Below are 56,408 nucleotides of genomic sequence, written 5' to 3'. Positions count from 1 at the left end.
CCGTGGGCGCCCTGGCCATCGTGGCGGCCTGGTTCTACACCGGCGGTAAGAAGCCGTACGGCTACCTGGGCCTGGGCGAACTGTTCGTGTTCGTCTTCTTCGGCCTGGTGGCCACGGTCGGCACCACCTACGTGCAGGTGGGCACCGTCAACCTGGAGAGCTGGCTGAGCGCCGTCGCCATCGGCCTGATCGCCTGCGCGGTGCTGATGGTGAACAACCTGCGCGACATCAAGCCGGACAAGGCCGCCGGCAAGCGCACCCTCGCCGTGTGGATCGGCGCCCGGGCATCCCGCGTGGTGTTCTGCGTGTTCCTGCTGGTGCCCTTCGCCATCGCGGGCTTCTTCGCGCTGTTCTACCCGCTGGCCTGGCTCACCTTCTTCGTGCTGCTCCTGGTGCTGCCGGCCTGCCTGATCGTGGCGACCGCGAAGACCGCGAAGGAACTGATCCTGGTGCTCAAGCTCACCAGCTTGGCGGCGCTGCTCTACGGCATCACGCTTGGGCTGGCCTTCGCCCTGTAACGGCACAACTGTTGCCCGCAGCGGCAACAGATAGCGTCGAGCCGCCCGCTCAGCGGATGACTATGAGCGGATGACTACGGCGCGGGCGGGGTGCGGCCGACGTTGGTCTGGGAAGCCGCGGCCCGGTCGACGGCGGCGTCCTCCGACTCGGCATCCGGGTGCACGGGCTCCTTGTCGCGGTGCCGCACCTCGTAGAGACCGCGGGCCACCGTTTCGCGCCGGGCGCGAAGGAAAATGTAGGACAGGCACAGGCCGATCACCGCGGCGAGCAGCGCCGCCAACCAGCCCTCGATGCCCAGCAGCGACAGCACCACGAAGGGAACGACGAACATCAGGACGCGGAGCACGGTGAAGACCAACCAGGCCGGAACAGCTTTCATACCTGCAGCTTAAACCGTGCCGCTGAGAGTACTCACCGATCTCTCGGCTGACCGGCCTACAATTAGCAGCATGTTCCGCCTGTTGTTCGGCCTCGGAGTCGTCGTCGTCATTCTCACCGTGTATGCGGTGGTGGATTGCGCGCTGTTCGACCGCAATCGTATACGTGGCGTGCCCCGGTGGGCCTGGATCCTGATGATCATCCTGCTGCCGGTGATCGGCGCCGTGCTGTGGCTGGTGATCGGTCGCGGCCGCCGCAGCACCGCCGCGAACACCGGCGGCCGGGTCACCCGGTCGATGGCCCCCGACGACGACCCCGACTTCCTGCGCGGCCTGGACCGCGTGAAGGACCAGGACCAGCGCATCCGCGATCTCGAGCAGGAACTGGCCGACTTCGACAAGATGGACCCGCCGGCCGACGACACGTCCCACCCCGGCACCGCCGGAGTCGACCCCAAGAAGACCGAACCCGGTGAGGGTGACCAGCCGGGCCGACGGGATGCCTGAGACCACCGACGTTTCCGGCTCGACCACCCTGCCTGACACCGCACTCGTGCGTCCGGTCGCGCCGAGCGGCAGCCCCGCCACCGACTTCAGCGCGGCATTGCTGGCCGAGTTCGTGAGCCTCGGTGTGCGCGACATCGTGCTCAGCCCGGGGTCACGGTCCCAGGCGCTGGCGCTGGCAGCCACCGAATTCGAACGGCTCGGCCTGCTGCGCCTGCACGTGCGCATCGACGAGCGCGGGGCGGGCTTTCTCGCGCTCGGGCTCGCCATCGAGAGCGGTCGCCCCGCGCTGGTGGTCTGCACCTCCGGCACCGCCGTGGCCAACCTGCATCCCGCGGTGCTCGAGGCACACCATTCCGTGGTGCCCATGATCCTGCTCACCGCCGACAGGCCGGCCGAGCTGCGGGGCATCCGTTCGAACCAGACCACCGTGCAGCCGGGGATCTTTGCGGAGGCCGTGCGTCTCTGCGAGGACGTGGCGGCCCCCGACGGAACCGTGGGGGAGTCGGACATCGCGATCGCCCTGGCCCGGCTGGCCTACACGACGGCGCTGGGCGCCCAGACGAACAACCCCGGCCCCGTGCAGCTGAACTTGGCGTTCCGTGAGCCGCTGTCGGCCGCCGTCGAGCTCGAGGCCGTCGCCGCTGCTGCGTCCCTGCCGGGCCGGCCGGATGCGGCGGCGCCCGCCGATCCGCCGCATCCGTTGCCGCCGGGTCCCCGCACCGTCGTCGTCGCCGGCGCCGGCGCCGGGCCGGCCGCGGAGGAGCTGGCCCGCCTCGCCGGCTGGCCGCTGATCGCCGAAGTCTCCAGCGGCGCCAGGTTCGGCCCGAACCTCGTCGTGGCCTACCGCGAACTGCTCGGGGACGCCGACTTCGGCGGCCAGGTGCAACGCGTGATCGTGTTCGGCCACCCCACCCTCAGCCGGGAGATCCCGGCGCTCGTACTGCGTGAAGACGTGGAGACCATCGTCGTGGCCCCGGCCGGCCTCGAGTGGTACAACCCCGGGCACCGGGTAGCGAGGTTCGCGCGGGCCGTTGCCGCCACCGACGAGGCGATCGCCGTAGCGGGAACCCGCGAGGCCAGGGCCTGGGTGGGCCGGTGGGTCATGGCGAGCCGGAGCATCCTGGCCGAGGACACCGAGCTCGACGCCCCGGCCTTCAACACCCACGGCCTGTCCAAGGCCGAGTTCGCGGCGATGAAGGCCCCGGTCACCCGGGCAATGCTCGCCGACGCCGTGTGGCGCGCCTCCTGGCCGCACGACCGCCTGGTGCTGGGCGCGTCCAGGCTGATCCGCGAGCTGGACAGCCGGGTGGCTGGCAAGAAGATCCCCGTGCACGCCAACCGTGGTCTGGCCGGCATCGACGGCACCATTGCCACGGCGCTGGGCATCGCGTTGGCCAGCCAGGCGGGCCCGCATCCGCTGTCGACGGGCACGACCCGGCTGCTCGTCGGCGACGTGACCCTGCTGCACGACGCCGGCTCACTGCTGATTGCGCCCGGTGAGGTGCGACCGCGGCTGCAGGTGATCGTGGGCAACGACGGCGGCGGCACCATCTTCGACGGCCTCGAGGTGGCGACCACCGCCGCCCCGTCTGCCATCGACAGAGTGCTCTTCACCCCGCAGCAAGTGAATCTCGAGGCTCTCGCCACCGCGTACGGCTGGGACTACGCGCGGGCGGCGACCCGCAGCACCCTGGAGAGCGCCCTGACGGCGCCGGTGGCCCGCCCGACCCTGCTCGAGGTCCCCCTGGCCCGCTAACTGGAAGCCGGCCTTTTGTGTTGCCGGTGCGGACACGTGCGCCCGGCTGCGCTCTGCGCGACAGGCGGTGCGGGGCGTTGGCGGGTTTGGTACCGTTGCACTCGTTCCGTGCCAGACGTGCGGGAACGGCCAAGGAGTGCCCCATGCCCGGTAGGACCGTACCACCCGCACCCGCCGCCTCTCCGCCGGCCAGGGTCAAGGCAGACACGCTCGCCCTGTCCGCCATGATCGTCGGCGTCGTCGCATTCCTCTGCGGCTGGATGCCCGTGCTCGGCCTGATCATCGGCAGCGTCGGCGTGATCCTCGGCCTCCTGGCCAGGCGGCGCTCGAACCGTCCGGAGCTCGGCCTGACCGCTCTGATCCTCTCGATCCTGGCGGTATTGACCAACATCGTCGTCGACGTGATCGTGGTCGTCCTCATTGTGACCCAGGCCAACAACCTGCCCGCCTAGGCCCGCGGTACAGTGCACCATGAGCGCGAACTCACCATGGAAGGCCCCGGCCGCATCGAGCGTCGGCGTACCTGTGCGCCATCATCCCGCGCAGACGGCGGCGCCGAAGTCCGCTGGCAAAGCCGGAGCAGATGCGCTCGGTGTGTGGGCGCTCGTTGTCGGCATGGTGGCGTTCCTCTTCGGATGGTTTCCGGTGTTCGGTCTGGTGCTCGGAGTGACCGGAGCAATTCTGAGCGTGCTCGCCAAGAGGCGATCGAATCGGCGCAACTTCGGCCGGATCGGCCTGATCTTTTCGTTGTGGGCGGTGGTGTTCAACATCGGCATGATCATCTTCATGGTGATGACACTTGTGCAGACCGCCAGCAACCTGCCCGGATAGGCCTGTCCGTGCCGGCTCGGCCGCGCGCAACATCCGCCAAATGGGCCCGCTACGGGCAATTGCGTCCGGTGTGCCGGGACCATTTGTCCAGAGCGGGGACAGTTGCGGTCGGCGACTGGCCGGCGGATGACCGGATGCCCGAGCGCCCGAGCGGCTGTCAGCCGAAGGCCTCGACAACGGGGCGGAATTTCATCTTGGTTTCGGCCAGCTCACGGTCGGGGTCCGAGTCCAGGACGATGCCGCAGCCGGCGTACGCCGTGATGTCGCCGGTGGGGGACACCTGTGCGCAGCGAAGCGCGATGGCCCACTCGCCGTCGCCGTCCGCGCCGACCCAGCCCACCGGGCCGGCGTAGCGACCGCGGTCGAACGGCTCCAACTCGCGGATGAGCGCGAGAGCGTCCAGCGTGGGGGTGCCGGCGACCGCCGCGGTCGGGTGCATCGCCGCGATCAGGTCGAGGGAGGTGGACCCGTCGCTCAGGGTGCCCTCGACGTCGGTGGCCAGGTGCCACAGGTTGGGCAGCTTCACCGTGAACGGGATCTCACTCGTGGTGAGCACCGAGGTGTGCGGACGCAGCGCGGCGAGCACACTCTGCACGGCGAACTCGTGTTCGTCGCCGTCCTTGCTCGAAGTGGCCAGCGCGAGGGCGGCCTCGAGGTCGGCCGCGGCATCCGCCCCGCGGGAAATGGTGCCGGCCAGCACGCGGGCGTTGACCTCGTTGTGGTCGGCCCGGATCAGGGTCTCCGGGCTGGAACCGACGAGTCCGTCGACGGCGTATGTCCAGCAGTCCGGGTAGCCCAGGGCCAGTTCGGTCAGCAGCAGACGCAGGTCGGACTCGGCGGGCAGCCGGCCGACGAGGTCGCGGGCGAGCACCACTTTGCTCAGCTCCTGGGCGCCGATGTGGTCCACCGCGGCGGCGACGGCCGCCCGGTAGTCGGCCGGCTTGAGGGCGCCGGGCAGCAGGGAGATGCGGTACTCGTCACCGAGCGGGTGCAGCGCCAGCGGAATCTCGGGGGCGGCCTGGCCGGTGGGCCAGATCCGGGTGACCCAGCACTGACCGTCCTCGCGGCCCACGATCAGCTCGGGGACGATGAGCACGCTGGTCTGGCTGGAGGAGTCGTCGAAGGCGAAGGTGCCGAAGGCCAGCAGGCCGGTGCCCGTGCGCGCCAGCGGGTCGGTCACCGTGGCGGCCGCGACGACATCGCGCCAGGCGGCGGCGGCATCCGTCATGCGGGTGGGCCCGGAGAACTCGAGGCGCAGGGCAGTGCCGATGCCGGCGAGGCCCTGGTTGCGGCGCATCCAGAGCAGCGGCTGCCGCTCGTCGAGCAGCAGGATCAGCTGGCGAATGTCGGCAATCGGGGAGGTCTCAACCGTTAGAGCTGGCGCATTCACTTGTCTACCCTAAGCCCGCGCCCGCGGATACCCGGGCCGCGCGTCGCAATCTAGACTGGACCGGTGAGTAGAGCAGATCTAAATAAGCAGCCCGCGCAGGTCGCCGCCATGTTCGATTTGGTCTCGACCCACTACGACCGCACCAACGCGTTGCTCTCGGTGGGCAACGCCTCGTTGTGGCGCGTCGCCACGACCAGGGCCGTCAACCCGCGCCGCGGCGAGCGGATCCTCGACATTGCGGCCGGCACCGGCACCTCCAGCGTGGCCCTCGCGCACACCGGCGCGCACGTGGTGGCTGCCGACTTCTCCGCGGGCATGATCAAGGTGGGCCGCGAACGGCACGCGGACAACCCCAACGTTGAGTTCGTGCAGGCGGATGCCACCCAGCTGCCGTTCAAGGACGGCGAGTTCGACGCCGTCACCATCTCGTTCGGCCTGCGCAACGTGGTGGAGCCCAAGAAGGCCCTCGCGGAGTTCTACAGGGTCACCAAGCCCGGCGGCCGCGTGGTCATCTGCGAGTTCTCCACGCCGCCCGTCGCGCCCATCCGGGTGGGCTACTTCGCCTACCTCAATCATGTGATGCCGCGCATCGTGAAGCTGGCGTCCTCCAACGCCGAGGCCTACGACTACCTGGGCGAGTCCATCGCGGCCTGGCCGAACCAGCCCACCCTCAGCGCCTGGCTGCGCGACGCCGGATACGATGCCGTGGCGTACCGCAACCTCAGTCTCGGTATCGTGGCTCTGCACCGCGGAATCAAGACCGAGCACGCCCCCGCTTCAACCTCCTGAAACTCCCAGATCCGATCGTTAGGCTGACAGAGTGAAATTGACCGCCCCCGTGGCCCGCCGGAGCCCGTCGGTAACGTCGCAGCTGGGCCTGAGCGATCGAATCTTCTCCACCCCCGCCGACCGCGGCCTGGCTGCCAGCATCGACAAAGGCCTCGAAGAGGTGAAGACGACTCTGCTGGGTGAACTCGTCTTCGCCGACGAGATCGCCGCCGTGACCAGCCGGTACCTGCTCAACGCCGGCGGCAAGCGCGTGCGCCCGATGCTCGCGCTGCTCACCTCCCACCTCGGCGACGGCACCATCCCCGACGTGGTCCGCGCGGCCGCCGCCATCGAGATCACCCACCTCGCCTCGCTGTACCACGACGACGTCATGGACGATGCCGAGAAGCGCCGCGGCGTGCCCAGCGCCCAGGTGGTCTGGGGCAACTCCATCGCCATCCTCGCCGGCGACCTGCTCTTCTCCCGCGCCAACCAGCTGATGGGCAGGCTCGGCGAACGCGCCGTGCGCCTGCAGGGCGACACCTTCGAACGCCTGGTGCTCGGCCAGCTGCACGAGACCGTCGGACCCAAGGACGGCGAGGACCCGATCGAGCACTACATCCAGGTGCTCGCCGACAAGACCGGCTCCCTGATCGCCGCCGCCGCCCAGGCCGGGATCATCTTCTCCAATGCTCCCGAGAAATTCGAGGAGCCGGTCGTGCTCTTCGGCGAGCGGATCGGTGTGGCCTTCCAGCTCATCGACGACGTGCTCGACCTGTCGCCGCAGCCCGAGGCGACCGGCAAGGTGCCCGGCACCGATCTGCGCGCCGGGGTCGCCACCCTGCCGCTGCTGCGCCTACGTGAGCGTGCGGCAACGGATGTGCGCGCCGCCGACCTGGCCGCCCGCCTCGAGGCCGATGTGATGAGCAGCGCCGGCGTGGCCACCGAGGCCGCCGACTCCGCCATCACGGCTCTGCGCGAACACGACGTGACCACCCAGACCCTCGCGGAGGCCCACGGTTGGGCCCGTGATGCCGTTGCCGCCCTTGCCCCCCTGCCGAACGGCTCGGTCAAGAAGGCGCTCACCCGCTTCGCCGAGACCATCGTCGAGCGATCCAGCTAGAAAGGCTTCCATGACCAAGTTGCGATTGGCCATCGTCGGTGCGGGCCCCGCCGGCATCTACGCCGCAGACATCCTCCTGAAGGCCGAGCGAAACTTCGACGTTTCCATCGACCTGTTCGACCACCTGCCGGCCCCCTACGGGCTGGTGCGTTACGGCGTGGCGCCGGACCACCCCCGCATCAAGGGCATCATCAACGCGCTCCGCGACGTACTGGACCGCGGCGACATCCGCCTGTTCGGGAACGTGCGCTACGGCACGGACATCACCCTCGATGACCTCAAGAAGCACTACAACGCGGTCATCTTCGCCACCGGCGCCGTGCACGACGCCAACCTGCCCATCCCCGGCATCGAACTCGAGGGCTCCTATGGTGCCGCGAGGTTCGTGAGCTGGTTCGACGGCCACCCCGACGTGCCGCGCACCTGGCCGCTCGAGGCCAAGTCCGTCGCCGTGATCGGCAACGGCAACGTCGCCCTCGACGTCTCCCGCATGCTCGCCAAGCACGCCGACGACCTGCTGCCCACCGAGATCCCGGCCAACGTCTACGACGGACTCAAGGCCTCCCCGGTGACGGATGTGCACGTGTTCGGGCGCCGAGGCCCCACCTCGGTGAAGTTCACCCCGCTGGAGCTGCGCGAACTCGGCGAGCTGCCCGACGTGGACATCATCGTCTACGACGAGGACTTCGACTACGACGACGCCGCCCGCGCGGCGGTGGCCAGCAACAAGCAGGTCTTCGTGATCGACAAGGTGCTCAACCAGTGGCGGAAGCGGGAGACCGGCCAGGCATCGCGTCGGCTGCACCTGCACTTCTTCGCCCGACCGGTGGAGGTCACCGACGACGGCAACGGCCACGTCGGCGGCTTCCGGTACGAGCGCACCGCACCGGATGGCCATGGCGGTGTGCACGGCACCGGCGAGATCCGCGAGCTGCCGATCCAGGCCATCTACCGGGCGGTCGGCTACTACGGCTCGTCGTTGCCCGGCATCCCGTTCGACAAGAAGCGCGGCGTGATCCCCAACCGCGAGGGCCAAGTGCTCTGGAAGGGTGAGCCCGGCTTCGAGTCCAGCACCGGCAGCCAGCAGATGTACGGCGTCTACGCCACCGGCTGGATCAAGCGCGGACCGGTGGGCCTGATCGGGCACACCAAGTCCGACGCGATGGAGACCGTGCGGCACCTGATCAACGACGTCGGCAACTGGTGGCGGCCAGAAGCGCCCGAGGAGCAGAGCATCGTGGAGCTGCTGGAGTCCCGCGGCGTGGCGTACACCAACCTCGACGGCTGGCACCACCTCGACCAGCACGAGCTGGCGCTCGGCGCCGAGCAGGGCCGTGTGCGCGTCAAGGTCGTCCCGCGCCACGAAATGGTCGAGGTCTCCCGAGCCCAAGTCCCCGCCGAACTGTAGGCAAGCGGCGAGCCGTGAGCAAAGCACCGAAAATCGAACGATTCGGGGGCTTAGCTCACGGCTCGCGTGCTGTGGCCTGGCAGGACGACATCCTGGGCAGTGACTACCAGGCAGCTACCCTGCCGCTGGGCAGCGACGGCGAAGGGGAAGTCGTCGCCACGCTGGTGCGGCACCGCCCGCCCCTGACCGAACTGGTGTCGCCGGCGGCCCCGGCGCACGGCACCGATGTGCTCTACCTGCACGGATGGTCGGACTACTTCTTCCAGACCGGCCTCGCCGAGCACTGGCACGGTCTCGGCGCCCGGTTCTACGCCCTCGATCTGCGGAAGTACGGGCGCAGCCTGCGGGAGCATCAGACACCCGGCTTCGTGGCCGACCTGGCCACCTACGACGCCGACATCGAAGCCGCCCTTGCCGCGATGGGCCACGGCGAAAACGCCGAACGGCCGTCGCGGCGGCGGCTGGTGCTGATGGGGCACTCCACCGGCGGCCTCACCCTGAGCCTGTGGGTCTCCAGGCACCCGGGGCGGGCCCATGCGCTCGTGCTGAACAGTCCGTGGCTGGAGTTTCAGGCCGGCGGTGTGGGCCGGGCCTTCATCACGCCGCTCGTGCAGCTGGGCGCCCGCGTGCAGCCGCTGGGCACCCTGCCCCAGGTGGACCTGGGCTTCTACAGCCGCTCGGTCTCGTCCGAGTTCGACGGCGAGTGGTCCTACGAACCACGCTGGCGCCCGCCGCGCGGTTTCCCACCGCCCCGGGCCTGGCTGAACGCGGTGCTCGAGGGACACGCCGCCGTGGCGGCCGGACTGGGCATCGAGGTGCCTATCCTCACGCTGCTGTCGGCGCGGTCCACGATCCTGCCGCGCTGGAGCGAGCAGATGCGGCACAGCGACAGCGTCCTGGTGGTGAACGACATCGCCAGGGCCGCCGTGCGGCTGGGTACGACGGTGACGGTGGCGCGCATCGAGGGAGCCCTGCACGACGTCGTCCTCTCCGCCGAGGCGCCGCGCGAAGCGGCCTACGCCGCCCTCACCCGGTGGCTCCGCGCCTACGCGCCCTGACCATCCGCGAACCGTGAGAAAAGCCCCAGATCTCGGAAGATTCTGGGGCCTAGGTCATAGTTCGCGGAAGGGAACTAGCGGAAGTTGACGAACTGGAGGGCCACGTCGAGGTCCTTGCCCTTGAGCAGGGCCATCGTGGACTGCAGGTCGTCGCGGCTCTTCGAGCTCACGCGCAGTTCGTCGCCCTGAATCTGGCTCTTGACGCCCTTGGGGCCCTCGTCGCGGATGATCTTGTTGATCTTCTTCGCGTTCTCCTGGTCGATTCCGGCCTTCATGCTGGCCTCGATGCGGTACTCCTTGCCCGACGGGTACGGCTCACCGGCGTCGAGGCTGCGCAGCGAGATGCCGCGCTTGATCAGCTTCGACTCGAACACCTCGAGGATCGCCTTGACGCGCTCCTCGGTGTTCGCCTTCATGAGCACCTTCTCGCCGCTCATTTCGATGGATGCCCCGACGTTCTTGAAGTCGTAGCGCTGCGCCACCTCTTTGTGAGCCTGGTTGAGCGCGTTGTCGATCTCCATGGGGTCGACCTTGCTGACGATGTCGAACGTAGAATCTGCCATGAGGACCATGTTACCGAGAAGGGCCGGATGCCGCCCGACGGCGCTCTGATCAGTCGCCGGGGCGTGCCGTACTCGAGCGCACGATCAACTCGAACGGCATCGGAGTGTTCAGGGCCGCCTGGTCGTGCTGGCCCGGATGCAGCTGGTCCATCAGGATCTCCACGGCCTTGGCGCCCTGGCCCTGCGGGAACTGCGCGATGGTGCTCAGGCCGAAGAAGTCCGCCAGTTCGTGGTCGTCGATGCCGATCACCGAGACGTCCCGCGGCACGACCAGGCCCAGGTCCCGAGCGGCCAGGATGCTGCCGATCGCCATCTCGTCCGACGCGGCGAAGATCGCCGTCGGACGGTCGTGCGGGCTGCCCAGCAGCTGCTTCGCCGCCTGGTAGCCGCCACGGATGGTGAAGTCGGCCGGTTGGAACAGCTCGGGGGCCACGCCGATACCGGCGGCTTCCAGGGCAGCCTCGTAGCCGAAGCGCCGGTTGGTGGGCAGGTGGAAGTCGAGGTCGTAGTCCTTGGTGCCGCCGATGTGGGCGATCCGGGTGTGGCCGAGCGCGAGCAGGTGCTCGGTGGCGAGCCGGGCCACGGCCGCGTCGTCGATGGTGAGAGTGCGCACGCCCGTGATCGGGCCGCCGACGCCCACGAGCGGCTTGCCGAGCGCGTGCAGCCTGGCCACCTCGCTCTCGGTCAGTTCCAGCGAGATCGCGATCACGGCATCCACCCGCTGACGGAGCAGGAAGTGCTCGAAGACGCTGCGGCGCTCGTCGCCGCCGCCGGTGAGGTTGTAGAGCGTGAGGTCGTAGCCGTTGTGCAGCAGTTCCTTCTGAGCGCCCTCGACGACGCTGGAGAAGAACCACCGATTCAGGAACGGCACGACCACGCCGATGTTCTTCATGCGACCCGACGCCAGGCTGGACGCGTTCGACGACACCACGTAGCCCAGCTCCAGGGCCGCGGCCTTGACCTTGAGCCTGGTCGTGGGCGACACGTGGCCGTTGCCGCTCAGGGCGCGCGAAACCGTGGCGGTGGAGACGCCCGCGCGACGGGCGACCTCGTCGATTCCGACCATTCGGGTTCCTAACCGGCGTGCAAGAGGGGGTGTGAAGTGATCATATCCACCGGTTCGGCGCCCGGCCGCCCACCCTGATTTCGCACTTGGGCCCTTCGGCTTGTATTCTGTCTGAGCGTCTCCGGTCACGTGGCTACATATGGCCGGGTATGCACTGGCGAGTTACCCAAGCGGCCAAAGGGATCTGACTGTAAATCAGACGGCGTAGCCTTCGTGAGTTCGAATCTCGCACTCGCCACAGCAAGAATGGGGCAAGACCTGCACTACCAGCACCACCACAACGCGCCGGCCTCCGGCGCGTTTGTGCGTTAACCCGCCCGTTACCGCTCGGGCGTACCGTGGTCAGATGACCCCTTCCGCCACGGCCGAACTGCTCACCCTCGCCCAGGAGACCGCCATGGTCGCCGGAGAGCTCGCCCGGCACCGGCGGGCGGAAGGTGTGCAGATCGCCGCGTCGAAGTCGTCCCCGGAGGACGTGGTCACGCTCGCGGACCGGGAGACCGAGGCGCTCATCCGCGGCCTGCTCGCGGATGCGCGACCCGACGACGGCTTCTACGGCGAGGAGTCCACCGCCACCGCGGGCACCTCCGGACTGACCTGGGTCGTCGACCCCATCGACGGCACCGTCAACTACCTCTACGGCATCCCCTGTTACGCCGTGAGCATCGCCGTGGTCGAGGGCGACGCCGACCCGGCCAGCTGGAGCGCCCTGGCCGGCGCGGTGCGCAACCCGGCGATCGACGAACTGTTCTCCGCCCGCGCCGGCGATGGTGCGCACCTGAACGGGCGCGCGCTTCAGGTGACGAGCGGGGTGCCGTTGTCGTTGGCCCTGTTCGGTACCGGATTCTCCTACGACTCGGTCCGGCGAACCCGCCAGGCGAAGGTCCTGCACGGTCTGATCAGCCAGGTCCGTGACGTGCGGCGGATGGGCGCGGCCTCACTGGACCTGTGCTCGGTGGCCGCCGGCCGGCTGGACCTCTACTACGAGCGCGGATTGCACCCCTGGGATCACGCTGCCGGGGCCCTTGTCGCCAGGGAGGCCGGCGCCCGGGTGGGCGCGTTCGGCGCGGACCGTGAAGGCCTCAGCCTTCTCATCGCGGCCGCGCCCGATCTGTACGCCACCGCTGAGCCGCTACTCGCGAATCTTTTCGAGCAATTTATGGCTGACGACGACATTTGAGAATCGGGGTGCCGCTGACGGCTCCGCACCCGCTGGATGGCGGGGCAGACGCCCGATCCGCTATCACGCCGGGCCCTCCTTGCGCATCCTCCACAGGGAGGGATGCACCCCGTGTTCGGGTGTGATTTGCCGACATCAAATGGCCATCCGGCGCTCCGCAAGCTAGCCTTTATCTATTCGTTACTTTGGCTCACGTCAAAACGCGAGCCTCTAGCCCTGTCCAACGCGCCGAAAGTACCCGTCCTTTGTCACGTCACACCCCGTTGTCGGATGCCCCCGCAGCCGACTCCAGTGACCTCTCACAGAGCGACCTCGGCAGCACCGATTCGACCGAGCCGGCGCCCGCACCGCACCGCACGCTCACGCGTCGCGAACAGCGCGAGCTCGAGCGTCGCGCGGAGCTCGCCGCCGAACCGGCGCCGGTAACCGAGCCGGCACCCACCGAAACCGCCGACTTTGTTGCCGTCTCCGACGTGGAACCCCAGCCGGTCACCGAGCTGTCGCCCGCGGCGCACCTTCTGGTCGGTGCCGGACTGGCCGAACCTCACCTCGAGACCGTCGTTCTCAAGGAACGCGATCTGGCGCTGCCTGCCGAGCCGGCCTACGAGCAGATCCCGAGCGACGTTTCCCCGAACACCACGACGACGACGATCATCCTGCCGTCGCGCGCGGCCCTGCGTGCCCAGCTGCGCGCCGTGCAGGCGAGCGACGACCAGGCGCCGGCCGACGAGCCTGCTGCGGCGTCACAGGCCCGCACGGAGCCGAATGAGCCGGAGCACACGCTGCCCGCCTTCGTGCCTCGCACCAGGGCCGTGCCGTCCTCTGCCAAGCCCGGAGTGGCATCGGCACGCTCAGGACACCACCGCATGCGGATGCTGGCCACCAAGGGTGGTTCGATCATCGCGATGACCTTCGTCGCCCTGATGGCCGTCGCCACCTCGATCCCCGCCGACGCACTGCTGTCCTCCACCGACGTGCAGGCCGCGGCCCTCGAAGCCAAGAAGCCCACGAGCGGCACCGACCCCGCCCAGGTCATCAACCTGGCCAACGGCACAGACACCATCACCGTCGAGCAGGACAGCTACCAGTCGCAGTCCATCGCCGAGGTCGCGGCGGCGAGCGGCATCCGCATGGAAGACACGTTCAGCAACAACCCGAACGGAACCATCCAATGGCCGTTCGCGGTCGGCGTGCACGTGGGCGACCAGTTCGGCTACCGCAACTGCGCAGGCTGCTCGGTCAACCACGGCGGCCAGGACTTCAACCCCGGCCTCGGCGCCCCCACCCAGGCAATCGCCGACGGCGTGGTCAGCTTCACCGAGGACGGCGAGGGCAGCCTCGGCGTGCACATGATCATCGATCACATGATCGACGGCAAGCTGGTCTCCAGCGTCTACGCGCACATGATCCACGGCTCGATGCTGCTGAAGACCGGTGACGTCGTCAAGGTCGGCCAGGTCCTCGGCAAGGTCGGCTCCACGGGCATGTCGACGGGCCCGCACCTGCACTTCGAGATCCGCCTCGGCGGCATCAACGGTACCAAGACCGACCCGCTCGCCTGGCTCTACGCCAACACCAACTAGCTCGCGCTTCGCCTGATCTCGACAGGCTCGATCAACGGCGGTCTCGCGCCCCAAGCATCCCGCGAAAGCGGTCAGGTGGCTGCTTCGCGGGCGTCGAGGCGACCAGGAGCCCGCTTTCGCGAGGTCCGGGTCAGGCTTCTTTTGCGAGAAACGCCTCGAGCAGCGACCGGGGGAGCGGGAACGGTGCGACGCCGTCCGCCCCGTGCTGGGCCGGCCGTGCCTCTCGCGGCGTCACGGGCTCGGACGCTTCGCCCAACGACACGACCTGGTCGTGCAGGCGTTCCATGTCGATGTCGAGCCGGTTGGCCACGTCGGCGGCCTGCTTGAGCTCGCCGACCAGCGCGGTCGGCACCGCGCCGTCGTACTTGTAGAAGATCTTGTGCTCGAGACTCGCCCAGAAATCCATGGCCACGGTGCGGATCTGCACCTCGACGGTGACGGGCTGCACCCGGTCGGACATGAACACCGGGATCGCCGCGATCAGGTGCAGGCTCTTGTAGCCGTTGGGCTTGGGGTTCTTGATGTAGTCCTTGACCTGCAGCACGGTGATGTCCCGTTGACCGGTGAGCATCTCGAGCACCCTGTAGGTGTCCGAGATGAAGCTGCAGGTGATCCGGATGCCCGCGATGTCCTGGATGTTCTCGCGGATGCCCTCGAGGTCCAGCGGGTAACCCTTGCGGTTGGCCTTCTTGAGGATGCCCTCCGGCGACTTGAGCCGGTGGCTGACGTGCTCGATCGGGCTGTAGTCGTGGATCGCGCTGAATTCTTCCTTGAGGATGTTGACCTTGGTCATCATCTCGTCGGTCGCGAACTTGTACGACATCATGAACCGGGTGAGCTCGGTCCGGATTTCCCGGAGGTCACTGGGCCATTCGACAACCTGGTCAGTCACGAGCGCTCCCCAATCAACGGCGGCCCAGCGAACGCCGGTGGCCACCTCGAGTCTGCCATCCCCCGCATCGGTACTCGCTGGGAGCGAGCTGCGAGCGGGGGAGTGGCGACTACTCGGTGATGCGAGGTGGTCAGCCCTGCAGCCAGGCCGTGGTGTCACCCGGCAGCGTGCGCCCGGTGAGGGTGGCGCTGGAAAGCAGCACATCGCCGGCGGGCAGCTCGATGGGCTGGTCGCCGGTGTTGGCGACCACCACGACATTCCGGTTGCGGAATACGAGCACGTCCTCGCTGGGCGAGGGCAGCCATTCCACCGAGCCGAAGCCGAGCTCGTTCGCGCGGCGCAGGGCGAGGGCATCGGTGTAGAGCTCGAGGGTCGAGCCCTCCACACCGGCCTGCGCGTCGCGGGCCAGGGTGGCCCACTCGGCGGGCTGGGGCAGCCAGCTCTGGGCGCTCGGCCCGAAGCCGTACGACGGCGCGGCGCCTTCCCACGGGATGGGCACACGGCAGCCGTCGCGGCCGTAGCGCTCACCGTTGGTGCGGAACCAGGTGGGGTCCTCCCGCGACGAATCGGGCAGGTGGATGACCTCGGGCAGGCCGAGTTCTTCGCCCTGGTAGATGTAGCTCGACCCCGGCAGCGCGAGCATCAGGGCGGATGCGGCGCGGGCGCGACGCAGTCCGACCTCGGTGTCCGGCAGGCCGACGGTGTTCGGGCCGATGCCGTGACCCTGCAGGTTGTCGGCGGTGAGCGCGAGCCTGGACGCGTGCCGCACGACATCGTGGTTGGAGAGCACCCAGGTGCTCGGCGCGCCAACGGAGCTGAACGCGGCGAGCGAATCGTCGATCACGCGGCGGAGCGCGGGAGCCTGCCACGGGGTCTCCAGGTAGGCGAAGTTGAAGGCCTGGTGCATCTCATCCGGACGCACCCACTGCGCCACCCGCTCGAGCGGGTCGACCCAGGCCTCGGCGGCCAGGATCCGGTCACCGTCATACTCGTCGAGCACGATGCGCCAGTCGCGGTAGATGTCGTGCACGCCGTCCTGGGCCCAATACGGGGCTCCGGCGACGGGCTCCGCCACAACGCCGGGTTCGAGCGCGGTGGTCGCGCCGCCCATGCTGCCGCCGTCGACGGGCGGGGTGTAGTCGGGCAGGCCCTTGGCCTTGATCATGCCGTGGGCGACATCCACCCTGAATCCGTCGACGCCGCGGTCCAGCCAGAAGCGAAGCACATCCCGGAACTCGGCGCGCACCCACTCGTTGTCCCAGTCGAAGTCGGGCTGGGTGGTGTCGAAGAGGTGCAGGTACCACTGGCCGGGGGTGCCGTCCGGGTCGGTCGTGCGGGTCCAGGCGTTGCCGCCGAACACGGACTCCCAGTTGTTCGGCGGAAGCTCACCGTTCTCGCCCAGGCCGTCGCGGAAGATGTAGTGGCCGCGCTCTTCGCTGCCGGGGCCGGCGGCCAGTGCGGCCTGGAACCACGGGTGGTCGCTCGAGGAGTGATTCGGCACGATGTCGACGATCACCCGGATGCCCAGGTCGTGCGCGGCGGCCTGCATCTTGTCGTAGTCGGACAGCGTGCCGAACAGGGGATCGACATCGCAGTAGTCGGAGACGTCATAGCCGGCGTCGCGCTGCGGCGACGTGTAAAAGGGTGACAGCCAGATGGCGTCCACCCCCAATTCGGCGAGCTGCGGCAGCCTGGAGCGGATGCCGGCGAGGTCGCCCATGCCGTCGCCGTTCGCGTCAGCGAACGACCGTGGGTAGATCTGATAGATAACGGCGTTACGCCACCACTCTGTGCCTGTCATGACGGACAGACTACGGCATTTTGTGATGCGTGCAAGCGCTTCCACAAATGACGCTGGCGGATCTGGCATCAGAACTGTCGATAACCGCACACTGGGTTGCCAATCGAGGAAATGGCAGGTATACATGTAACCGCTTGCACAAAATGTCAATGTTGATTATGAAAGGCACACCAATGATGGTGAAGAAGAATGGCCTGCTGGCCGCCGGCGCAATTGCCGTCGCAGCGTCCCTGGCCCTGGCCGGCTGCTCGGCCGGTTCGAACTCGGGCGACGCCTCGTCGGAGGCCGACTCCAGCGCCCTGACAGTGTGGGTGGACGCCGACCGCGCCGCCGTGCTGAAGGACGCCGCCGCGGCCTTCACCAAGGAGTCCGGCGTCGAGGTCAAGCTGGTGCAGAAGGACTTCGCGAAGATCCAGGAAGAGTTCATCGCCCAGGTCCCCACCGGCAAGGGCCCGGACATCACCGTCGCCGCGCACGACTGGCTCGGTAACTTCGTCAGCAACGGCGTGGTGCAGCCCGTCGAGCTCGGCGACACCGCGGCCGACTACCAGCAGGTCGCCGTCACCGCCATGAGCTACGAGGGCACGACCTACGGCGTCCCGTACTCCATCGAGAACATCGCCCTGCTGCGCAACACCGCGCTGGCCCCCACCGCCCCGGCCACCTTCGACGAGATGACCGCCGCCGGCGTCGCCGCGGGAACCGAATTCCCCTACCTGGTGCAGGTCGGCCCCGAGGCCGACCCGTACCACCTGTACCCGTTCCAGACCTCCTTCGGGGCCCCGGTGTTCGGCACCAACGCCGACGGCAGCTACAACCCCGAGGACCTCACCGTCGGCAACGCCGGCGGAGAGGCCTTCGCGACCTGGCTCGCCGCCGAGGGTGCGGCAGGCCGCATGAGCGTGAACCTCACCGGCGACATCGCCAAGGAGAAGTTCTACGCCGGTGCCTCGCCGTTCCTGCTGACCGGACCGTGGAACGTGCCGGACGCCCAGGCTGCCGGCATCGACGTGTCCGTTGACGCCGTGCCGTCGGCCGGCGGCCAGGCTGCCCAGCCCTTCGTGGGCGTGGCGGGCTTCATGGTGAGCGCCAAGACCAAGAACGCCATCGCGGCGAACGAGTTCCTGGTGAACTACATCGGCAGCGAAGACGTGCAGACCGCGCTCTACGAGGTCGGTGGACGTCCGCCGGCACTGACCGCCGCGTTCGAGGCCGCCAGTTCCGACCCGATCACCGCCGGATTCGGCGCCGTCGGCGCCACCGCCGTGCCGATGCCCAACATCCCGCAGATGGGCAAGGTCTGGCAGTTCTGGGGCGTCACCGAGGCTGCGATCATCAGCAACCAGGGTGACCCGGTCCAGCTGTGGCAGAAGATGACCGCGGACATCGCGGCCGCCATCGAATAACCAGCATTACCGAGTGCGCCCGGCCCCACCGGGTCGGGCGCACCGCACCATCCGCACGCAGCACCCGCACGATCACCGCCTGGCGGCTAGAGAGCAGACAATGATGACTACCCCCGGAACCGAGCGCGATCGGGCCCAGATCGTCGCCGCCAAGAAATCCCGGCAGGCGGGCCGCATCGCCGAAGCCGCATCCGCTGGCATCAAGGTGCTGCTGGTCAAGGTGCTGCTGCTCGGCATCGTCGACGCGATCAGCGTCTACGCGCTCTTCGTGCTCTTCATCAAGCAGGACTGGCTGGTCTTCAGCCTCGTGCTGCTGGTCACCATCGTCGTCAACGGGATCTACTTCCGCGCCAAGGGCCTCCCGGCCAAATACCTCACGCCGGGTCTGATCTTCCTGATCATCTTCCAGATCTTCGTCATCGGCTACTCCGGCTACATCGCCTTCACCAACTACGGCACGGGCCACAACAGCACCAAAGAAGACGCGGTCAACTCGCTGATCCTCTCCTCGCAGGAACGCGTGCCGGACTCGCCCAGCTACGCCGTCACCGTGCTCGAACAGGCCGGCGCCTACAGCTTCCTGGTCACCGACCCCGACGGCGAGATCAGCGTCGGCAGCCCGGACGCGCCGCTTGAGCGCGTCTCGGATGCCGAGACGGATGCCTCCGGCCAGGCCATCGCCCTGCCCGGCTACACCACGCTGAACTTCTCCGACATCGTGAACAACCAGGAGGCCATCGCCGCTCTGGCGGTCCCCGTCTCCGACGACCCCAACGACGGCAGCCTGCGCACTCCGGACGGCTCCGCCGCCTACCTCTACCTCTCCGACCTCGTCTACGACGAGGCGGCCGGCACCATGACCGACGCCAGCACCGGTGTCGTCTACACCGAAGACCCCTCCCAGGGCTCGTTCATCGCCGAAGACGGCGCCGACCTGCAGCCCGGCTGGAAGGTGGAAGTGGGCCTGGCCAACTTCGCCAAGGCATTCGGCACCGACTCCATCCGCGGTCCGCTGATCAGCGTGACCCTGTGGACCTTCGCCTTCGCGTTCCTGTCGGTGGCCACCACCTTCGCCCTCGGCCTGTTCCTGGCGATCGTGTTCAACGACCTGCGGATGCGCGGCCGCAACGTCTACCGCGTCGTCATGATCCTGCCCTACGCCTTCCCCGCCTTCCTCTCGGCACTGGTCTGGGCCGGCATGCTCAACCCGCAGTTCGGCTTCATCAACCAGGTCCTGATCGGCGGGGCGGAGATTCCCTGGCTCACCAACGAGTGGCTGGCGAAGTTCAGCATCATCTTCGTGAACCTCTGGCTGGGCTTCCCCTACATGTTCCTGGTCTGCACCGGAGCACTGCAATCCATCCCCGACGAACTGCAGGAAGCGGCGACCGTCGACGGCGCCAAGCCCTGGCAGGTGTTCAGGCTGATCAAGCTGCCGCTGCTGCTCGTCTCGGTCTCCCCGTTGTTGATCGCCTCGTTCGCGTTCAACTTCAACAACTTCAACCTCATCTACATGCTCACCAACGGTGGGCCGCGAGACGTGACAGCGGGGGTGAACGTCGGAGCCACCGACATCCTCATCTCGATGGTCTACAAGGTTGCGTTCGTCGGCGCCAACCGGGACTACGGACTCGCGAGCGCCTTCTCGATCCTGATCTTCGTGCTCGTCGCCCTCGTGTCGATCATCAGCTTCAAACAGACCAAGGCGCTAGAGGAGTTGAACTGAGATGACCATCGCCCCGAACATCGCAGCCCCGGACAACCAGGAATACATCCCCGTCAAGCAGCCCTTCAACTTCGGCCGGTGGTTCCGCGCCACCGGCTGGCGCCACCTGGTCGGCGCTGTCATGGTGGTCTTCTCCGCCTTCCCGCTGCTCTACGTGCTCTCCGCGTCGCTGCACCCCGGCGGCACCCTGATCACCGCAAACGGTCTGTTCAGCGAGGTGGACCTGGGCAGTTACGTCACCCTGTTCAACCTGCCGCAGCAGCCGTACGCGGCCTGGTACGGCAACACCCTGCTGATCGGCGGCATCACCTCCGCCGGCACCGTGTTCCTCGGCGCGCTGGCCGCATACTCGTTCTCGCGGATGCGTTTCACCGGCCGCCGGGCGGGCCTGCTGATGCTGGTGCTCGTGCAGATGTTCCCGCAGCTGCTCGCCGTGGTGGCAATCTTCCTGCTGCTCAACGGCATCTCCGACATCTTCCCGGCCATCGGCCTGGACACCCAGATCGGCCTGATCATGGTGTACCTCGGCGGCGCGCTCGGCGTGAACACGTACCTGATGTACGGGTTCTTCAACACGATCCCGGCCTCCATCGACGAGGCCGCCAAGCTCGACGGCGCCGGCCACGCCCGGATCTTCTTCACGATCATCCTGCGCCTGGTCGCGCCCATCCTCGCCGTGGTCGGACTGCTGTCGTTCGTGGGCACCACCAACGAGTTCGTGATCGCCAGCATCGTGCTGATCACGCCCGAGAAGCAGACCCTCGCGGTGGGCCTCTACCAGTTCGTCTCGCAGGAGTTCTCGAGCAACTACTCGGTCTTCGCGGCCGGCGCGGTGCTCGCGGCCCTGCCCGTGATGGCGCTGTTCCTCTGGTTGCAGAAGTACATCGTCGGCGGCCTGACGGCCGGATCGGTCAAGTAACCGCCGGATGCTCCCGCACCAGCCGCACCAGCCGCTCCCGCACCACCTGCTCCCGCACAGCCCCAAGCCGCTCTTCGCCCTTCCGCACCATGATGGCTCGCCGCTCTACGTCTCAACCCAGGCGCCGGCCCTCGGCGACACCGTCACCGTGCGGCTGCGCATCCCGACCGCCTTCGGGGACGTGGCGACGGTGCGTACCCGGGCCAACCCCGACCGGGAACCGCGCTTCGAGGACGCCCGGCGGCTCGGGGGCGCCGGCGCGCCGGACCACGGCTACGTCTGGTGGGCCGCCGAGCTGCGGGTGGAGAACCCAGTGCACGGCTACAGGTTCCTGCTCGGCATGGCCGACGGCGGCCACTGGTGGCTGAACGCGAGCGGTCTGCACGACATCGAGACCCTCGACTCCGAAGACTTCAAGCTCGTCGCCCACCCGGCCCCGCCGGCCTGGGCGGCGACCAGCGTCATGTACCAGGTCTTCCCCGACAGGTTCGCCCGCTCCGCCGCCGCCGCCCTCCGCGACGCACCGGACTGGGCGATCCCCGCCGAGTGGGACGACGCCGTCGACCAGCTCCCGCCGGGCCGCTCGCACCAGTTCTACGGCGGCGACCTCGACGGCATCATCGAGCACCTCGACCACCTCGAACGCCTCGGCGTGACCCTGATCTACCTCACCCCGGTGTTCCCCGGCCGCTCCAACCACCGCTATGACGCGGCCAGCTTCACCGAGGTCGACCCGCAGCTGGGCGGCGACGCGGCCCTGATCCGGCTCGTCGAAGCCGCGCACGCCCGCGGGTTGCGGGTGATCGGCGACCTCACCGCCAACCACTCCGGCCACGGCCACGAGTGGTTCCAGGCCGCGCACCACACCCCGGCGGCTCCGGAGAGCGCCTTCTACTACTGGCTCGACCCCGAGCAGCGCGACTACCAGTCCTGGCTGGGGGTGCCAGAGCTGCCCAAGTTCAACTGGGCCTCCACCGAGCTCCGCCGTCGGTTCATCGACGGACCCGACTCGGTGGTGGCCAAATGGCTCAAGCCGCCATTCCATCTGGACGGCTGGCGCATCGACGTAGCGAACATGACCGGCCGACTCGGCGACGAAGACCTCAACGCCGAGGTACGCCAGGCCATCCGCCGCACCATGATCGAGGTGAACCCCGACACAATCTTGCTGGGCGAATTCACCAACGACGCCTCCGTCGACTTCCAGGGCGACGCTTGGCACGGCGCCATGACCTACGCCAGCTTCACCCGGCCGCTGTGGTCGTGGCTGTGCCGGCCCGACCAGGTGCCGTCCTTCTTCGGGCTGCCGCTGGGCAGCATCCCGGCGCACACCGGCGAGCAGTTCCACCGGGCGCATACCCGCTTCGCTGCCGGGTTCCCGTGGCGCACCCGGCTGGCCACCATGAACGCCCTCGACACCCACGACACGGCCAGGTTCCGCACCCACGCCGACGCCGACGCAGTGCCGGTGGCCCTAGGCCTCTCGGTGACCCTGCCGGGCATCCCGGTGGTCTTTGCCGGCGATGAATTCGGCCTGACCGGCGTCGACGGCGAACATTCCCGCACCCCGATGCCGTGGTCCAGTGCGGCCGAGCCGCCCGTCGCCGCGACCATCGATCTGTACGCGTCCCTGATCGGCCTGCGCCGTGCCCACGAGGCACTCAGCACCGGCGGACTGCGCTGGCTGCACGTGGGCGACGACGCGCTCGTGTACGTGCGGGAGACCGGGCACGAGTCGGTGTTGCTGCTGGCCACCCGGGCCGCAGCAGAGGTGACCCTGCCGGACTGGGTGCTGCCGGTCGGCGGCCGTGTCGGCGAGCTGCCGCCCGAGGCCGGAACGGCTGTCTGCACGGTCTCCGACACCGGGGTCCGACTGGTCGCCACGGGCGCATCCTTCACGGCCTGGGTGCTGCCCGGCGTCACAATTGCACCGGATGGCCCCGCTGTGTCACCGAGGGGTCTCGCGAGGTGATAATGTTTACCGGTTGCCAAAAGCACGGTTCAGCTTCAGATGTTTGAGGTTTTGCCCCCTTAGCTCATTGGTAGAGCACTTCCTTGGTAAGGAAGAGGTAGTGGGTCCGATTCCCACAGGGGGCTCAGGCTTGAGAGCTAGGCTCTGAAGGTCTAAGGCGGGGTAGCTCAGTTGGTTAGAGCACACGGCTCATAATCGTGGTGTCGCGGGTTCAATTCCCGCTCCCGCTACACATAAAGGCCCTTTGACCAGGAATTTGTCCGGTCACGGGGCCTTTCTTCTTTTCGCGCATTCTCGCAGCAGCAGCCAGGGCGCCCGCCACAGAACCCGCGATCCGCAGGCGTTTCGTCCGGTACCACGGCGGATCCCAGGCGGGCGCTGCCTTACGCGGCAGGTACCTTCAGCGGGACCTTGGAGACGGCAAGTGAGCTGTCCATGATGACGCGCACGAGCGCCTGGAGGTCGAGGCCGGCGCCTGTGGCCATCTCGAGCAGCTGCTGGATAGCGACACCGTACGATGCCGGCCAGAGCTGCGGGTCGGGAGCATAGCGTCGCAGCGAGCCGCTGACGTTGGCCCACAGTGCGTCGGCGTACTCGAGAGGCGTCGAGCCGACCCCTGTGCCGGGAGCGAAACGCGGTACCCCGAAGGCCGGCCCACCCAACGACCGCGCGCTGTGCGCGAAGAACTCGTGAGCATCGGGGATCGGCTCTCCCACGCTCTGCAGGTAGCCCGCGATGAGCGCGAATACCGAGTACGGGCCCTCGGCGAGCTGCCAGTTTATTGCGTCGCCGGCGAGGTAGGTGCCGCCGTCTTTGGTGCCGATTGTGTTGAGGGTCAGCCTGTTGAGCGTCGGATCGTTACCCGCCTGCCCGGAAAGGCCGGCGAGTAGGCATGCGCGTCCGGCGAGGCCGCCGAGAATTGTCGCGACGACCTCGACCTGCACCCCGCGCTCGTCTTTGACCATGGTGAGGATGTTCTGAAAGATCTCCTGGCCCGCGATCTGCGCACCGAGTCGCGGCTTCTCGGCGAGCTGCGATTGCACCTGGCGCATGAGCGCCTGGGTGCCGGGGCTTTCGAGTGGCTCTGCGGGCTGTTCCCGTGGGGGTGGCTTGCGTCGTCCGAACATGCTGCTCACGCTACTGACGCGCGCGCGTCGGGTCAGGTCCCACTCCGAGGGGCTCCGACGGCCCGGGCCGGTGGCAACGGCTCGACTCGAGGGGATGCCGGAGCTCCACGTCGGCCACCGCGGGTTTCACACTCGGCGCCCCTCATGGACCGCCCCGAGCCACTCGGCGCGGGGCGTCAGCGGTACGGAGGCAGGTCGGTCGGCGGCGGTCGTTATGTCCACGCGGCGGCCCTCCGACGCCGCGCGTTGCAGGGACTCCATGACGTCGAGCACGTGCAGGGCGAGTCCTCCGTTGGCGCGCGCCGCAGTACGGCGGGGCGCCCGGATCTGGTCGACAAGACCGATTCCGCGTGTGCCGTCGACGTAGCCGGCCAGCGGGTCGAGCGGGTGGAAACTGCCATCATTCGCCCGGCGGAGGCCGGTGGGCGCGTCGAAGGTATCGGGGTCGCCCACGGCCAGGGTGCCCTCGGTGCCGTATACCTCGAGCGGTGACCTCACGGTGGCCGCAGCGTCGAAACTCATCGTGATGGTCGAGAGTGCACCGCTGTCGTGTTCCAGCACTCCGGTGACGTGAGTGTCGACGAGGACCGGGATGCACGTGTCCGGCGCGGACCCGACCCTGACCCCAGCGTGGGTCGCGGCCGCGAGGATGCTGCGGCCCTCGGCCAGGGTCACCGCGAGCGGCTTCTCGCCGTAGACCTGCTTGCCCTGGGCGATGGCGCCTAGCGCGATCTCGGCGTGGGAGGCCGGGGTGGTGAGGTTGAGCACGGTGTCGACCTCGTCGGCGGCCAGCAGCTCGGCGAGGGTCATGACGCGGGCAGACGGCAGCCCGTCCGCCACCGAGCGGGCGCGCGCGGCATCCAGATCGGCGACGGCCGTGATCACCACGGCATCACTGGCCGCCAGTGTCTGGAGGTAGGCCGCCGAGGTGACGCCGAGGCCCGCGATGCCCAGACGGTGCGGTGTCACGTCTCCGCCGGTGCGCGACTGGCCCACGGCGTTCCCCTTTTGCTGAGGCGAGGCCCCCGATGACCGGATGCGCCGACTGTGCTCTCGCGCATCGTGACGCACCGCACGAGCCAGGCGAAAGCTCAGATCTGGGGCGGCGCCGTCGTCGCCCGGCGCACGAGCCCGGTCGGCAGCCGGATGTGGTTCTGCGGCAGAATCTCGCCGTTCAGCAGCGAGACGAGCATCCCGGCCGCGGTGGCGCCGAGTTTCTTCATCGGCTGACGGATGGTGGTCAACGCCGGGTTCATCTGGGAGGCCTCTGGAATGTCGTCGAAACCGATCACCGACAGGTCGCGCGGCACGTCGAGTCCAAGCTCCGCGGCGACCTGGATGATCGCGATCGCCGAGAGATCGTTCGCAGCGAACACCGCCGTCGGGCGGTCCGTCATCGACAGCAGCGACGCGGCGGGCGCCTTGGCCGTCTCCCGCTTGTACAACCCGACCCGAACCAGGGCGGGGTTGAACTGGATGCCCGCATCCGCGAGGGCCTGCCGGTAACCGGCCTCGCGGAGGGTGGCGCTGCGCAGGTCGGGTCGGCCGGCCAGGAAGCCGATCCGGCGATGGCCGAGCTCGATCAGGTAACGGGTGGCCTGCAGGGCACCGCCGAAGCTGTCCGACTCCACTGTGGGGAGGTCGGCCCGGCCGGTGTGCGGGTCGATCGCCACCACGGGGATTTCCGCTGAGGTGGTGTCGACGGTGGGCGTGACCATGATGGCCCCGTCGATCAGCGTCCCGCTGAGCCGGCTCAGGGAGCGCCGTTCCCAGCCGTTGGTCTCCCGTTGCCTGGAGCCGCTGTAGGCGAGCAGGTCGTAGCGGGAATCCGCCAGGGCCACGCCGACGCCCTTCAGGATCTCGGCGCTGAACGGCTCGAAGTCGGCGACAAGGATGCCGATGACGCTGGTGCGGCGGGAACGCATGCTGCTGGCCACGAGGCTGGACTCATAGCCCAGCTGCTGCACCACATCGAGCACCCTGGCGGTGGTCGCGGCCGAGATACCGTACCGCCCGTTCACGGCCTTGGAGACCGTCGCCACCGAAACGCCGGCCGCTGCGGCGACATCGTGGATCGTGGCACGGGGAGTCATGGGTTCAGCATAGGGCGATTTGGAAAATGATTTCGAAAACGTTTGACACCCTATTTTTCCGCTGTGACACTGAGGCCATCCGGAACCTACAGGGCAGCCCTGTCGGAGTCCGAACCGAACAGCAGCCCGTCAGGGCGCGGCTTCACACCAAGACCATCGACCACCGATGGTGTCCCTCAATGAAGAGAAAAGGTTGAACCAATGAAGGTGAACCACACCACCACGGCGAAGAGGATCTTCGCGGGAACGATGGTCCTGGGCCTCAGCGCCCTGGGCCTCACCGCCTGCAGCGCCGATTCGAACGAAGGGTCTTCGGGCGGCGACGTCACGATGAGCCTCTGGCAGAACTCCACCACCGGCCCCGGCCAGGAATTCTGGGACAAGACCGTCGCCGACTTCGAGGCCGACAACCCCGGCGTCACCATCGACGTGCAGGCGATCCAGAATGAAGACCTGGACGGCAAGCTGCAGACCGCGCTGAACTCCGGCGACGCACCCGACATCTTCCTGCAGCGCGGTGGCGGCAAGATGGCCGCCATGGTCGCGGCCGGCCAGCTGATGGACATCACCGATGGCATCTCCGACCAGGTGCATGAGGAGATCCCCGACGGCTCGTTCATCGCGAACAGCCTCGAAGACAAGGTATACGCGATGCCGGTCGCCGTGCTCCCCGGCGGCATCTTCTACAGCCAGGACCTCTTCGACGCCGCGGGTATCACCGAAGCGCCGGCCACGATCACCGACCTCGAAACCGCGGTCGAAAAGCTCAAGACCACCGGGGTCGCCCCGATCGCACTCGGCGCCAAGGACGCCTGGCCCGCCGCGCACTGGTTCTACTTCTTCGCGCTGCGCGAATGCAGCCCCGATGTCCTGGCCGAGGCCGCAGACACCAAGGACTTCTCGGATGACTGCTGGATCAAGGCCGGTGAAGACCTCGAGAGCTTCGCCGCCACCGAGCCCTACAACCAGGGCTTCCTGACCACCGCCGCCCAGCAGGGCGCCGGCAGCTCCGCCGGCCTCCTGGCGAACCACCAGGCAGCGATGGAACTCATGGGCGCCTGGAACCCCGGCGTGATCGCATCGCTGACCCCGGATGAGAAGCCGCTGGCCGACCTGTCCTGGTTCGCGTTCCCCGAGGTTGACGGCGGCGAGGGCGAGCCCGGCTCGATCCTCGGTGGCGTGGACGGCTACTCCTGCTCGGTCGACGCTCCCGCTGAGTGCCTCGACTTCCTCAACTACATCGGCAGCGCCGATGTGCAGAAGGAGTACTACGCGGCATTCAACGCCCCGCCGGTGAACACCGTGGCGCAGGAAGCCGTCACCGAGCCCTACCTGCAGGAGATCATCGCGGCCTACAACGCGGCCCCGTACGTCTCGCAGTGGCTTGACACCGTCTACGGCCAGAACGTCGGAAACGCGCTGAACGTCGGCGTTGTCGACCTGCTGGCGGGCAAGGGCAGCCCGGAGCAGCTGATCCAGGCTGTGAACGACGCGGCCAAGAAGGCCTAGGCACCACTCATGTCAGTTCGCGAGAACACTCCGACGCGATTAGAGGTGGATCTCGCGAGCGGTGGGGCCACGGGCACCACGCCCGTGGCCCCGCCCGTGCGGCGCCGCCGCAGCAGTTCGGTCGGGGCCAGGGTCGAGATCGCGGTCCTCGTCGGTCCCGCTCTCATCGTCTTCCTCGGCTTCGTGATCTTCCCCGTCGTTATGGCGGCGTACTACGGCTTCTTCAGCTGGCAGGGCTACGGCCCGCCGACCGACTTCGTCGGGTTCCGCAACTACGTCACGATCCTCCAGGACCCCACGTTCCAGGAAGCCCTCACCCACAACGGCGTCATCGTCGTTCTCTCCCTCGTGCTCCAGGGGCCGGTCGCGATCCTCCTCGCGCTGCTTCTCAACCGCAAACTCCGCGGGCAGTCCCTCATCCGGGTGCTGATCTTCGTGCCGTACGTGATCTCCGAGGTTGTCGTCGGCACCGGCTGGAGCCTGATGCTGCAGTCCAACGGCGCGGTCAACGGCATGCTGGAGAAGCTCGGGTTGGGCGCTTTCACCCAGGATTGGCTGTCGAACCCTGACATCGCCATCTGGACCCTCATGGTGATCATCACCTGGAAGTACGTCGGCTTCGCCGTCATCCTCTTCCTCGCCGGTCTGCAGGGCATTCCGGAGGAACTGCCGGAGGCCGCGGCCATCGACGGTGCCTCGTTCTGGCAGATCCAACGGCACATCACCCTGCCGCTGCTCGCTCCCACCCTGCGTATTTGGGCGTTCCTGTCGATCATCGGCGCCCTGCAGCTCTTCGACCTCGTGTACATCATCTGGGGTCAGTACATCGCGTCAACCGCGGGCACGTCGACCATGGCGACGTACCTCGTCGCCAACGGCCGGAACGCCGGCAACTACGGATACGGAAACGCCGTCGCCGTCGTGCTCTTCCTGATCTCCCTCGTCGTCGCGCTGATCTATCAGCGCTTCGTGCTGAGTCGGGACACCGAAGGCGCAATCACCGAGAAGGGGACGAGCAAATGACCGCGCTCACGACGCCCGCTGTGGCGCTGCCGCCGGCCAACCCGCCGGCCCCGATCAAGACGAGCCGGCGCTGGGGCACTCCCGTCGCCTACGTCGTCGCGGTGTTGGTGATCGGCCTGATGCTCGCCCCGGTGCTGTTCATCATCATCGGCGGGTTCCGCACCAACGCCCAGATCACCACAGACCCGTCCGGCTGGCCGAGCGTCTGGAACATCGGCAACTACCTCGACGTGTTGACCGGTGGCACGTTCTGGCGGCTGGTGGGCAACTCCCTGATCGCCGGGTTCGCCACCACTCTCGGCGTCGTGGTGCTCGGCCTGATGGCCAGCTACGTGCTGGCCCGGTACAAGTTCCGCGGCCGGGGCATCCTCTACGCCACCTTCGCGGCCGGTCTGATGTTCCCCATGACGGTGGCCATCACCCCGCTGTACCTGGTGGTGAAGAACCTGGGCCTGATGAACTCGCTCGGCGGCGTCATCCTGCCGCAGATCGCGTTCGCGTTGCCGACGACCATCATCATCCTGGTGCCGTTCCTCCGGGCCATCCCCGATGAGATCCAGGAGGCCGCGTTCATCGACGGCTGCAGCCGGCTCGGCTTCTTCTGGCGGATGATCGTGCCGCTGGCCATGCCCGGCGTCATCACCGTGGGAATCCTGGCGTTCATCGCCAGCTGGAACAGCTACCTGCTGCCCCTGTTCATCCTGAACAACGACGCCGTGTTCACCCTGCCGCTGGGTGTGCAATCGTTCGCGTCGCAGTACTCGGTGGATACCGCAAAGGTGTTGGCCTTCACCTCGCTGTCCATGATTCCGGCGCTGGTGTTCTTCGCCCTGTTCGAACGCCGCATCGTCGGCGGGCTGACCGGCGCGGTCAAGGGTTGATCGGCTGCCCGCGACACGCGCAGCCTGATTCGTCGACGTTGAAGAAGTAGAAAGAGATCGTTGTGACTAACCCAGAACTGCCCCAGGCATCCGACCGCGTGCGCGAACTGCACGCCCGGATGACCCTCGAAGAAAAGCTCGCCCAGCTCGTCGGCTACTGGGTCGACCAGGGCGGCGAGGTCGTCGCCCCCCTCGCCGGGGAAATGGCCACCTCGACGAAATACGACGAGGCGACGCAGCACGGGCTCGGCCACCTCACCCGGGTGTACGGCACCCGGCCGGTCGACCCCGTGGAGCGGGCCGAGTGGCTCTGGGCGGAGCAACGCCGCCTCACCGGAGAGACCCGGCTCGGCATCCCCGCCATCGTGCACGAGGAGTGCCTGACCGGACTCGCGGCGTGGAAGGCCGCGACGTTCCCCACCCCGCTCGCCTGGGGGGCCGCGTTCGATCCCGCCCTGGTGCAGGAGATGGGCCGCCTGATCGGCGGATCGATGAAGCAGCTCGGCATCCACCAGGGGCTCGCCCCGGTGCTCGACGTGATCCGCGACCCCCGCTGGGGCCGGGTCGACGAGTGCATCGCCGAAGATCCCTATGTGGTCGGGACCATCGGTACCGCCTACGTCACCGGTCTGCAGTCGGCCGGGGTGCACGCCACCCTCAAGCACTTCGTGGGCTACTCGGCCACGCAGGCCGGCCGGAACCACGCCCCGGTGCACGCCGGGTCGCGGGAGATCAACGACGTGTTCCTGCCCCCGTTCGAGATGGCCGTGCTCGACGGCGGGGTGCGGTCGGTGATGAACTCGTACGCCGAGATCGACGGCGCACCCGTGGGCGCCACCCCGGAGTACCTCACCGAGATCCTCCGCGACCGGTGGGGCTTCGACGGTGTCGTGGTGTCCGACTACTTCTCGGTGGCATTCCTGCAGCTGATGCATGCCGTCGCCGCCGACCGCGGTGAGGCCGCGGAACTCGCCCTGACCGCGGGGATCGACGTGGAGCTGCCCACCGGCGACGCTTTCCTCGCGCCACTGGCCGAGCGGGTGCGTGCCGGGCTGACAGATGAGGCGCTCATCGACCGGGCCGTGCTGCGGGTGCTCTCGCAGAAGGAGGACCTGGGCTTGCTCGATGAGACCTTCACCATGGCGCCCACCGAGATCGACCTGGACTCGCCAGAGCACCGGCGGGTGGCGCGGGTTCTGGCCGAGGAATCCCTGATCCTGCTGACTAACGACGGCGTCCTTCCGCTCCTGGGCGCCGGCGACCGGGGCCCAGGCACCATCGCGGTGCTCGGCCCGAACGCCGACTCGACCGAGGCCCTGATGGGCTGCTACTCGTTCGTGAACCACGTGCTGGCGCACCACCCTGACGTGCCGGCGGACCTGACCATGCCCACGGTGCTGGAGGCGCTCCAGCAGGAGTTCCCCTCGGCGGAGGTCGTGTGGGCCCCGGGCTGCGAGGTGGAGGGGTCCGACGCATCCGCGATCGCCGCCGCCGTCGAGACGGCGCGCGCCGCCGATGTGGCCGTGGTCGTCGTGGGCGACCGGGCCGGCCTCTTCGGTCGTGGGACCGTGGGTGAGGGCAACGACGCGGAAAGCCTCGAGCTGCCCGGGGTGCAACGTGAACTCGTGGAGGCCCTGGTCGCGACGGGCACTCCCGTGGTGATGGTGCTGATGACGGGCCGGCCGTATGCGGTGGCGTGGGCCGTCGACGGCCCGCACGCGCCCGCGGCGGTGCTGCAGGCGTTCTTCCCCGGTGAAGAGGGCGGAGTCGCGATCGCGTCGGTGCTGTCCGGCGCGGTCGCGCCGACCGGGCACCTGCCCGTGTCGCTGCCCAGGTCTGCCGGGGCGCAGCCCTACTCCTACCTGCACCCGATCCTGGGTGGCCCGTCTGACGTGACCAGCGTGGACAGCACCCCGGTGCTTCCGTTCGGGCACGGGCTGAGTTACACCACCTTCGACCGAACCGGGCTGGTGGCCGACGCCGAGGTCGCGGCCGGCGGCACGTTCTCGGCGAGTGTGCGCATCCGCAACACCGGCGAGCGGGTCGGCACCGATCTCGTGCAGCTCTATGCGCGGGATGTGCACGCCAGCGTCACCCGGCCGGTCGCCCAGCTGCTGGGCTACCACCGCGTTGCTCTCGAGCCCGGCGAGGAGGTCGTGGTGCGCTTCGCCGTTCCGACGGCCCGGCTGGCGTTCACCGGCCTCCGGCACGAGCGCATCGTCGAGCCCGGCCAGGTGGACCTGTGGGTGGGTGCCTCCTGTGCCGACAAGCAGACCCTCGCGCAGATCACCATCACCGGTGCCGTGCACCGTGTGACGGTGGCGGATGCTCGCCTGGTGCAGAGCCGGGTCGAGCGGGTGACTGAGCTCACGCGGGGGACCGCGGCGGTGCCGGTCTAGCGGCGGGGTGGGGGCGGCGCGCCCGGCACGGCGGCTTCGCGGCGTCGGCTGAGGTATGCGGGTCAGACGCCGCTGTGCGGGTGGCACGCCACCCGCATAGCGGCGCGTGACCCGCCCGCCCGTGAGCGGCATCCTCCCGCGCCTCCGCAGCCGCCGCCGCGCGCATCCACCCGCCGCGCTCGCCTCGGAGTCGCCGGGCGGGGCTCAACGGGGGCGGAAGCCCCGATGGGCAGAAGAAGGGGCAGGCCACCCCGATGACGGCCCGCCCCATGCGGTGGTGTTTCGGGTGTGACCTCGGTCGGGCCCTATCAACGGTGCCTCAGGGTCACACTTCGGGGAACACCCCCGTATGGGGGCATGGTATCCCCGTTCTTCCGTCTTCGAAAGGTGTCGGGCACGGATTCCTGCCGTCGCATGGTGTGATGTTTGGCAGGATGATCTGACACGTATCGCCACGCGGCCCCGGATGCTCCGGGCTGCCGCCGTGCCGGATCAGGGGGAGAGCCATGACGACGCAGCCAGGCCCCGCGGCCGCACCCGCAGTGCTGACCGTCGGGGGAGTGAGCAGGAGCCGCGGCTCCCGGCCGCCGGAGGATCTCGAGCGGCTGGCCCACCTCGTCGAGGCCGCCTGGGCGGTGGACGGCAACGCGGAGCGGGCCATCCGGTTCGCCGTCGCGTCGGCCGGGACCGTGCCGCACCCCGGCTCCGGCCGCACCGATGCCCTGTTCGACGCGCTCGCCACCGTGGCGGCGGCCGACCTCACGGCCGCCCGCGTGCTCGAGGCGCACACCGATGCCCTCACGATCCTGCAGCAGGCGCCGGGCGGCACGGCCGAGGCGGTCGCCACCCTGCCGGGCGCGGGCGGCGCGGAGCCGAGCAGCTGGGGCGTCTTCGCGGCGGAGGGCCCCGGCCTGCGGGTCGGCGCCACCCGCAGCCCGGGAGGCTGGCAGCTGAGCGGCCGAAAGCCCTGGTGCTCGCTGGCCGGCTCGCTCAGCCACGCGCTCGTGACCGCGCACACCACGCCGGACGGTGAGCAGCCGGCCCGTCGGCGGCTCTTCGCCGTGGACCTGGCCGATGCCGGCGTCGCGGTGCAGGAGGACGCCTGGTTCGCGACCGGACTCAGCCAGGTGCCCAGCGGTCCGGTGGACTTCACCGGTGTCCCGGCGGTGCCCGTCGGTGACGACGGCTGGTACCTCACTCGGCCGGGTTTCAGTTGGGGCGGCATTCAGGTGGCCGCTTGCTGGTGGGGCGGCGCCGTTGGCGTGGCCCGGCAGCTGCGGCAGGCGGCAGAGCGGCGTGAACCCGACCAGATCCTGCTGTCCCAGCTGGGCGCCGTGGACCTGGCCCTGATGGGCGCGGGCGCGGCGCTGGCTGACGCGGCCGCGGCGATCGATCGGGGTGAGGCAGAAGGCACGGCCGGCGGGCTGCTCGCCGCCCGGGTGCGCGGCCTCGTCGCGCGTACCGTGGACGAGGTGCTCGGCAGGGTCGGGCACGCGCTCGGCCCGGCCCCGCTCGCCCTGGATGCCCGGCACGCCCGCCGGGTGGCCGATCTCACTCTGTACGTTCGCCAGCACCACGCGGAGCGAGACGATGCGGCGTTAGGCCGCCGGCTGCTCGCGGAGGAGGCGGCCTCGTGGTGAGCTTCACGCACGACACCGGCGGCACCAGTGAACGGCGCTGGGACGAGGCCGACTGGTCGGACCGGAACCGGCCGCTCACGTTGGAGGGCTGTGCCCGACTGATCGTGGTGGCCGCCCACCCCGACGACGAGTCCCTCGGTGCCGGTGGGCTGATCGCCGTCGCCGGGCAGCTCGGGCTGGCGATCACGGTGATCGCCGCCACGAACGGTGAGGCCTCGCATCCGCGTTCGCCCACCCTGACCCCCGCCGATCTCGCCGCGGTACGCCGGGTGGAAATGGTGAACGCGGTGCGGGCGCTCGCGCCGACGGCGACGGTGCGCCTGCTCGACCTGCCCGACGGTGACCTGTCCCAGCACCGCAACAGCCTGGAGGAGGCGGTGTCGCAGGTGGTTGCGGCGGACGAGGCGGCCCCCGGGCCGGCCGGCGGGACCTGGATCGTCGCCCCGTGGCGGTTGGACGGGCATCCGGACCACGCGGCAGCTGGCGAGGCGGCTGCCCTCGTCGCCGGCCGCACCGGCGCCAGGCTGTTGGAGTACCCGATCTGGGCGTGGCACTGGTCGTCGCCGGAGGACCCGGTCTGGCCCACGGGTGCGGACGGCACGGCACTGTGCCGCCTCGACCTCGACGCGGCGGCCCGGGAACGCAAGAACACCGCCATGGCGGCGCACACCAGCCAGGTGCAGCCTTTGTCGGACCGGCCCGGTGACGAGGCCATCGTGCAACCGGGTTTCGCCGCCCACTTCGAGCGGGACCATGAAGTCTTCGTCGGCGCCGCGACCGACGTCCTCCCGGCAGCACCGGTCGCCGGGTCGCCCAGGGCCAGCCTCACGGCCGGCTTCTTCGACGAGTTCTACGCGGGGTCGGCGGATCCCTGGGGATTCGAAACCCGCTGGTATGAGGCCCGCAAACGCGCCGTGACCCTGGCGGCGTTGCCGCTGCCGCGCTACGGCGCCGCCCTCGAACTCGGCTGCTCGATCGGCGTGCTCAGCCGGGACCTCGCCGAGCGCTGCGACACCCTCCTGGCCACCGACATCAACGAACAGGCCCTCACCGTGGCCCGCGAGCGGCTGGCCGGCCTGGCCGGCGTGACAGTGGAGCGGCGCGCCCTGCCGGCCGAGTGGCCGGCCGGCACCTTCGACCTGGTGGTGCTGTCGGAGATCGGCTACTACTGCTCACCCGCTGACCTGGCCGTGCTGCTGGAACGGTGCCGGCGAAGTCTCACCCCGAACGGCGCTCTGGTGGCCTGCCACTGGCGGCACCCGGTGGGGGAATACCCGCTCGGCGGCGACGAGGTGCACGCGGCGCTCGCCGCCCTGCCCGGACTCGACCGCACCGTGCAGCACGTGGAGCGCGACTTCGTGTTGGAGGTCTACGAGCCGTCCCCGGCTCCCTCCGTGGCGCAGCGAGAGGGGCTCACGGAGTGACGACTCGCATCGACAGACTCATCGTGGTGGTCCCGGCCCGCGATGAGGAGAGCCGGCTGCCGCGGTGCCTGGCCGCGCTCGCCGACGCCGTGCAGGCCGTCGAGGACGAGTTCGGCACGGACGCCCCGGCCATCTCGGTCGTCGTGGTCCTCGACCGCTGCACCGACGGGTCTGCCGAGGTCGTGGCGCAGTGGCCGCAGTTCAGGGCGTTGGAGTGCTCGGCGGGATCGGTCGGCTCGGCCCGCCGGGAGGGCGTGGCCCACCTGTTGACCGACGCGGCGGCGGCGCACACCTGGGTGGCCACGACGGATGCCGACTCCGCGGTTCCCCGGCGCTGGCTGACGGCACAGCTGGCCCTGGCCCAGGCCGGCACCGAACTGGTGCTCGGCACCGTGCTGCCCGACGACGAACTGCCGGTGCAGGAACGTGCCCGCTGGCACGGGTCGCACACCCTGGTCGACGGTCATCCGCACGTGCACGGCGCCAACCTGGGTGTGCGCGCCGACCGCTACCTGCAGGCCGATGGGTTCAGCGACGTCGACTCGGACGAGGACGTGCTGCTGGTGGAGGCGCTCCGCACCCTCGGCGCGCGGGAGTGCCGCACCGCGCTCATCCCGGTGCTCACCTCTGGCCGGCTGGACGGCCGGGTGCCGGGCGGATTCGGCGGCTACCTCGCCGACCAGGTGATGACACGCTGACGAAAACTCAGAAATAGCTCGCGATCAGCGCCGTCGGGGGTCTAACATCTCGAACACGAGGAAACCCTCGGTTCTAGGAAAGGTTTGACACATGAATCTTCTAGTCATCATCATCGCCATCGTGGCCGTGGTCCTGCTCATCACCGGCGGGCTCGTCGAGTCCCTGCAATTCCTGCTCTGGGTCGGTGTGGTCCTCGCAGTGATCGCCGTCATCGTCTTCCTGCTCCGGACGATCTCGGGCCGCAAGGTCTGATTCGTCCTCGACACCAAAAACGGGCCGCGTGGACAACACGCGGCCCGTTCTGCGCCCTACGGCGTCTCGACGACGGTGAGCTCGGGGCGCTTGGGCGGGCGGCCGTCACCGGATGACCGGCCGGTGAGCCGGCGTCCGATCCAGGGCAGCACGTAGGCGGCGTAGTACGCGGCGGTGTCCTGGATGCGTTCCCGCGGCGGGGCCTCGCCGGCCGCGCCCTGGGCCCACCCGGCGGGAATCGGCACGTTCAGTGCGGTGAGCACATTCGTCGCGACCCTGGTGTGCCCGCGGGCGTTCAGGTGCAACTTGTCGGCTGACCAGAACCGGCCGTTCATGAGCTCGGTATCGATCCAGTTGTCGACCAGGGTCACGCCGGGCTTGCCGAAGGTCTCCCTGGCGGCCTCGGCGAGCCTGTCGCCGCGCTTCTGCATCAGGGAGCCCAGTGGCAGGTGCCTGGACGGGTTGCCGCCGCTGAGCACCACAACGTGGATGCCGTCGGCCACGGCCTTCTCGACGACGTGGTCGAGCAGATCGACGACGTAGGAGATTTCCACCCGTGGGCGCATCATGTCGTTGCCGCCGCCACATACCGTGAGCAGGTCGGGTTTCAGCGCCAGAGCCGGCTTGAGCTGGTCGCTCACGATCGGACCGAGCAGCTTGCCGCGGATGGCGAGGTTCGCGTAGGAGACCGGTTCGGGGGTGGCCGCAGCCAGCCCGATCGCTACGAGGTCGGCCCAGCCGCGAACCTGGCCGTCGGGCAGGTCGTCGCCGACGCCCTCGGTGAAGCTGTCACCGATCGCCACATACCGTCGGTACGGCTGTGCGTTTCGGTGCGGGGTGCTCTGATTCGGAGTGGGGATGGCGTTCGTGGGTTACTCCTTGGGCAGGTTGAGCCGGGTCATGATGGCATCGCGGGCCTGCTGGGCGGCGCGGCGCACATCCTTGTCGGGGTCGCGCAGGCGCACCACGATGGTGGGGATGTCCTGTTCGCGACCCTGCTCGGCGAGGGCGTTGAGGGCGGCGACCCGCACGCGGGGCACCTCGTCGGTGGTGGCCTTCACGAGCTTGGGCGCGACATCCAGCTTGCGCAGCATGACGACCTTCGCGCACATCTCGCGGATGCGCCAGGCCTCGTTGTTCAAGCCAACGACGACGTACGGCGCCGCGGAGTCGTTCCAGACGTGCAGCAGCGCACGGGCTCCCCACAGCTCGGGCCAGTACAGCGCCGGCGCTCCCTCGAGGATGCCGAGCGCGTGCCGGCCGCCCACGTAGAGCAGGAAGTCCTTGCCGGCGTTCTTGCCGCGCATCAGGGCTACGGAGTGGTCGACGACGGTGGACTCGCCGTAGTGTTCGACGGCCTTGGCGAGTCGTTCGGCCGTGGGCAGGTCGATCGGAAGATCGGGGTGTGGGGTCAATTTGTTATGCATAACGAGTCAACGTTATCCCGCGCGGAGTGTCGGTGTGGCTTCCGGAGGCCCGGCGACTTATTTCGTCACAGTGATTTGGCCCGCGGCGTTGCGATTGACACACTCGGAATCACTGCGGTACAAGGCCGCGCGAACCCTCAGGACCACCGTGATCTCCGTACAGCACGTCTCCAAGACCTTCCGCTCCGGCGGCACCGTCACCGCTGCCCTGCAGGACGTCTCGCTCGAGGTCGCCGAAGGGGAGATCTTCGGGGTGATCGGTCAGAGCGGTGCCGGTAAGAGCACCCTGATCCGCGCGGTCAACCTGCTCGAACGGCCGGACTCCGGCACCGTGACCGTCGACGGCGACCAGCTCACCGCTCTCTCGCCCGCCGATCTGCGCCGTGCCCGCCGCAAGATCGGCATGGTCTTCCAGCACTTCAACCTGCTGGCCGGCCGCACGGTGCGCGGAAACGTGGAACTGGGGCTGGAGATCATCGGCGTTGACGGCGACGCCCGCCGCCGCCGTGCCCTCGAGATCCTCGACCTGGTCGGCCTCGCCGACAAGGCCGGCGCCTACCCGGCGGAGCTGTCCGGAGGTCAGAAACAGCGAGTGGGCATCGCCAGGGCGCTGGCCGGCAGCCCCAAGGTGCTGCTCTCCGACGAGGCCACCAGCGCGCTGGACCCCGAAACCACCCGGTCGATCCTCGACCTGGTCAAGACCATCAACACCGACCTGGGCCTGACGGTGCTGCTGATCACGCACGAGATGGATGTCGTCAAGCGCATCTGCGATTCCGCCGCGCTGATCGAGGGCGGCCGGATCGTCGAGCAGGGGCGCATAGTCTCGCTGATCTCCACCGCCGGGTCCCGCCTCGCGCACGAGCTCTTCCCGCTCGGCGCCGTGCCGTCGCTGCCGGGCGACACCGTCATCGACATCACCTTCAGCGGCGGGTCGGCCGACCGCCCCGTGATCGCGCAGCTGGCGCGCACCTACGGTCTGGACGTGTCGATCCTCGGCGCTGCCATCGAGACCATCGGCGGCAACCAGGCCGGCCGCACCCGCCTGGCGCTGCCGGGCAGCGCGGCGGGCAATGCCGCGCCCATCTCAGACCTGCGCAGCCAGGGCATGCTCGTCGAAATCGTGGGGGAGTAACCGTGCTTCTGGATCCATCGCTGCCGCAATTCTGGTCTGACCTGGTCCAGGTGCTGCTCATCGGCACCGGCCAGACCCTCTACATGGTCGGCATCTCGCTGCTCATCACCATCATCGTGGGCCTGCCGCTGGGCATCGTGCTCGTCGGCACCGAACCCGGCGGCCTGTTCGAGAGCCCGTTCGGCTCCCGCCGGCTCGGCCGGGTGGTCAACCGGGTGCTCGATTTCGTCGTCAACCTCGGTCGCAGCGTGCCGTTCATCATCCTGATGGTGGCCCTGATCCCGTTCACCAGGCTGGTGGTGGGCACCTTCATCGGGCCCACCGCCGCCATCGTGCCGCTGGCCGTTGTGGCCATCCCGTTCTTCGCCCGCATGGTGGAGATCGCGATCAAGGAGGTCGACACCGGTCTGATCGAGGCCGCGGAGTCGCTCGGTGCGACCCGCTGGCAGATCGTGTCCAAGGTCCTCGTGCCCGAGGCGCTCTCGCCGATGATCCTGGGCCTGTCGACCACGGTGACCTCCATCATCAACTTCTCGGCCATGGTCGGCACCGTCGCCGGCGGCGGCTTGGGCGACGTGGCCGTGCGCTACGGCTACCAGCGCTACAGCACCATCCACATGGTCGCCGTGATCATCGTGATCTTCGTGATCGTCATGGTGCTGCAGGGGCTGGCGACGATGCTGGCCAAGCGATTCGCGCACAGGTCCCGGCCGACTCGCGCGGAGAAGACCGCGCCGGCCCTGCGTGCCAGCGCCGTCACCGGCGCGTAACCCCGACCCCACCCGACCGCGCCGCGTCAGTATGACGGCGTGGCCACCACCACCCACGAGAAGAGCCCTCCCATGCAGTTCACCTCCCGCGGAACGCGCCTTGCCGGTGCCGCCGTCACCCTCTCCGCCCTGTTCGCCCTCACCGCCTGCGCGGGAACGACCGACGAGCCCGCCACGACCGGAGCCGGCGACGACCTCGGCACGATCACGGTGGGCGCCCTGGCCACCCCGGCCGGCGACATCCTCAAGTTCGTGCAGGACAACCTGGCCGCCGACGCCGGGCTGGACATCACCTTCCAGGACTTCACCGACTACAACACCCCCAACGTGGCCCTGTCCGACGGTTCGATCGACGCGAACCTGTTCCAGAACGCCACCTTCCTGAAGACCTACAACGAGCAGGCCGGCGGCAGCCTGGTCAGCGTCGGCGAGATCTACCTGCCCAGCGCCGCGTTCTACAGCAACACCGTGGACTCCCTCGACGACCTCAAGGACGGCGCCACCATCGCCATCCCCAACGACCCGACCAACGAGGGCCGCGCGCTCAAGATCCTCGCCGCCGAGGGCCTGATCGAGACGACGGACGAGCCCACCTCGCTCGCCGACATCACTGACAACCCCAACAAGTACGAGTTCCGCGAGATCGAGAACGCCACCCTGCCGCAGGCCGTGCAGGATGTCGACGTGGCGTTCGTCACCATCTCGTTCGCTCTGCCGGCCGGGCTCACCGCCGACCAGGCGATCCTGATCGAGGGCTCGGACAGCCCCTACTTCAACGTGCTGGCCACCACGCCAGAGCTGGAGAACGACCCGCGCATCGTCAAGCTCACGGAGCTGCTGCTCTCAGACGAGACGCAGGCCTACATGGAGGAGACCTGGGGCGGACTGGTCATCCCCGCCGTCTGACCCTGACGACCCCGCGCTCGCACGCCCCGTCACTGCCGGCCGCTACGGCCTCAGTGGCGGGGCTTCGTCGTGACAGCATCGAGGTCGAGCTCGAAGGCCGTCGCGTTCTCGTAGGGACCGTAGCTGCCGATCTCGGCGAATCCCAACCGACGGTACAGCGCGAGCGCCTCCGGCTGGGCGTGCCCGGTTTCAAGCCGCACCGTCTGATAACCGAGCTGGCGGGCGAGGCCGGCCAGTTCGCGCAGCATCCGGCTGGCGTAGCCCTGGCGGCGGTAGTCCGGGTTCGTCCACATGCGCTTGATCTCCACGACGGTGTCGTCGATGCGCCGGATGCCGCCGCCCGCGACCGTCGTGCCGTCGTCCAGGAGTACCACGAACGCTCCGGTCGGCGACTCGAACTCGCCGGCGTCGACATCCAGCACCGACTCGCCGGCGCCGTGCCCGTAGCGGGCGTCGTACTCCTGGCGCAGGCCGGTGAGCAGGGGGGCAACCTCGGGGGCGGTCAGTGCGACCTGTACGTAATCCACTGGGCCAAGTCTGCCCTAACCGGCCCGACCGAACAATTCTGCGGGGCGCAAGTACACTCGATACGTGTCCGTGAATCCAGCAATCCAGGGTCGGGTCTTTCCCGCCGTGCCGCCGTATCTGGTCGGCCGGGAGAAGGTGCGCGAGTTCTCGCGTGCAGTCTTCGCGACCAACCCGATCAATTTCGACCCCGACGCCGCCCGTGCCGCGGGGCACAGCGACATCGTCGCGCCGCCGACATTCGCCGTGGTGGTGCAGGAGGCGACCCTCGCCCAGCTGCTCGCCGAGCCCGACGCCGGCATCGACTTCACCCGGGTGGTGCACGGCGACCAGCGGTTCAGCTACAGTCGCCCGATCGTGGCAGGTGACGAACTCACCGCAACGCTGCGCGTCGCCAGCGTGAAGAGCCTGGGCGGCCACTCGATGGTCACCGCGGAGTCGACAATCGTCGATGCCACCGGCGCCCACGTGGTCACCGCCACCTCCACCCTCGTCGTCAGGGGAGACGAATGACCACCAGCGCACCCGTCACGCCCAGCCTCGAGAGCCTCACCGTGGGCGACATCGTCGCCGAGAGCAGCTTCCCGCTGACCCGGGACTCCCTCGTGCGCTACGCGGGTGCCTCTGGCGACTTCAACCCCATCCACTACCGGGACGACGTCGCCCACGCGGTGGGGCTGCCCGGCGTGCTCGCGCACGGCATGCTCACCATGGGCCTGGCCATCCAACCCGTCGTCGACTGGGTCGGCGACTCGGCCCGGGTGCTGGACTACCAGGTGCGCTTCACCCGGCCGGTGCCGGTGGACCCCGACCTCGGCGCCGTGGTGACCGTGATCGCCAAGGTGGGCGCGCTCGACGCGGATGCCGGCGTGGCGCGGATCGACCTCACCGTGACCTTCAACTCCGTCACCGTTCTCGGCAAGGCGCAGGCGCGCGTCTCGCTGGTCTAGGCGACCATGACCGACCCCGTAGCCGCGCCTGTTCCGGCGCCCGTGACCCTGGCCGACCTGACGACCCTGCGGGTCGGCGGTGCCCCCGCGCACCTCGTCGCGCCGGCCGATGAGGCCGGCTTGATCCAGGCGGCCCTGGATGCCTGGGGCTCCGACGAACCGTGGGTGCTGCTCGGCGGTGGCTCGAACACCGTCGCGGCCGACGCCGGCTTCGACGGCACCGTCATCCACGTGTGCACCCGGGGTGTGGAGGTGCTCGCCACGGCGGCCGAGACCGGCGCCGATGCGGAAATCGACGCGGATGTCGACGGGCGCCCGGTGCGCATCCGTGTGCAGGCCGGCGAACCGTGGGACGACCTCGTCGCCCTCACGGTGGCCAACGGCTGGGCCGGCATCGAGGCGCTCTCCGGTATTCCCGGGACCAGCGGTGCGGCCCCGGTGCAGAACATCGGCGCCTACGGCCAGGAACTGGCCAACAGCCTGGCCGCCATAGACTTCCTCGACTTCGAGTCCGGCGAGGTGGAGCGGCTCAGCGCCGCCGAACTCGGCCTCGGCTACCGCACCTCGGTGCTCAAGCAGGGCCGCCGCGGAGTGGTGCTCGCCATCGAACTCGAGCTGCGCGACATGTCGGCACAGGCCGCCGTGCTCGGCGGCGCCCTGAGCCAGCCGGTGACTTACCCGCAGCTGGCCAACGCCCTCGGGGTACAGCTGGGCGACCGGGTGCCGCTGGCCGAACTGCGCCAGAGCGTGCTCGGCCTCCGGGCCGGTAAGGGCATGGTGCTCGACGCCGCCGACCCCGACACCTACAGCGCCGGGTCGTTCTTCACCAACCCGATCGTCACCGAGAGCTTCGCCCGCACCCTGCCCGACGAGGCCCCGCGCTGGAAGCAGGCCGAGATCGAGCTGCCCGACCGGGTGATCCCGCTCGACGAGTACGCCGGTGTGGGGCCGATGCCGGGCGTCGAGGTTCTGCGCACGGTGAAGCTCAGCGCTGCCTGGCTGATCGAGAACTCCGGCATCCATCGTGGCTTCCGGCTGCCCGGCTCCGGCGCGGCGATCTCGAGCAAGCACTCCCTGGCCATCACCAACACCGGCACCGCCACCGCCGACGAGATCGGCCAGCTCGCCCGGTTCGTACAGCAGCGCGTGCAGGCCGACTTCGGCGTCATCCTGCACCCTGAACCCGTCTTCGTGGGCTTCTAACTGCTCTAGCCGCGGCGTCGCGAGTTGCGCGAAAAATCCCCTTCGGAGGCATCCAGAGGGGATTCTGCGGCAAGTCGGTGAGAACCCCTTGCGTGACTTGCGGGAAAAGTCCCTTTGGAAGCATCGCAAGGGGCGTTTTGCGGCATGTCGGCGGGCCGCGAAGCGGCGGCCTGGCTGGCAGGCGGCACCAGGGCGAGCGGATGCGTCAGAGCAGGCGCAGCTCCATCGCGAGGGTGACCGCCCGGGTGCGGTCGCCCACGCCGAGCTTCTCGAACACGTGCAGCAGGTGCGTCTTCACCGTGGCCTCGCCGATGAACAGCGACCTGGCGATCTGCGGGTTGCTCTCGCCGGCCGCCACCAGACGCAGCACCTGCAGTTCGCGGGCCGACAGCCGGGGCGCCGGCGCGGCATCCGCCCGCACCCGCTGCACCAGCCGGGCGGCGATCACGGGCGCCAGCACGGTCTGGCCGCCGTATACCGAGCGCACACCCTCGATGATCTCCGCCTGCGGGGCCGCCTTGAGCAGGTAGCCGCTGGCGCCGGCGGCGATCGCGCCGAGGATCTGGTCGTCGGACTCGTAGGTGGTGAGGATCAGAACCCGGGTGGCCGGGTTCTGCGCCAGAATCTGCGCGGTGGCTGCGGCGCCGTCCAGGTGCGGCATCCGCAGGTCCATCAGCACCAGGTCGGGCCGCAACTCGCCGGCCAGACGCACCGCCATGGCTCCGTCGGCGGCCTCGCCGACCACCTCGATGTCGTCGGCGCCGCCGAGCAGGCCCACAATGCCGCCGCGCACGATCGGATGGTCGTCGGCGACCAGCACCCGGATCATCCGCGCCCGCCGGTGCTGGGCGCCGTCACCAACAGGGGCAGGGTCACCCGCAGCACCGTGCCGGAGCCGTTCTCCGCGTCGGTCACCTCGAGCCGGCCGCCCACCAGGCCGACCCTGTCGCGCATACCCGTCAGCCCGAAGCCGTGCTCGGACTCCGGGCGGTAAGCGCCCAGGCCCCTGCCGTTGTCGGTGACGGTGAGGGCGACCTCGTGGGGTGTGCGAGCGATGGCGATGCGGGCGGCGCCGGCGCCGGAGTGTTTGCGCACATTGGCGAGGCCCTCCTGACCGCAGCGCAGCAGGACCACCTCGAGGGCGCGGTCCAACGGGAGCAATTCGGTCCCGGGGTCAGCGCTCGCCGGGTCGAGGCCGGTGAGTTCGACGGTCACCTGGATCCCGGTCTCCCTCTCGAAGCGTTCCGCGAGCCGGGTCACGGTGTGAGCGAGGTCGCCGTCGGCGGCGCGCACCGGCGACATCGACGCCACCAGGGCACGGGCCTCGGTGAGAGCGTCGCGCCCGGTCGACTCGATCAGGTCGAGACTGTCGGCAACGGTCGACGTGTCGCCGGGAAGGGCGGCGAGTTCGGAGCGGGTGCGCTGGGTGAGCATCACCAGGCTGGTGAGGCTCTGCGCGATGGTGTCGTGGATCTCGCGGGCCAACCGCTCACGCTCGGCCGCGCTGCCGGCATCCCGCTGCGCCGCCGCCAGCTCGTCCTGGGCCAGGGTGAGTTCCTCCACCAACCGGCGCTGATAGGCGCCGGCCTCGACGATGCGGGAGATCCAGGTGCCCATCGCCAGGGCGAACGCCAATGAGATCCCTTCGATGGCGGCCGCCTGCACGGCGGCGTCCGCCGTGCGCCCGCCGCTGATCCACAGGCCCAGCCCGGTCACGGTGGCCAGGGTGATGTTGAGCAGCACCGCGCCCCGGTATGTTCTGGCGAGCACCCAGAGAAACGGGAACACCAACGTCTGCAGCGTGGCCATGCTCGGGTCGAACGCCGTCGCGACGCCGCAGGCCACGATCACGACCACCCGGAAACCGGTGTCGGCAACCGAGGGCGCGACCTCCGGACGGTCGGTTGCCCGGGCGATCGCCATGCGGCCCCAACCGAGGTACGCCACGCCGACGGCCGCGAGGCTGAGGAGCGCCCCGATCCGTGCCGGTGCGCCACCGCCGGAGCCCTCGATCGCCATGACGGCGAGGACGGTCAGCGCCCCGGCGACCGCCACATCCCACCAGCGCCGTGTGCTCATGCGACAAGCATCCCATGTGCCGCACGCCCCGGGCACGGCGGGTGCATCAGGAGTCCTTGCGGATCCAACGGAAGGTGAGCCGACTGCCGACGAGCCCCACCACCAGCCAGATCAGCAGCGCGATCGCCACCAGGCCCAACTCCCAGGCGCCGTTCTGCTCCTGGGCGGCGAAGCTGTCCGGCAGGAACACCGCACGCATGCCCTGCGCCATCCACTTGAGCGGGAACAGGCTGGCGACGTTCTGCATCCACTCCGGCAGGGCGTTGAACTGCAGGTAGACGCCGGAGATGAACTGCAGCACCAGCACGATGGGGATCACCACGGCCGACGCGCTGCGGCCCGACCGCGGCAGGGCCGAGAGGGCGATGCCCAGGAACGCGCAGGTGATCACGCCGAGCAGGAACACCCAGATGAAGGTGAGCCACTTCTCCGGCTCGGTGGGCAGGGCGATGTCGAAGGCGAACCGGGCCACGATCAGCAGCAGCACGGCCTGCAGGATGCCCGTGACGAGCACCTGGCCGATCTTGCCGATGAAGTAGCTCAGCGGCGACAGCGGGGTGCCGCCGAGCCGTTTGAGGGTGCCGTCGCCCTTCTCGCCGGCGATGTCGATCGCGAGGTTCTGCAGGCCGGAGAGCAGCATGCCCGCGGCCAGCATGCCGGGCAGGTAATACGCGCCGACGCTGATGCCGCCGGAGCCGTCCGGGTTCGTGCCGATGTTGCCCTGAGCGCTGAACGCCGCGGTGAAAATGCCCAGCATGATGAACGGGAACAGGAACGTGAAGAAGACGGTGTCTGTGGAGCGGAAGTACAGCTTGATCTCGAAGCCGATGCGGGCCAGGCCCAGGCTGAACAGCCCATGCCGAGTAGTGCGGTGACCGACCGGTTGGGGCAACTGTGGGGTCGGTTGCGGGGTCAGGGTCGCGCTCATGCGAGTACCTCCGTGCTTGCGGTGTCACTGGTGCTGCCGGCCGCGTGACCGCGCACCAGGCCCAGGTAGATGTCTTCGAGGCTGGGTCGGATGACCTGCAGTTCGGCGGGTTCGCCGCCGAGGTCCCTGGCCAGCTGGGCGACCAGGCCGGCGGGGGTCTCGGTGCGCGCCTCCCGCTGCACCCCGTCGGCGTCTCGCCAGCGCACCATCGGGATGCGGGCGGCGGGGCCGCCGAGTTCGCCGATCGTGCCGATGTCGATGAGCCTGCCGCCCACGATGATGCCGGCGCGGTCGCTGAGCTCCGCCGCCTCGTCGAGGTTGTGGGTGGTCAGCAGAATGGTGGTGCCCTCACCCTTGAGGGTGCGGATGAGATCCCAGAACTGGTGCCGGGCCTCGGGGTCGAATCCGGTGGTCGGTTCGTCCAGGAAAAGCAGTTCCGGCCGGCCGATGATGCCCAGCGCAACATCCACCCGTCGTTGCTGACCGCCGGAGAGCCGGTGGATGCGGGTCTTCGCCTTCTCCTCAAGCCCGACCGCGGCGAGGACCTCCTCCACCGGTCGGGGGTTGGGGTACAGGCTCGCGAAGTGCCGCAGCTGCTCGAGCACTGTGGCGTTGCCGCTCTCACCGCTGGATTGCAGGACGATGCCGATGCGGGCCTTCCAGTCCAGACCGGCGTGCTGCGGGTCAACGCCCAGGACCGTGACGTCGCCTTCTGAACGGTCGCGGTAGCCCTCAAGGATTTCGATGGTGCTGCTCTTGCCGGCCCCGTTGGGTCCGAGCAGCGCAAAGGTCTCGCCGGGGCGGATGTCGAAGCTGATGTCGTTGACGGCATCGAACGCGCCGTACGACTTACTCAGCCGCGAGACGCGCACTGCCGGAGGTGAAGTAGTCATGTACCCACAATCGTCCCAGTGCTGATTCTGGGCAACACCCTCCCGACCGACCTGCCCATCCACCACCCGGTGGATGCCAAAGGTCGATAGGGTTCGGGGAACAAACCGGGGGAGAAACACCATGAACGACGCCAATGGAGCCAACACACACCAGGAGCCCACGGGAGCGGCGGGGGACCCGGCAGTGGCCGGCGCTCCGGTGAGCGGTGCGCCTGAGAAACGTCGCAGCGCGTTGCGGCCGTGGCTGTGGCTGCCGGTGGCGGGCTTCGCGGTGCTGTCCATCACGGGTGCGGTGGTCGGCGGTTTCCTGGTCGGCGGCAGCGTGGTCGACGGGGTGAACGCGGGCCGGGCCGGAGTGCTCGCGGTGCCGACGGAGGCAGCCACCGACGTCGCGGAGCCGACCGACGCACCGACGCCCGCGTCAACCTCCGGCGCCGATCTCGCCGGGCAGGAGGGCACCGTGTCCCTCGACGACCAGGTCGACCTCGGGGGCACCTTCCCGGCGTGGGGATACCCGATCCTGGACGGCTGGGGGGTCACCGTGTTCGACGAGCAAGGCATCAACCAGTCCGAGAATTCGGAGCTCGGCTGCCAATTGACGTCATCCCAGAACGTGCAGAGCGCCTACGACGCCGGCGCGACGGACGATCTCACCGACACTCTCGCAACCGTGGATGCGCTTGAGCAGCAGCTGCTGTCGGCCGGAAACGACGCCACGCTGGTCGGCGAACTCGGATTCACCGACTTCGGCATCAACCTGCCCGGCGCCGCGGAGCGCATCGAGTTCCTCACCACCCGTATCGACTACGTGGATCCTGAAGCGGGCGTGAGTTACACGAACGAGATCGCGGCCAGGGCGATGCCACTGTCGGAATCGTTCATGTACATCGTGGTGCGGTGCCCGACCTCGCTGGTCGACGCCGGCGGCAGCCCGTTCGAGGAGCTGCGGGCCGGTCTCGCCGTCATCATCGACGGGCCGGGGAAAGTCGGTCCGGAGTGAGCCGGGCCTAGGAGAACAGCTTCTGCAGGCGCTGGACACCCTCCAAGAGCGCGTCGTCACCCAGAGCGTAGGACAGCCGCAGGAAGCCGCTGGGGCCGAAGGCCTCACCGGGAACCGCGGCCACCTCGGCCTGATCCAGAATCAGGTCGGCCAGCTCGAGCGAGGAGGTGGGGGTGACCCCGCCCCAGCTGCGGCCGAGCAGTCCGGTCACGTCGGGGTAGACGTAGAACGCGCCCTGCGGGGTGGGCGTGCGGATGCCCGGGATCTTGTTGAGCTCGGCGACGATGAGCTTGCGCCGACGGTCGAACGCAACCCGCATGGCCTCGGCGTCGTCCTGCGGGCCGTTCAGCGCGGCGATACCGGCGCGCTGGGAGATGTTCGACACGTTCGAGGAGAGATGTGACTGCAGGTTGGCCGCGGCGGTGATCGCATCCTGGGGTCCGACCATCCAGCCCAACCGCCAGCCGGTCATGGCGTAAGTCTTGGCGACGCCGTTGACCAGGATGGTGCGGTCGGCCAGCGCTGGGACGACCTCGACGATCGAGACCGCTTTGACACCGTCATAGGTGAGGTTCTGGTAGATCTCATCACTGATGACCCAGAGCCCGTGCTCTTGGGCCCATTCGCCGATGGCGCGGGTCTGCTCCTCGGAGTAGACGGCGCCGGTGGGGTTGGACGGCGAGACGAACAGAAGCACCTTGGTCTTGTCGGTGCGGGCAGCCTCGAGCTGCTCCACGGTGACGAGGTAGCCCTGGTCGCTGCCGGCGAACACATCGACGGGCACGCCACCGGCCAGGCGGATCGCCTCGGGGTACGTGGTCCAGTACGGCGTGGGCAGAAGCACCTCGTCGCCCGGATCGAGCAGGGTGGCGAAGGCCTGGTAGACGGCCTGCTTTCCACCGTTGGTCACGAGGACCCGGGACGGGGGCACCGCCAGGCCGCTGTCCCGCAGGGTCTTCGCGGCGATGGCCTCGCGCAGGTCCGGCAGCCCGGCCGCCGGGGTGTACCGGTGGTTGCGCGGGTCGGACACGGCGGCCAGAGCGGCCTCGACGATGTGCGGCGGGGTGGGGAAATCGGGCTCGCCCGCAGCGAAGCTGATCACCGGCCGGCCGGCCGCCTGCAGCGCCTTGGCCTTGCCGTCGACCTTGAGGGTCGCGGACTCCGCGATGGAGCCGATTCTGGTGGAAATCCGTTTGATGTCGTGTGCCACGGTACGAGCATACGGGGCGGTCGTGTTCGGGGAACAGGGGGGCTGGCTTTACAGGGCTCTCGCCGTGACCTAGACTTGGTCCGGTAGTTGAAATCTGCCAAGCTTTTTTGCGCCTATTTTGGTCGTTTGAAGCTGGACGGTTTCGCTTCATAGGGTGGTGGCTCAATTGGTAGAGCAGCGGTCTCCAAAACCGCAGGTTGCAGGTTCGAGTCCTGTCCGCCCTGCAAGTCGGTGGTCTTTCCGCCGGCCCACGAAAGGTGTAACAGGTGGCCCGAAAAGTTATCGACGAACCCAGCGAGGAAATCGTCGCCAACGCCAAAGTGGCCCGCGAAACAAAGCGCGGACCATTCGCTCGGGTGTCCCTGTTTATCAAGCAGGTCCTGGCCGAACTTCGCAAGGTCGTCACCCCGACCCGCAAGGAACTGCTCAGCTACACCGGAGTGGTTCTGATTTTCGTCGTGATCATGATGGCGCTGGTATCGGCACTCGACTGGGTGTTCGCGCTCGTCGTCACGTACGTATTCGGCACTCCCAGTTGACCGGTGCCGCGAGAGCGGCATCCAGACTGATCATGCACGTGGATCGGTGAGCCAGCACCACAGCAGTGAACAACACTGTGCGGCCTCACGCCCACGCAATAGAAGAAGGATTGATATTTAGTGACTGAGACCAATCGCGACGACGTCGACTGGGCCACCGCCGCCGAGCAGTCCTCCAACGACGATGAGGCGCAGGAGGGTAACACCCTCGCCGCCGACGAAACGTCCGTCGAAGCCGCCGAGCAGGTCGCCCTGCACGTCGAAGACGAAAACGCCGACATCGAAGTCGATCTCGACGCCGCCCTGGACGCTCTCTCCGAGTCGACCGACCCCGAAGCCGACGCCATCGTCGAGGACGCCCTCGACATCGACAACGCCGACGAGGCCGAGGCCGCCGTCGAAGCCGTCGAAGACGAAGAAGAGGTCGACGCCGAAGACGAAGACCCCTACGAGGCCTTCCGCAAGGAACTGCGTTTCCAGCCCGGCAAGTGGTTCGTCATCCACTCCTACGCCGGTTTCGAACGCCGCGTGAAGTCGAACATCGAGAACCGCAAGCAGTCGATGGCCATGGAAGATTACATCTACCAGGTCGAGGTCCCGATGGAAGACGTCGTCGAGATCAAGAACGGCCAGCGCAAGATGGTCACCCGTGTTCGCATCCCCGGCTACGTGCTGGTGCGCATGGATCTCAACGAAGACAGCTGGTCCGTCGTGCGTCACACCCCCGGCGTCACCGGCTTCGTGGGCAACGCGCACAACCCCACCCCGCTGCGTTTCGAAGAGGCCTTCGGCATGCTCAAGGGCCTCGTTGAGATCAAGGATGTTCCGGCCACCAAGTCCGGCGCTCCCGGCAAGGCCGCACAGCGCGTCCTGCCCGCCGAGATCGACTACGAAATCGGCGAGACCATCACGATCAAGGAAGGCTCGTTCGCGGGCCTGCCCGGTTCGATCAGCGAGATCAAGCCCGAGAGCGGCAAGCTCATCGTGCTCGTTTCGCTCTTCGAGCGTGAGACCCCGGTCGAGCTCAGCTTCGACCAGGTCACCAAGCTTTAGGCTCCGCCGGCCTCCAGCCAGCAGAGCCCTGAACCACCGGGGCCCATCCGGGCCACCGGGAGAGCGACCTTCGCGGCCGCTCGAACATCAATAACGAAGGAAGAACAATGGCACCGAAGAAGAAGGTTACTGGTCTGATCAAGCTTCAGATCAAGGCCGGCGCCGCCAACCCCGCACCGCCCATCGGGCCGGCGCTGGGACAGCACGGCGTCAACATCATGGAATTCTGCAAGGCATACAACGCCCAGACGGAATCCCAGCGCGGCAACGTCATCCCGGTTGAGATCACCGTTTACGACGACCGTTCGTTCACGTTCATCCTGAAGACCCCGCCCGCAGCGGAGCTCATCAAGAAGGCCGCCGGAGTTGCCAAGGGCAGCGGAACGCCGCACACCGTCAAGGTTGCCAAGCTCACCAAGGCGCAGGTTCGCGAAATTGCCGAGGCCAAGATGGTTGACCTCAACGCCAACGACCTCGACGCTGCGTCGAAGATCATCGCCGGAACCGCTCGCTCCATGGGCATCACGGTCGAGGGCTAATACCCCTTCGTTCGATTCGTCGAACACCAGCCGACGGGCATGATCGATCTCGATCTGCCGACAGGCACCAAGTGGAAGAGCCAGCCAGGCTCACGAAAACCACGCTCTCAGCACATGCATCTACAGGAGATTCAAATGGCACAGAAGTCAAAGGCCTACCGCGCTGCGGTCGAGAAGATCGAAGCCGATAAGTTCTACACCCCCACCGAAGCCGTCACCCTCGCCCGCGAGACCGGTTCCGTCAAGTTCAACTCCACCGTTGAGGTCGCGCTCAAGCTCGGCGTCGACCCCCGCAAGGCAGACCAGATGGTCCGCGGCACCGTGATTCTTCCTCACGGCACCGGCAAGACCGCCCGCGTCATCGTCTTCGCAACGGGCCCCGCGGCCGACGCAGCCATCGCTGCCGGCGCCGACGAGGTCGGTGGCGACGAGCTCATCGAGAAGGTGGCCGCCGGCTACACCTCGTTCGACTCTGCAGTCTCGACCCCCGAGCTCATGGGCAAGGTCGGTCGTCTCGGAAAGGTCCTGGGCCCGCGCGGCCTCATGCCGAACCCGAAGACCGGAACCGTGACGCCCGACGTGGCCAAGGCCGTGAACGACATCAAGGGTGGAAAGATCGCCTTCCGCGTCGACAAGCACTCCAACGTGCACTTCGTCGTGGGCAAGGCTTCCTTCTCCGCCGACCAGCTCAACGAGAACATCGGTGCAGCACTCGAGGAGATCGTTCGCCTCAAGCCGAGCTCTTCCAAGGGCCGCTACATCATGAAGGGCGCCGTGTCGACCACGTTCGGCCCCGGCATCCCGCTCGATGTGAACAGCATCTAAGGATTCCGTCTTGAAGGAAGGGCCCGTCGAAAGACGGGCCCTTTTTCGTGCCCGGATGACCTCGCTACCCCCAGTACGAGGCGCTCGATCCTGATTTTCGGCCGTATCCCTCTTTTAGGGGCCGCGGTGTGTAAAGCTCGACATGCGGCAGGGGTGTGCCTCTGCCCAGGGGGAGGAATCCGTGGCGTCAACAGGCGGTGAAACGGTTTACCTGTCCCTGCGCGCCCGCATCCTGTCAGGCCAGTTGAGCGCCAACACCATGCTGAGAGAACAGGCTCTGGCCGCGGAACTCGGAGTCAGCCGGACCCCGGTGCGGGAAGCTCTCCGCCGACTGGACGAGGCCGGGCTGGTGACCTTCGTGCCCAATCGCGGTGCCACGGTCGTGGCCTGGAGCGTCGAGGAGGTCCGCGAGACGTACATGGTGCGGGCCGGACTCGAGAGCCGCGCCGCCGGGCTGGCGGCCAGCCGCATCACGGCGGAGGAACTGGACAGGCTCGCCGCGCTGATCGACGCCATGGAACCCGTGTTGACAGCGGATGACGACGCCGGCCTCGCCGCGCTGAGCAGCCTCAACGCCGAATTCCACCACATCGTGGTTGCGGCCTCTCGCAGCCCCCAGTTGATGACCCTCACCTCGTCCGTCGCCAGGGTGCCGCTGATGGCGGCCGCCTTCCGCCGGCGCGGCGCCGAGTACCGCGCGCGCAGCAACCACCAGCACCGCGACATCCTCACCGCGCTTCGCACCGGAGACGCGATCTGGGCCGAGGTGGCGATGCGGGGGCATATCCTCGGAGCCCGCAACGCCGTCTCTGGCACCGAGGGCTGATCTGGTCGGCGCCGCCTGGACGGCACCGTCCGGCCGGCACCGTCGGGTCAACGGCCGATCGGCCGTGGCCCTGATGAACGGTCGGCGAGAATCCGCTGACTGTGCGGGTGACGGGGGTCGATGAGCAGCTCGGGGACCGAAGCGTGCTCGACGATGGTGTCGTCGCTCATGACCGCGACGCGGTCGCACCTGGCGATGATCTCAGCCCTGGGCGATGCCACGATGAGGGTGAAACCAAGCTGCTTTTGAAGCGCGTGCAGAGAGTCGAGGAAGCTCTCCTCATCGGCCGTGTCGAGGCCCTCGGTCGGATTGTCGGCGATGAGAAGCTGCGGCTCGCGAACGAGGGCACCGGCGAGCAGCACCCGCTGGCTGATCAGCGCCGAGACCTGATGCGGATACGCCCACAACACGGCCTCGACGTTGTCGACGCCGACGGCGGTGAGAAGCGCGGCGGCGGACCGGGCGCGGGATCGGGAGTGTCCCGGCCGTCCGGCCAGGATCCCGGCGAGTTGGTGGCCGATGCGGACGTCGGGGTCCAGACGATCCGCTGCCGGTGCCGGGAGAAACCCGATCTGCTGCCCGCGCAGGCGCCGGAACTCCGCTTCGGCGAGGCCGACGAGTTCGGTGCCGTCGAAGAGGATCGACCCGGACCGGATCGGACTGTCGAGCGGGAGTAGACCCGCGATGGCGTGGCACAGCGACGAGGTGGCGTCACTGCCGCCGCCGACGACCGCCAGCGCCTGACCGCGCGTGGCCGTGAGGCTGATGCCGTGCAGCGCGTCTCGAGGCTCGTGCGCCGAACCATCGTGCAGGCAGAGGTCCCTGATATCGAGGAGGTCGGTCGAACGAAACGTCGTGGACGGCAGGGCCGGTTTGGCCTGACGGGAGTCCGCCAGAAGCGCGGCGGCGAGTCCGCCGGGCGTGGGCCGGGTCTGCCGCGGGGCCGCGGGGCCGAGTGCGGCCGAAGCGACCGTGACGCCGGTCATGATCACTCCGACTACGCACAATAGGCAGGCACCGAGCACGAACGGGAGGCTCTCAGCGGGCAGCAACGGCAGCATCGTCGCGAGGGACGGTGTGGTGAACACGGCCTGGACCGTCAGGGCGCTGGCGTAGAGCACCAGGAACTCGACGAGCAGGATGGCCAGGATGGTGGGCAGCGTGCGACGGAACACCCGGCGGATGACCGGTGCGGTGGTGGGAAGGCCACGGCTGCGGGCGGTCTGCACGTGTCCCTCGATCGCGGCCACCCGAGTCGCAGCGCGCACAGACACCGTGATGGCCGTGGCGGCCCCCAACACGATCACGGTGGCGGGCAGCAGCACGGAGCTCAGGGCGCTCGCGCCGGCACGGGCCGTCGGACCGTCCTCCAGCACCGGCATGAGTTCGGCCTGGACGGCGAACCAGAAGACCAGGACGAGCGCCAGCCAGGCCAGGCAGACACCGATACCGGCCCCCACCAGCGACCGCAGCCTCGGGTCGATCCAGCCGCTGCGACGGGCGGCCACCAGGCCCCCGCCCAGGCCCAGCAGGCCGGAGAGGATCGGTGCGGCCAGCGTGCCGGCGGTCGCGAGGGGGAGCCGGTCCGAGAGCGGATGCAGCAGCGCACCATCGGCGCCACTGAGCCGCGTCGCCACCAGCACGCCGGCGCCGGCCAGGCAGGCCAGGATCAGCAACCCCAACCGTCTGGGCCCTGCAACTGTGCGCATGAGTGCTCGGATCTGCTTGGTGCGGCCACATCACCGCCTTGCGGAGTACCAGAATCGGACTTGAGCTAACTGTATGCAAAAAAGGCGTCTGTGGGCCACATCTGTTCTCATGTCGCCCCGTTTGGCTGGTTGATCGATGCAACATGTATGCAACCTCGGTGGTGCGCGGCAGCGTCACGGTCAGGAAACAATCCGGCAACACCGGACGGTTAGCATCCAGACATGGTTGACCTCTTCAGTGGCTATGGCGCTACCTCCGCACCGCCCCGTGAGCGAGGGCAGACGTCGGCCTGGGACGAAATGTTCCCCGACCCGTCGTCGCTCGCGCCCTCGGAGGCGCGGGCCGCGTACAAGGACGTGTACAGCGCTCTGGCCCGAATGACCCAGGAGGAGTTGAGGGGCCGTACGGACGCGCTGGCCAGCTCCTACCTGGCGCAGGGCGTGACCTTCGACTTCGCCGGCGAGGAACGTCCTTTCCCGCTCGACGCTGTGCCCCGGGTGATCGAGCAGCCGGAGTGGGTGACCGTCGAGGCCGGCATCAAACAGCGGGTCCTCGCACTGGAGGCCTTCCTCGCTGACATCTACGGCCCCCAGGCCGCCGTGCGCGACGGTGTCATCCCGGCCGGCCTGATCACCTCGTCCACACACTTCCACCGCCAGGCAGCCGGAATCGTCTCGGCGAACAACGTGCGCATCCAGGTGTCCGGTATCGACCTGATCCGCGACGAGATGGGGGCCTGGCGGGTGCTCGAAGATAACGTGCGGGTGCCCAGCGGGGTCAGCTACGTCATCTCCAACCGACGTGTGATGGCCCAGACCCTGCCCGAGCTGTTCGTCTCGATGCGGGTGCGCCCCGTGGGCGACTACCCCAACAAGCTACTGCAGGCCCTGCGTGCCTCGGCCCCGGCCGGCGTCGACGACCCGAACATCGTGGTGCTCACCCCAGGCGTCTTCAATTCGGCCTACTTCGAGCACACTCTGCTCGCCCGGCTGATGGGCGTGGAGCTGGTGGAGGGCCGCGACCTGTTCTGCTCGGGCGGCCGGGTCTGGATGCGCACCACGGCCGGACCCACCCGGGTCGACGTGATCTACCGCCGGGTCGACGACGAGTTCCTGGACCCGCTGCAGTTCCGCGCCGACTCGCAACTGGGATCACCGGGCATCCTGATGGCCGCGCGGCTGGGCAATGTGACCATCGCCAACGCCGTGGGCAACGGGGTCGCCGACGACAAGCTCGTCTACACCTACCTGCCCGAGCTGATCAAGTACTACCTCGGCGAAGACGCGATCATCCCCAACGTCGACACCTGGCGGCTCGAAGACCCCCTCGCGCTCGAGGAGGTGCTCGACAGGCTCGATGAGCTGGTCGTCAAGCCCGTCGACGGTTCCGGCGGCAAGGGCCTCGTGGTCGGCCCCGCCGCGTCGAAGGCCGAGTTGGAGACCCTGCGGAAGCAGTTGCTCCTGGACCCGCGCGGCTGGATCGCCCAACCCGTGGTGCAGTTGTCCACCATCCCGACCCTCGTCGACGACGGCATGCGGCCCCGGCACGCGGACCTGCGGCCGTTCGCGGTGAACGACGGGACGGACGTCTGGGTGCTGCCCGGCGGCCTCACCCGGGTGGCTCTGCCCGAGGGTGAGCTCGTCGTGAACTCCAGCCAGGGCGGCGGTTCCAAGGACACCTGGGTGATCGGCCTCGAGCCCGACTTCCACAGCATGGGGTCGGCCCGGAACATCCAGGGCCTCGTCAATGACCAGGCCGCGAATACCCAGTCGATCTCCATCATCCCGCCCAGGGTCGCCGACCACTCCCCGCAGGACACCCCGCCGGGCGGCGACCAGGACCAGGAACAACAGCAACAGCAACAGCAACAGCGACAGCGCACAGTGACCGCGGTCACGACCGCAGACGGGACCCTGGAATGCTGAGCCGCATCGCCGAGAGCCTGTTCTGGATCGGCCGTTACATCGAACGCAGCGACGGCACCGCGCGCATCCTGGA

General features: G+C 68.6%; 55 protein-coding genes and 4 tRNA genes (2 of these 59 cut by a window edge). 41 read left to right on the top strand and 18 right to left on the bottom strand.

Features of this window, described 5'->3' with window-relative positions:
• Positions 1 to 518, top strand: partial view of a 1,4-dihydroxy-2-naphthoate polyprenyltransferase gene (locus C3B61_RS10625; RefSeq protein WP_103460563.1) — the 3' end only. 523 nt of this gene lie to the left of the window's left edge; the window shows 518 of its 1,041 coding nt (coding positions 524-1,041); the start codon falls outside the window, past its left edge; its stop codon occupies positions 516 to 518.
• 74 nt (positions 519 to 592) lie between these two features.
• On the opposite strand, the gene C3B61_RS10620 is transcribed toward C3B61_RS10625, so the two are convergent.
• Entirely contained in the window at positions 593 to 898 is a 306-nt protein-coding gene (locus C3B61_RS10620) for a DUF4229 domain-containing protein (RefSeq protein WP_088454980.1), read from the bottom strand.
• 70 nt (positions 899 to 968) lie between these two features.
• Here C3B61_RS10620 and C3B61_RS10615 point away from each other — a divergent pair, with 70 nt between their 5' ends.
• The 4 genes from C3B61_RS10615 (at position 969) to C3B61_RS10600 (ending at position 3,990) form a co-directional block, all read left to right on the top strand.
• Positions 969 to 1,403, top strand: a complete 435-nt coding sequence (locus tag C3B61_RS10615; RefSeq protein WP_103460562.1) for a PLD nuclease N-terminal domain-containing protein — start codon at positions 969 to 971, stop codon at positions 1,401 to 1,403.
• Positions 1,396 to 3,159 (top strand): 2-succinyl-5-enolpyruvyl-6-hydroxy-3-cyclohexene-1-carboxylic-acid synthase, encoded by a 1,764-nt coding sequence (gene menD, locus C3B61_RS10610; protein WP_103460583.1) that lies wholly within the window; start codon positions 1,396 to 1,398, stop codon positions 3,157 to 3,159. The genes C3B61_RS10615 and menD overlap by 8 nt, the downstream gene beginning before the upstream one ends.
• A gap of 143 nt (positions 3,160 to 3,302) precedes the next feature.
• On the top strand, positions 3,303 to 3,611 hold the full coding sequence (locus tag C3B61_RS10605) for a hypothetical protein (RefSeq protein ID WP_103460561.1): 309 nt from the start codon (positions 3,303 to 3,305) through the stop codon (positions 3,609 to 3,611).
• Between the two features lie 19 nt (positions 3,612 to 3,630).
• A complete protein-coding gene (locus tag C3B61_RS10600; RefSeq protein ID WP_133160279.1) occupies positions 3,631 to 3,990 on the top strand; it encodes a hypothetical protein in 360 nt (119 codons plus the stop codon).
• Between the two features lie 157 nt (positions 3,991 to 4,147).
• Here C3B61_RS10600 and C3B61_RS10595 read toward each other — a convergent pair whose 3' ends face one another.
• On the bottom strand, positions 4,148 to 5,380 hold the full coding sequence (locus C3B61_RS10595) for an isochorismate synthase (RefSeq protein ID WP_241993274.1): 1,233 nt from the start codon (positions 5,378 to 5,380) through the stop codon (positions 4,148 to 4,150).
• Between the two features lie 63 nt (positions 5,381 to 5,443).
• Between C3B61_RS10595 and C3B61_RS10590 the strand changes: the two genes are divergently transcribed.
• From C3B61_RS10590 to C3B61_RS10575, 4 genes are all read left to right on the top strand, one after another.
• Positions 5,444 to 6,169, top strand: coding sequence for a class I SAM-dependent methyltransferase (locus tag C3B61_RS10590; RefSeq protein ID WP_241980050.1), 726 nt, complete (start codon positions 5,444 to 5,446; stop codon positions 6,167 to 6,169).
• A gap of 31 nt (positions 6,170 to 6,200) precedes the next feature.
• Entirely contained in the window at positions 6,201 to 7,271 is a 1,071-nt protein-coding gene (locus C3B61_RS10585) for a polyprenyl synthetase family protein (RefSeq protein WP_103460559.1), read from the top strand.
• Positions 7,272 to 7,281: 10 nt separating this feature from the next.
• Positions 7,282 to 8,679, top strand: a complete 1,398-nt coding sequence (locus C3B61_RS10580) for an FAD-dependent oxidoreductase (protein ID WP_088454985.1) — start codon at positions 7,282 to 7,284, stop codon at positions 8,677 to 8,679.
• Between the two features lie 71 nt (positions 8,680 to 8,750).
• Positions 8,751 to 9,737 (top strand): alpha/beta hydrolase, encoded by a 987-nt coding sequence (locus C3B61_RS10575; RefSeq protein WP_103460558.1) that lies wholly within the window; start codon positions 8,751 to 8,753, stop codon positions 9,735 to 9,737.
• Positions 9,738 to 9,811: 74 nt separating this feature from the next.
• Here the strand turns inward: C3B61_RS10575 and C3B61_RS10570 are convergent, their stop codons facing one another.
• Positions 9,812 to 10,300: a YajQ family cyclic di-GMP-binding protein gene (locus tag C3B61_RS10570; protein ID WP_088457811.1), complete on the bottom strand. Its 489-nt coding sequence runs from the start codon at positions 10,298 to 10,300 to the stop codon at positions 9,812 to 9,814.
• 49 nt (positions 10,301 to 10,349) lie between these two features.
• On the bottom strand, positions 10,350 to 11,366 hold the full coding sequence (locus C3B61_RS10565) for a LacI family DNA-binding transcriptional regulator (RefSeq protein WP_088454987.1): 1,017 nt from the start codon (positions 11,364 to 11,366) through the stop codon (positions 10,350 to 10,352).
• 156 nt (positions 11,367 to 11,522) lie between these two features.
• Here C3B61_RS10565 and C3B61_RS10560 point away from each other — a divergent pair.
• From C3B61_RS10560 to C3B61_RS10550, 3 genes are all read left to right on the top strand, one after another.
• Positions 11,523 to 11,604 (top strand) — tRNA-Tyr (locus C3B61_RS10560).
• Between the two features lie 108 nt (positions 11,605 to 11,712).
• Positions 11,713 to 12,546, top strand: a complete 834-nt coding sequence (locus C3B61_RS10555; protein WP_103460557.1) for an inositol monophosphatase family protein — start codon at positions 11,713 to 11,715, stop codon at positions 12,544 to 12,546.
• 245 nt (positions 12,547 to 12,791) lie between these two features.
• Positions 12,792 to 14,129, top strand: a complete 1,338-nt coding sequence (locus C3B61_RS10550; protein ID WP_133160278.1) for a M23 family metallopeptidase — start codon at positions 12,792 to 12,794, stop codon at positions 14,127 to 14,129.
• A 130-nt stretch (positions 14,130 to 14,259) separates the two neighbouring features.
• Here the strand turns inward: C3B61_RS10550 and C3B61_RS10545 are convergent, their stop codons facing one another.
• Both C3B61_RS10545 and C3B61_RS10540 read right to left on the bottom strand, forming a co-directional pair.
• A complete protein-coding gene (locus C3B61_RS10545; RefSeq protein ID WP_240632336.1) occupies positions 14,260 to 15,021 on the bottom strand; it encodes a GTP pyrophosphokinase in 762 nt (253 codons plus the stop codon).
• Positions 15,022 to 15,151: 130 nt separating this feature from the next.
• On the bottom strand, positions 15,152 to 16,822 hold the full coding sequence (locus tag C3B61_RS10540; protein ID WP_103460555.1) for a glycoside hydrolase family 13 protein: 1,671 nt from the start codon (positions 16,820 to 16,822) through the stop codon (positions 15,152 to 15,154).
• A gap of 173 nt (positions 16,823 to 16,995) precedes the next feature.
• Here C3B61_RS10540 and C3B61_RS10535 point away from each other — a divergent pair, with 173 nt between their 5' ends.
• The 6 genes from C3B61_RS10535 to C3B61_RS10510 all read left to right on the top strand — a co-directional run bounded on the left by C3B61_RS10535 (position 16,996) and on the right by C3B61_RS10510 (position 23,075).
• Positions 16,996 to 18,228, top strand: coding sequence for a sugar ABC transporter substrate-binding protein (locus C3B61_RS10535; protein WP_103429513.1), 1,233 nt, complete (start codon positions 16,996 to 16,998; stop codon positions 18,226 to 18,228).
• 100 nt (positions 18,229 to 18,328) lie between these two features.
• Positions 18,329 to 19,954 (top strand): ABC transporter permease subunit, encoded by a 1,626-nt coding sequence (locus C3B61_RS10530; RefSeq protein ID WP_103460554.1) that lies wholly within the window; start codon positions 18,329 to 18,331, stop codon positions 19,952 to 19,954.
• 1 nt (position 19,955) lies between these two features.
• Entirely contained in the window at positions 19,956 to 20,873 is a 918-nt protein-coding gene (locus C3B61_RS10525; RefSeq protein WP_088454992.1) for a sugar ABC transporter permease, read from the top strand.
• A 7-nt stretch (positions 20,874 to 20,880) separates the two neighbouring features.
• A complete protein-coding gene (locus tag C3B61_RS10520; protein ID WP_103460553.1) occupies positions 20,881 to 22,845 on the top strand; it encodes a glycoside hydrolase family 13 protein in 1,965 nt (654 codons plus the stop codon).
• A gap of 53 nt (positions 22,846 to 22,898) precedes the next feature.
• Positions 22,899 to 22,970 (top strand) — tRNA-Thr (locus tag C3B61_RS10515).
• Between the two features lie 31 nt (positions 22,971 to 23,001).
• Positions 23,002 to 23,075, top strand: a tRNA-Met gene (locus C3B61_RS10510).
• Between the two features lie 153 nt (positions 23,076 to 23,228).
• On the opposite strand, the gene C3B61_RS10505 is transcribed toward C3B61_RS10510, so the two are convergent.
• From C3B61_RS10505 to C3B61_RS10495, 3 genes are all read right to left on the bottom strand, one after another.
• Positions 23,229 to 23,972: a hypothetical protein gene (locus C3B61_RS10505; RefSeq protein ID WP_133160277.1), complete on the bottom strand. Its 744-nt coding sequence runs from the start codon at positions 23,970 to 23,972 to the stop codon at positions 23,229 to 23,231.
• A 126-nt stretch (positions 23,973 to 24,098) separates the two neighbouring features.
• Complete coding sequence (locus tag C3B61_RS10500; RefSeq protein ID WP_103460551.1) at positions 24,099 to 24,968, bottom strand: Gfo/Idh/MocA family protein; 870 nt, start codon at positions 24,966 to 24,968, stop codon at positions 24,099 to 24,101.
• 95 nt (positions 24,969 to 25,063) lie between these two features.
• Positions 25,064 to 26,065, bottom strand: a complete 1,002-nt coding sequence (locus C3B61_RS10495; protein ID WP_103460550.1) for a LacI family DNA-binding transcriptional regulator — start codon at positions 26,063 to 26,065, stop codon at positions 25,064 to 25,066.
• A gap of 249 nt (positions 26,066 to 26,314) precedes the next feature.
• Between C3B61_RS10495 and C3B61_RS10490 the strand changes: the two genes are divergently transcribed.
• From C3B61_RS10490 to C3B61_RS19700, 8 genes are all read left to right on the top strand, one after another.
• Entirely contained in the window at positions 26,315 to 27,574 is a 1,260-nt protein-coding gene (locus tag C3B61_RS10490; RefSeq protein ID WP_165791151.1) for an extracellular solute-binding protein, read from the top strand.
• 9 nt (positions 27,575 to 27,583) lie between these two features.
• Positions 27,584 to 28,597, top strand: coding sequence for a carbohydrate ABC transporter permease (locus C3B61_RS10485; RefSeq protein ID WP_088454997.1), 1,014 nt, complete (start codon positions 27,584 to 27,586; stop codon positions 28,595 to 28,597).
• On the top strand, positions 28,594 to 29,478 hold the full coding sequence (locus C3B61_RS10480) for a carbohydrate ABC transporter permease (RefSeq protein ID WP_088454998.1): 885 nt from the start codon (positions 28,594 to 28,596) through the stop codon (positions 29,476 to 29,478). Before C3B61_RS10485 ends, C3B61_RS10480 begins: the two co-directional genes overlap by 4 nt.
• 62 nt (positions 29,479 to 29,540) lie before the next feature.
• Complete coding sequence (locus C3B61_RS10475; RefSeq protein WP_482764184.1) at positions 29,541 to 31,877, top strand: beta-xylosidase/alpha-l-arabinosidase; 2,337 nt, start codon at positions 29,541 to 29,543, stop codon at positions 31,875 to 31,877.
• A gap of 506 nt (positions 31,878 to 32,383) precedes the next feature.
• Positions 32,384 to 33,517 (top strand): acyl-CoA dehydrogenase family protein, encoded by a 1,134-nt coding sequence (locus tag C3B61_RS10470; RefSeq protein ID WP_103460549.1) that lies wholly within the window; start codon positions 32,384 to 32,386, stop codon positions 33,515 to 33,517.
• Entirely contained in the window at positions 33,511 to 34,941 is a 1,431-nt protein-coding gene (locus C3B61_RS10465; protein ID WP_103460548.1) for a bifunctional PIG-L family deacetylase/class I SAM-dependent methyltransferase, read from the top strand. The genes C3B61_RS10470 and C3B61_RS10465 overlap by 7 nt, the downstream gene beginning before the upstream one ends.
• The gene (locus tag C3B61_RS10460; protein WP_244285909.1) at positions 34,938 to 35,639 is read left to right on the top strand and encodes a glycosyltransferase family 2 protein; all 702 of its coding nucleotides are present in this window, start codon (positions 34,938 to 34,940) and stop codon (positions 35,637 to 35,639) included. The genes C3B61_RS10465 and C3B61_RS10460 overlap by 4 nt, the downstream gene beginning before the upstream one ends.
• 91 nt (positions 35,640 to 35,730) lie before the next feature.
• Positions 35,731 to 35,892, top strand: a complete 162-nt coding sequence (locus tag C3B61_RS19700) for a hypothetical protein (RefSeq protein WP_165787843.1) — start codon at positions 35,731 to 35,733, stop codon at positions 35,890 to 35,892.
• Between the two features lie 56 nt (positions 35,893 to 35,948).
• On the opposite strand, the gene C3B61_RS10455 is transcribed toward C3B61_RS19700, so the two are convergent.
• A complete protein-coding gene (locus C3B61_RS10455; RefSeq protein WP_241980048.1) occupies positions 35,949 to 36,695 on the bottom strand; it encodes an SGNH/GDSL hydrolase family protein in 747 nt (248 codons plus the stop codon).
• A gap of 69 nt (positions 36,696 to 36,764) precedes the next feature.
• Entirely contained in the window at positions 36,765 to 37,319 is a 555-nt protein-coding gene (locus C3B61_RS10450; protein ID WP_088455003.1) for a HEAT repeat domain-containing protein, read from the bottom strand.
• A gap of 148 nt (positions 37,320 to 37,467) precedes the next feature.
• On the opposite strand from C3B61_RS10450, the gene C3B61_RS10445 reads away from it, so the two are divergent.
• Genes C3B61_RS10445 through C3B61_RS10435 form a run of 3 tightly spaced genes read left to right on the top strand, consistent with a single transcriptional unit; the run spans position 37,468 to position 40,130 of the window.
• Complete coding sequence (locus C3B61_RS10445; RefSeq protein WP_103460579.1) at positions 37,468 to 38,454, top strand: methionine ABC transporter ATP-binding protein; 987 nt, start codon at positions 37,468 to 37,470, stop codon at positions 38,452 to 38,454.
• Positions 38,455 to 38,456: 2 nt separating this feature from the next.
• A complete protein-coding gene (locus tag C3B61_RS10440; protein WP_279628297.1) occupies positions 38,457 to 39,224 on the top strand; it encodes a methionine ABC transporter permease in 768 nt (255 codons plus the stop codon).
• A gap of 39 nt (positions 39,225 to 39,263) precedes the next feature.
• Positions 39,264 to 40,130, top strand: a complete 867-nt coding sequence (locus C3B61_RS10435; RefSeq protein ID WP_243399356.1) for a MetQ/NlpA family ABC transporter substrate-binding protein — start codon at positions 39,264 to 39,266, stop codon at positions 40,128 to 40,130.
• Positions 40,131 to 40,180: 50 nt separating this feature from the next.
• Here the strand turns inward: C3B61_RS10435 and C3B61_RS10430 are convergent, their stop codons facing one another.
• Positions 40,181 to 40,657, bottom strand: coding sequence for a GNAT family N-acetyltransferase (locus C3B61_RS10430; protein WP_103460546.1), 477 nt, complete (start codon positions 40,655 to 40,657; stop codon positions 40,181 to 40,183).
• Positions 40,658 to 40,721: 64 nt separating this feature from the next.
• On the opposite strand from C3B61_RS10430, the gene C3B61_RS10425 reads away from it, so the two are divergent.
• From C3B61_RS10425 to C3B61_RS10415, 3 genes are read left to right on the top strand one after another with little or no spacing between them, the layout of a single operon-like run.
• The gene (locus C3B61_RS10425; protein WP_088455006.1) at positions 40,722 to 41,168 is read left to right on the top strand and encodes an FAS1-like dehydratase domain-containing protein; all 447 of its coding nucleotides are present in this window, start codon (positions 40,722 to 40,724) and stop codon (positions 41,166 to 41,168) included.
• Positions 41,165 to 41,605, top strand: a complete 441-nt coding sequence (locus tag C3B61_RS10420) for a MaoC family dehydratase (RefSeq protein ID WP_103460545.1) — start codon at positions 41,165 to 41,167, stop codon at positions 41,603 to 41,605. Before C3B61_RS10425 ends, C3B61_RS10420 begins: the two co-directional genes overlap by 4 nt.
• A gap of 6 nt (positions 41,606 to 41,611) precedes the next feature.
• The gene (locus tag C3B61_RS10415) at positions 41,612 to 42,808 is read left to right on the top strand and encodes a UDP-N-acetylmuramate dehydrogenase (RefSeq protein WP_103460544.1); all 1,197 of its coding nucleotides are present in this window, start codon (positions 41,612 to 41,614) and stop codon (positions 42,806 to 42,808) included.
• A gap of 205 nt (positions 42,809 to 43,013) precedes the next feature.
• Here the strand turns inward: C3B61_RS10415 and C3B61_RS10410 are convergent, their stop codons facing one another.
• Genes C3B61_RS10410 through C3B61_RS10395 form a run of 4 tightly spaced genes read right to left on the bottom strand, consistent with a single transcriptional unit; the run spans position 43,014 to position 46,708 of the window.
• Positions 43,014 to 43,637: a response regulator gene (locus tag C3B61_RS10410; protein WP_103460543.1), complete on the bottom strand. Its 624-nt coding sequence runs from the start codon at positions 43,635 to 43,637 to the stop codon at positions 43,014 to 43,016.
• Positions 43,634 to 44,887, bottom strand: coding sequence for a sensor histidine kinase (locus C3B61_RS10405; RefSeq protein WP_103460542.1), 1,254 nt, complete (start codon positions 44,885 to 44,887; stop codon positions 43,634 to 43,636). Before C3B61_RS10405 ends, C3B61_RS10410 begins: the two co-directional genes overlap by 4 nt.
• Positions 44,888 to 44,933: 46 nt before the next feature.
• Positions 44,934 to 45,815 carry an ABC transporter permease gene (locus C3B61_RS10400; RefSeq protein ID WP_103460541.1) on the bottom strand — a complete coding sequence of 294 codons (882 nt, stop codon included), beginning with the start codon at positions 45,813 to 45,815 and terminating at the stop codon, positions 44,934 to 44,936.
• Entirely contained in the window at positions 45,812 to 46,708 is an 897-nt protein-coding gene (locus C3B61_RS10395; RefSeq protein WP_103460540.1) for an ABC transporter ATP-binding protein, read from the bottom strand. The genes C3B61_RS10400 and C3B61_RS10395 overlap by 4 nt, the downstream gene beginning before the upstream one ends.
• 121 nt (positions 46,709 to 46,829) lie before the next feature.
• On the opposite strand from C3B61_RS10395, the gene C3B61_RS10390 reads away from it, so the two are divergent.
• Complete coding sequence (locus tag C3B61_RS10390) at positions 46,830 to 47,708, top strand: hypothetical protein (RefSeq protein WP_103460539.1); 879 nt, start codon at positions 46,830 to 46,832, stop codon at positions 47,706 to 47,708.
• 7 nt (positions 47,709 to 47,715) lie between these two features.
• Here the strand turns inward: C3B61_RS10390 and C3B61_RS10385 are convergent, their stop codons facing one another.
• Positions 47,716 to 48,918 carry a pyridoxal phosphate-dependent aminotransferase gene (locus tag C3B61_RS10385; protein WP_165791149.1) on the bottom strand — a complete coding sequence of 401 codons (1,203 nt, stop codon included), beginning with the start codon at positions 48,916 to 48,918 and terminating at the stop codon, positions 47,716 to 47,718.
• A gap of 151 nt (positions 48,919 to 49,069) precedes the next feature.
• Here C3B61_RS10385 and C3B61_RS10380 point away from each other — a divergent pair.
• The 6 genes from C3B61_RS10380 to C3B61_RS10355 all read left to right on the top strand — a co-directional run bounded on the left by C3B61_RS10380 (position 49,070) and on the right by C3B61_RS10355 (position 52,700).
• Positions 49,070 to 49,142 (top strand) — tRNA-Trp (locus tag C3B61_RS10380).
• A 42-nt stretch (positions 49,143 to 49,184) separates the two neighbouring features.
• Positions 49,185 to 49,457 carry a preprotein translocase subunit SecE gene (gene secE, locus C3B61_RS10375; RefSeq protein ID WP_088455015.1) on the top strand — a complete coding sequence of 91 codons (273 nt, stop codon included), beginning with the start codon at positions 49,185 to 49,187 and terminating at the stop codon, positions 49,455 to 49,457.
• A gap of 120 nt (positions 49,458 to 49,577) precedes the next feature.
• Complete coding sequence (gene nusG, locus C3B61_RS10370) at positions 49,578 to 50,510, top strand: transcription termination/antitermination protein NusG (protein ID WP_103460538.1); 933 nt, start codon at positions 49,578 to 49,580, stop codon at positions 50,508 to 50,510.
• A gap of 107 nt (positions 50,511 to 50,617) precedes the next feature.
• Positions 50,618 to 51,049, top strand: coding sequence for a 50S ribosomal protein L11 (rplK, locus tag C3B61_RS10365; RefSeq protein WP_066592266.1), 432 nt, complete (start codon positions 50,618 to 50,620; stop codon positions 51,047 to 51,049).
• Between the two features lie 135 nt (positions 51,050 to 51,184).
• Positions 51,185 to 51,874, top strand: coding sequence for a 50S ribosomal protein L1 (rplA, locus tag C3B61_RS10360; protein ID WP_088455017.1), 690 nt, complete (start codon positions 51,185 to 51,187; stop codon positions 51,872 to 51,874).
• Positions 51,875 to 52,055: 181 nt separating this feature from the next.
• The gene (locus C3B61_RS10355) at positions 52,056 to 52,700 is read left to right on the top strand and encodes a GntR family transcriptional regulator (RefSeq protein WP_165791148.1); all 645 of its coding nucleotides are present in this window, start codon (positions 52,056 to 52,058) and stop codon (positions 52,698 to 52,700) included.
• A gap of 47 nt (positions 52,701 to 52,747) precedes the next feature.
• On the opposite strand, the gene C3B61_RS10350 is transcribed toward C3B61_RS10355, so the two are convergent.
• Positions 52,748 to 54,409 (bottom strand): ATP-binding cassette domain-containing protein, encoded by a 1,662-nt coding sequence (locus C3B61_RS10350; protein WP_103460536.1) that lies wholly within the window; start codon positions 54,407 to 54,409, stop codon positions 52,748 to 52,750.
• 222 nt (positions 54,410 to 54,631) lie between these two features.
• On the opposite strand from C3B61_RS10350, the gene C3B61_RS10345 reads away from it, so the two are divergent.
• Positions 54,632 to 56,335 (top strand): circularly permuted type 2 ATP-grasp protein, encoded by a 1,704-nt coding sequence (locus C3B61_RS10345; protein ID WP_103460535.1) that lies wholly within the window; start codon positions 54,632 to 54,634, stop codon positions 56,333 to 56,335.
• Positions 56,329 to 56,408 carry the 5' portion of an alpha-E domain-containing protein gene (locus C3B61_RS10340; protein WP_088455021.1) on the top strand. Its footprint extends 850 nt past the window's final position, so 80 of the gene's 930 nt are visible here — the first part of the coding sequence; it begins with the start codon at positions 56,329 to 56,331; the stop codon falls past the right edge of the window. The genes C3B61_RS10345 and C3B61_RS10340 overlap by 7 nt, the downstream gene beginning before the upstream one ends.

The sequence above is a fragment of the Cryobacterium zongtaii genome, assembly GCF_002909375.1.
Classification (GTDB): domain Bacteria; phylum Actinomycetota; class Actinomycetes; order Actinomycetales; family Microbacteriaceae; genus Cryobacterium; species Cryobacterium zongtaii.
This window is presented reverse-complemented; position numbering and strand designations above follow the sequence as displayed.

Bases quoted from the DNA above. Each gene is read 5' to 3' on its own strand.
- C3B61_RS10555 (WP_103460557.1), top strand. From the start codon at position 11,713: ATGACCCCTTCCGCCACGGCCGAACTGCTCACCCTCGCCCAGGAGACC.
- C3B61_RS10450 (WP_088455003.1), bottom strand. From the start codon at position 37,319: ATGCATAACAAATTGACCCCACACCCCGATCTTCCGATCGACCTGCCC.
- C3B61_RS10350 (WP_103460536.1), bottom strand. From the start codon at position 54,409: ATGCGCACAGTTGCAGGGCCCAGACGGTTGGGGTTGCTGATCCTGGCC.
- C3B61_RS10565 (WP_088454987.1), bottom strand. From the start codon at position 11,366: ATGGTCGGAATCGACGAGGTCGCCCGTCGCGCGGGCGTCTCCACCGCC.
- C3B61_RS10485 (WP_088454997.1), top strand. From the start codon at position 27,584: ATGTCAGTTCGCGAGAACACTCCGACGCGATTAGAGGTGGATCTCGCG.
- C3B61_RS19700 (WP_165787843.1), top strand. From the start codon at position 35,731: ATGAATCTTCTAGTCATCATCATCGCCATCGTGGCCGTGGTCCTGCTC.
- C3B61_RS10490 (WP_165791151.1), top strand. From the start codon at position 26,315: ATGGTCCTGGGCCTCAGCGCCCTGGGCCTCACCGCCTGCAGCGCCGAT.
- C3B61_RS10495 (WP_103460550.1), bottom strand. From the start codon at position 26,065: ATGACTCCCCGTGCCACGATCCACGATGTCGCCGCAGCGGCCGGCGTT.
- C3B61_RS10345 (WP_103460535.1), top strand. From the start codon at position 54,632: ATGGTTGACCTCTTCAGTGGCTATGGCGCTACCTCCGCACCGCCCCGT.
- C3B61_RS10390 (WP_103460539.1), top strand. From the start codon at position 46,830: ATGAACGACGCCAATGGAGCCAACACACACCAGGAGCCCACGGGAGCG.
- C3B61_RS10395 (WP_103460540.1), bottom strand. From the start codon at position 46,708: ATGACTACTTCACCTCCGGCAGTGCGCGTCTCGCGGCTGAGTAAGTCG.
- C3B61_RS10415 (WP_103460544.1), top strand. From the start codon at position 41,612: ATGACCGACCCCGTAGCCGCGCCTGTTCCGGCGCCCGTGACCCTGGCC.
- C3B61_RS10615 (WP_103460562.1), top strand. From the start codon at position 969: ATGTTCCGCCTGTTGTTCGGCCTCGGAGTCGTCGTCGTCATTCTCACC.
- C3B61_RS10480 (WP_088454998.1), top strand. From the start codon at position 28,594: ATGACCGCGCTCACGACGCCCGCTGTGGCGCTGCCGCCGGCCAACCCG.
- C3B61_RS10535 (WP_103429513.1), top strand. From the start codon at position 16,996: ATGATGGTGAAGAAGAATGGCCTGCTGGCCGCCGGCGCAATTGCCGTC.
- C3B61_RS10520 (WP_103460553.1), top strand. From the start codon at position 20,881: ATGCTCCCGCACCAGCCGCACCAGCCGCTCCCGCACCACCTGCTCCCG.
- C3B61_RS10570 (WP_088457811.1), bottom strand. From the start codon at position 10,300: ATGGCAGATTCTACGTTCGACATCGTCAGCAAGGTCGACCCCATGGAG.
- C3B61_RS10525 (WP_088454992.1), top strand. From the start codon at position 19,956: ATGACCATCGCCCCGAACATCGCAGCCCCGGACAACCAGGAATACATC.
- C3B61_RS10530 (WP_103460554.1), top strand. From the start codon at position 18,329: ATGATGACTACCCCCGGAACCGAGCGCGATCGGGCCCAGATCGTCGCC.
- rplK (WP_066592266.1), top strand. From the start codon at position 50,618: ATGGCACCGAAGAAGAAGGTTACTGGTCTGATCAAGCTTCAGATCAAG.
- C3B61_RS10600 (WP_133160279.1), top strand. From the start codon at position 3,631: ATGAGCGCGAACTCACCATGGAAGGCCCCGGCCGCATCGAGCGTCGGC.
- C3B61_RS10620 (WP_088454980.1), bottom strand. From the start codon at position 898: ATGAAAGCTGTTCCGGCCTGGTTGGTCTTCACCGTGCTCCGCGTCCTG.
- C3B61_RS10405 (WP_103460542.1), bottom strand. From the start codon at position 44,887: ATGAGCACACGGCGCTGGTGGGATGTGGCGGTCGCCGGGGCGCTGACC.
- C3B61_RS10605 (WP_103460561.1), top strand. From the start codon at position 3,303: ATGCCCGGTAGGACCGTACCACCCGCACCCGCCGCCTCTCCGCCGGCC.
- C3B61_RS10400 (WP_103460541.1), bottom strand. From the start codon at position 45,815: ATGAGCGCGACCCTGACCCCGCAACCGACCCCACAGTTGCCCCAACCG.
- C3B61_RS10505 (WP_133160277.1), bottom strand. From the start codon at position 23,972: ATGTTCGGACGACGCAAGCCACCCCCACGGGAACAGCCCGCAGAGCCA.
- C3B61_RS10540 (WP_103460555.1), bottom strand. From the start codon at position 16,822: ATGACAGGCACAGAGTGGTGGCGTAACGCCGTTATCTATCAGATCTAC.
- menD (WP_103460583.1), top strand. From the start codon at position 1,396: ATGCCTGAGACCACCGACGTTTCCGGCTCGACCACCCTGCCTGACACC.
- C3B61_RS10420 (WP_103460545.1), top strand. From the start codon at position 41,165: ATGACCACCAGCGCACCCGTCACGCCCAGCCTCGAGAGCCTCACCGTG.
- C3B61_RS10580 (WP_088454985.1), top strand. From the start codon at position 7,282: ATGACCAAGTTGCGATTGGCCATCGTCGGTGCGGGCCCCGCCGGCATC.
- C3B61_RS10470 (WP_103460549.1), top strand. From the start codon at position 32,384: ATGACGACGCAGCCAGGCCCCGCGGCCGCACCCGCAGTGCTGACCGTC.
- rplA (WP_088455017.1), top strand. From the start codon at position 51,185: ATGGCACAGAAGTCAAAGGCCTACCGCGCTGCGGTCGAGAAGATCGAA.
- C3B61_RS10410 (WP_103460543.1), bottom strand. From the start codon at position 43,637: ATGATCCGGGTGCTGGTCGCCGACGACCATCCGATCGTGCGCGGCGGC.